General features: G+C 59.8%; 57 protein-coding genes, 3 tRNA genes and 1 other RNA gene (2 of these 61 cut by a window edge). 22 read left to right on the top strand and 39 right to left on the bottom strand.

Annotation, left to right across the window (positions count from 1 at the left end; genetic code table 11):
* The 8 genes from D9V82_RS04830 to D9V82_RS04795 form a co-directional block, all read right to left on the bottom strand.
* A protein-coding gene (locus D9V82_RS04830; protein WP_121911287.1) for an Rv3654c family TadE-like protein crosses the window boundary here: on the bottom strand, positions 1-196 show its 5' portion. Its footprint begins 128 nt before the window's first position; only the first 196 of its 324 coding nucleotides appear in the window; the start codon lies at positions 194-196; the stop codon falls past the left edge of the window.
* On the bottom strand, positions 189-503 hold the full coding sequence (locus D9V82_RS04825; RefSeq protein ID WP_121911286.1) for a hypothetical protein: 315 nt from the start codon (positions 501-503) through the stop codon (positions 189-191). Before D9V82_RS04825 ends, D9V82_RS04830 begins: the two co-directional genes overlap by 8 nt.
* A 33-nt stretch (positions 504-536) precedes the next feature.
* The gene (locus D9V82_RS04820) at positions 537-740 is read right to left on the bottom strand and encodes a DUF4244 domain-containing protein (RefSeq protein ID WP_121911284.1); all 204 of its coding nucleotides are present in this window, start codon (positions 738-740) and stop codon (positions 537-539) included.
* 63 nt (positions 741-803) lie between these two features.
* On the bottom strand, positions 804-1,427 hold the full coding sequence (locus D9V82_RS04815; protein ID WP_121911282.1) for a type II secretion system F family protein: 624 nt from the start codon (positions 1,425-1,427) through the stop codon (positions 804-806).
* Positions 1,424-2,047 (bottom strand): type II secretion system F family protein, encoded by a 624-nt coding sequence (locus D9V82_RS04810; RefSeq protein ID WP_234457964.1) that lies wholly within the window; start codon positions 2,045-2,047, stop codon positions 1,424-1,426. Before D9V82_RS04810 ends, D9V82_RS04815 begins: the two co-directional genes overlap by 4 nt.
* Positions 2,048-2,195: 148 nt before the next feature.
* Positions 2,196-3,398, bottom strand: a complete 1,203-nt coding sequence (locus tag D9V82_RS04805) for a TadA family conjugal transfer-associated ATPase (protein WP_121911278.1) — start codon at positions 3,396-3,398, stop codon at positions 2,196-2,198.
* Positions 3,395-4,465: a septum site-determining protein Ssd gene (gene ssd / locus D9V82_RS04800; protein WP_121911276.1), complete on the bottom strand. Its 1,071-nt coding sequence runs from the start codon at positions 4,463-4,465 to the stop codon at positions 3,395-3,397. Before ssd ends, D9V82_RS04805 begins: the two co-directional genes overlap by 4 nt.
* A gap of 355 nt (positions 4,466-4,820) precedes the next feature.
* The gene (locus tag D9V82_RS04795; RefSeq protein ID WP_121911275.1) at positions 4,821-5,537 is read right to left on the bottom strand and encodes an oxidoreductase; all 717 of its coding nucleotides are present in this window, start codon (positions 5,535-5,537) and stop codon (positions 4,821-4,823) included.
* Positions 5,538-5,663: 126 nt separating this feature from the next.
* On the opposite strand from D9V82_RS04795, the gene D9V82_RS04790 reads away from it, so the two are divergent.
* Together D9V82_RS04790 and D9V82_RS04785 are read left to right on the top strand one after the other, a co-directional pair.
* The gene (locus D9V82_RS04790; protein ID WP_121911273.1) at positions 5,664-6,167 is read left to right on the top strand and encodes a phage holin family protein; all 504 of its coding nucleotides are present in this window, start codon (positions 5,664-5,666) and stop codon (positions 6,165-6,167) included.
* Between the two features lie 78 nt (positions 6,168-6,245).
* Positions 6,246-7,154, top strand: coding sequence for an alpha/beta fold hydrolase (locus D9V82_RS04785; RefSeq protein WP_121911271.1), 909 nt, complete (start codon positions 6,246-6,248; stop codon positions 7,152-7,154).
* Positions 7,155-7,187: 33 nt separating this feature from the next.
* Here the strand turns inward: D9V82_RS04785 and D9V82_RS04780 are convergent, their stop codons facing one another.
* The 4 genes from D9V82_RS04780 to nth all read right to left on the bottom strand — a co-directional run bounded on the left by D9V82_RS04780 (position 7,188) and on the right by nth (position 10,390).
* Positions 7,188-8,384, bottom strand: a complete 1,197-nt coding sequence (locus D9V82_RS04780) for a MarP family serine protease (RefSeq protein WP_121911269.1) — start codon at positions 8,382-8,384, stop codon at positions 7,188-7,190.
* A 62-nt stretch (positions 8,385-8,446) separates the two neighbouring features.
* On the bottom strand, positions 8,447-9,148 hold the full coding sequence (locus tag D9V82_RS04775; RefSeq protein WP_121911267.1) for an NUDIX hydrolase: 702 nt from the start codon (positions 9,146-9,148) through the stop codon (positions 8,447-8,449).
* A complete protein-coding gene (locus D9V82_RS04770) occupies positions 9,145-9,732 on the bottom strand; it encodes a TlpA family protein disulfide reductase (protein ID WP_121911265.1) in 588 nt (195 codons plus the stop codon). Before D9V82_RS04770 ends, D9V82_RS04775 begins: the two co-directional genes overlap by 4 nt.
* 4 nt (positions 9,733-9,736) lie before the next feature.
* A complete protein-coding gene (gene nth, locus D9V82_RS04765) occupies positions 9,737-10,390 on the bottom strand; it encodes an endonuclease III (protein ID WP_167449730.1) in 654 nt (217 codons plus the stop codon).
* Between nth and D9V82_RS12180 the strand changes: the two genes are divergently transcribed.
* Both D9V82_RS12180 and glxR read left to right on the top strand, forming a co-directional pair.
* Complete coding sequence (locus tag D9V82_RS12180; RefSeq protein WP_167449729.1) at positions 10,338-10,508, top strand: hypothetical protein; 171 nt, start codon at positions 10,338-10,340, stop codon at positions 10,506-10,508. The two genes, nth and D9V82_RS12180, sit on opposite strands and share 53 nt — an antisense overlap.
* A gap of 223 nt (positions 10,509-10,731) precedes the next feature.
* Entirely contained in the window at positions 10,732-11,415 is a 684-nt protein-coding gene (gene glxR, locus D9V82_RS04760) for a CRP-like cAMP-activated global transcriptional regulator GlxR (protein WP_121911263.1), read from the top strand.
* 95 nt (positions 11,416-11,510) lie between these two features.
* On the opposite strand, the gene D9V82_RS04755 is transcribed toward glxR, so the two are convergent.
* The 4 genes from D9V82_RS04755 to D9V82_RS04740 all read right to left on the bottom strand — a co-directional run bounded on the left by D9V82_RS04755 (position 11,511) and on the right by D9V82_RS04740 (position 13,376).
* A complete protein-coding gene (locus tag D9V82_RS04755) occupies positions 11,511-12,326 on the bottom strand; it encodes an MBL fold metallo-hydrolase (protein ID WP_121911262.1) in 816 nt (271 codons plus the stop codon).
* 18 nt (positions 12,327-12,344) lie between these two features.
* Positions 12,345-12,803 (bottom strand): RidA family protein, encoded by a 459-nt coding sequence (locus D9V82_RS04750; RefSeq protein ID WP_121911260.1) that lies wholly within the window; start codon positions 12,801-12,803, stop codon positions 12,345-12,347.
* A complete protein-coding gene (gene sp36 / locus D9V82_RS04745; protein ID WP_121911258.1) occupies positions 12,804-12,962 on the bottom strand; it encodes a Sp36 family protein in 159 nt (52 codons plus the stop codon).
* A gap of 90 nt (positions 12,963-13,052) precedes the next feature.
* A complete protein-coding gene (locus D9V82_RS04740; RefSeq protein WP_121911256.1) occupies positions 13,053-13,376 on the bottom strand; it encodes a WhiB family transcriptional regulator in 324 nt (107 codons plus the stop codon).
* Between the two features lie 145 nt (positions 13,377-13,521).
* Between D9V82_RS04740 and D9V82_RS04735 the strand changes: the two genes are divergently transcribed.
* Positions 13,522-16,005, top strand: a complete 2,484-nt coding sequence (locus D9V82_RS04735) for a transglycosylase domain-containing protein (protein WP_121911255.1) — start codon at positions 13,522-13,524, stop codon at positions 16,003-16,005.
* A 3-nt stretch (positions 16,006-16,008) separates the two neighbouring features.
* On the opposite strand, the gene D9V82_RS04730 is transcribed toward D9V82_RS04735, so the two are convergent.
* Positions 16,009-16,473: a GatB/YqeY domain-containing protein gene (locus D9V82_RS04730; RefSeq protein WP_121911253.1), complete on the bottom strand. Its 465-nt coding sequence runs from the start codon at positions 16,471-16,473 to the stop codon at positions 16,009-16,011.
* A 43-nt stretch (positions 16,474-16,516) separates the two neighbouring features.
* Between D9V82_RS04730 and D9V82_RS04725 the strand changes: the two genes are divergently transcribed.
* Positions 16,517-17,404 carry a metallophosphoesterase gene (locus D9V82_RS04725; protein WP_121911251.1) on the top strand — a complete coding sequence of 296 codons (888 nt, stop codon included), beginning with the start codon at positions 16,517-16,519 and terminating at the stop codon, positions 17,402-17,404.
* A gap of 68 nt (positions 17,405-17,472) precedes the next feature.
* Positions 17,473-17,546: transfer RNA gene (locus D9V82_RS04720), tRNA-Pro, on the top strand.
* 69 nt (positions 17,547-17,615) lie between these two features.
* Here the strand turns inward: D9V82_RS04720 and D9V82_RS04715 are convergent.
* Together D9V82_RS04715 and D9V82_RS04710 are read right to left on the bottom strand one after the other, a co-directional pair.
* On the bottom strand, positions 17,616-18,980 hold the full coding sequence (locus tag D9V82_RS04715) for a CitMHS family transporter (RefSeq protein WP_121911249.1): 1,365 nt from the start codon (positions 18,978-18,980) through the stop codon (positions 17,616-17,618).
* 361 nt (positions 18,981-19,341) lie between these two features.
* Complete coding sequence (locus tag D9V82_RS04710) at positions 19,342-20,805, bottom strand: MFS transporter (protein WP_121911247.1); 1,464 nt, start codon at positions 20,803-20,805, stop codon at positions 19,342-19,344.
* A 336-nt stretch (positions 20,806-21,141) separates the two neighbouring features.
* On the opposite strand from D9V82_RS04710, the gene D9V82_RS12620 reads away from it, so the two are divergent.
* The gene (locus D9V82_RS12620; protein WP_234457487.1) at positions 21,142-21,453 is read left to right on the top strand and encodes a hypothetical protein; all 312 of its coding nucleotides are present in this window, start codon (positions 21,142-21,144) and stop codon (positions 21,451-21,453) included.
* Positions 21,454-21,565: 112 nt separating this feature from the next.
* Here D9V82_RS12620 and D9V82_RS04700 read toward each other — a convergent pair whose 3' ends face one another.
* On the bottom strand, positions 21,566-23,116 hold the full coding sequence (locus D9V82_RS04700; protein WP_121911244.1) for a catalase: 1,551 nt from the start codon (positions 23,114-23,116) through the stop codon (positions 21,566-21,568).
* 186 nt (positions 23,117-23,302) lie between these two features.
* On the opposite strand from D9V82_RS04700, the gene D9V82_RS04695 reads away from it, so the two are divergent.
* Both D9V82_RS04695 and D9V82_RS04690 read left to right on the top strand, forming a co-directional pair.
* On the top strand, positions 23,303-23,845 hold the full coding sequence (locus tag D9V82_RS04695) for an RNA polymerase sigma factor (protein ID WP_121911242.1): 543 nt from the start codon (positions 23,303-23,305) through the stop codon (positions 23,843-23,845).
* Between the two features lie 260 nt (positions 23,846-24,105).
* On the top strand, positions 24,106-25,464 hold the full coding sequence (locus tag D9V82_RS04690) for a YkvI family membrane protein (RefSeq protein ID WP_121911240.1): 1,359 nt from the start codon (positions 24,106-24,108) through the stop codon (positions 25,462-25,464).
* 70 nt (positions 25,465-25,534) lie between these two features.
* On the opposite strand, the gene D9V82_RS04685 is transcribed toward D9V82_RS04690, so the two are convergent.
* Complete coding sequence (locus tag D9V82_RS04685; protein ID WP_121911238.1) at positions 25,535-26,566, bottom strand: aspartate-semialdehyde dehydrogenase; 1,032 nt, start codon at positions 26,564-26,566, stop codon at positions 25,535-25,537.
* Positions 26,567-26,621: 55 nt separating this feature from the next.
* Positions 26,622-27,887, bottom strand: a complete 1,266-nt coding sequence (locus tag D9V82_RS04680; protein WP_121911236.1) for an aspartate kinase — start codon at positions 27,885-27,887, stop codon at positions 26,622-26,624.
* 253 nt (positions 27,888-28,140) lie between these two features.
* Between D9V82_RS04680 and D9V82_RS04675 the strand changes: the two genes are divergently transcribed.
* Positions 28,141-28,983 (top strand): DMT family transporter, encoded by an 843-nt coding sequence (locus D9V82_RS04675; protein WP_239088621.1) that lies wholly within the window; start codon positions 28,141-28,143, stop codon positions 28,981-28,983.
* Here D9V82_RS04675 and D9V82_RS04670 read toward each other — a convergent pair.
* A complete protein-coding gene (locus tag D9V82_RS04670; RefSeq protein WP_121911332.1) occupies positions 28,980-30,050 on the bottom strand; it encodes a glycosyltransferase family protein in 1,071 nt (356 codons plus the stop codon). The two genes, D9V82_RS04675 and D9V82_RS04670, sit on opposite strands and share 4 nt — an antisense overlap.
* Positions 30,051-30,326: 276 nt before the next feature.
* Between D9V82_RS04670 and leuA the strand changes: the two genes are divergently transcribed.
* From leuA to D9V82_RS04640, 6 genes are all read left to right on the top strand, one after another.
* On the top strand, positions 30,327-32,144 hold the full coding sequence (leuA, locus tag D9V82_RS04665; RefSeq protein ID WP_121911233.1) for a 2-isopropylmalate synthase: 1,818 nt from the start codon (positions 30,327-30,329) through the stop codon (positions 32,142-32,144).
* 34 nt (positions 32,145-32,178) lie between these two features.
* Positions 32,179-32,961 carry a hypothetical protein gene (locus D9V82_RS04660; RefSeq protein ID WP_121911231.1) on the top strand — a complete coding sequence of 261 codons (783 nt, stop codon included), beginning with the start codon at positions 32,179-32,181 and terminating at the stop codon, positions 32,959-32,961.
* A gap of 423 nt (positions 32,962-33,384) precedes the next feature.
* Entirely contained in the window at positions 33,385-34,485 is a 1,101-nt protein-coding gene (locus D9V82_RS04655; RefSeq protein WP_183129433.1) for an exonuclease domain-containing protein, read from the top strand.
* Between the two features lie 27 nt (positions 34,486-34,512).
* A complete protein-coding gene (locus D9V82_RS04650; RefSeq protein ID WP_121911227.1) occupies positions 34,513-35,790 on the top strand; it encodes a Mur ligase family protein in 1,278 nt (425 codons plus the stop codon).
* Positions 35,783-36,556, top strand: coding sequence for a type 1 glutamine amidotransferase (locus tag D9V82_RS04645; protein ID WP_121911225.1), 774 nt, complete (start codon positions 35,783-35,785; stop codon positions 36,554-36,556). Before D9V82_RS04650 ends, D9V82_RS04645 begins: the two co-directional genes overlap by 8 nt.
* Before the next feature lie 135 nt (positions 36,557-36,691).
* A complete protein-coding gene (locus D9V82_RS04640) occupies positions 36,692-37,783 on the top strand; it encodes an HNH endonuclease signature motif containing protein (protein WP_121911223.1) in 1,092 nt (363 codons plus the stop codon).
* 63 nt (positions 37,784-37,846) lie between these two features.
* Here D9V82_RS04640 and D9V82_RS04635 read toward each other — a convergent pair whose 3' ends face one another.
* From D9V82_RS04635 to ffs, 6 genes are all read right to left on the bottom strand, one after another.
* Positions 37,847-38,503, bottom strand: coding sequence for a recombination mediator RecR (locus D9V82_RS04635; protein ID WP_121911222.1), 657 nt, complete (start codon positions 38,501-38,503; stop codon positions 37,847-37,849).
* Between the two features lie 72 nt (positions 38,504-38,575).
* Entirely contained in the window at positions 38,576-38,944 is a 369-nt protein-coding gene (locus tag D9V82_RS04630; protein WP_121911221.1) for a YbaB/EbfC family nucleoid-associated protein, read from the bottom strand.
* Between the two features lie 67 nt (positions 38,945-39,011).
* Complete coding sequence (locus tag D9V82_RS04625) at positions 39,012-41,471, bottom strand: DNA polymerase III subunit gamma and tau (protein WP_121911219.1); 2,460 nt, start codon at positions 41,469-41,471, stop codon at positions 39,012-39,014.
* 18 nt (positions 41,472-41,489) lie between these two features.
* On the bottom strand, positions 41,490-42,083 hold the full coding sequence (locus tag D9V82_RS04620; RefSeq protein ID WP_244208155.1) for a hypothetical protein: 594 nt from the start codon (positions 42,081-42,083) through the stop codon (positions 41,490-41,492).
* Positions 42,037-43,308 (bottom strand): aspartate aminotransferase type Ic, encoded by a 1,272-nt coding sequence (locus D9V82_RS04615; RefSeq protein WP_121911215.1) that lies wholly within the window; start codon positions 43,306-43,308, stop codon positions 42,037-42,039. Before D9V82_RS04615 ends, D9V82_RS04620 begins: the two co-directional genes overlap by 47 nt.
* Positions 43,309-43,371: 63 nt before the next feature.
* An RNA gene (ffs, locus tag D9V82_RS04610) (signal recognition particle sRNA small type) lies at positions 43,372-43,468 on the bottom strand.
* Between the two features lie 219 nt (positions 43,469-43,687).
* On the opposite strand from ffs, the gene D9V82_RS04605 reads away from it, so the two are divergent.
* Positions 43,688-43,776: transfer RNA gene (locus D9V82_RS04605), tRNA-Ser, on the top strand.
* Between the two features lie 286 nt (positions 43,777-44,062).
* Positions 44,063-44,590, top strand: coding sequence for a hypothetical protein (locus D9V82_RS04600; RefSeq protein ID WP_234456600.1), 528 nt, complete (start codon positions 44,063-44,065; stop codon positions 44,588-44,590).
* Positions 44,591-44,631: 41 nt separating this feature from the next.
* Here D9V82_RS04600 and gluQRS read toward each other — a convergent pair whose 3' ends face one another.
* Positions 44,632-45,525 (bottom strand): tRNA glutamyl-Q(34) synthetase GluQRS, encoded by an 894-nt coding sequence (gene gluQRS, locus D9V82_RS04595; protein ID WP_121911213.1) that lies wholly within the window; start codon positions 45,523-45,525, stop codon positions 44,632-44,634.
* A 33-nt stretch (positions 45,526-45,558) separates the two neighbouring features.
* Between gluQRS and D9V82_RS04590 the strand changes: the two genes are divergently transcribed.
* Complete coding sequence (locus D9V82_RS04590; protein WP_183122428.1) at positions 45,559-46,242, top strand: queuosine precursor transporter; 684 nt, start codon at positions 45,559-45,561, stop codon at positions 46,240-46,242.
* On the opposite strand, the gene tgt is transcribed toward D9V82_RS04590, so the two are convergent.
* From tgt to D9V82_RS04550, 7 genes are all read right to left on the bottom strand, one after another.
* Complete coding sequence (tgt, locus tag D9V82_RS04585) at positions 46,218-47,474, bottom strand: tRNA guanosine(34) transglycosylase Tgt (RefSeq protein ID WP_121911210.1); 1,257 nt, start codon at positions 47,472-47,474, stop codon at positions 46,218-46,220. The two genes, D9V82_RS04590 and tgt, sit on opposite strands and share 25 nt — an antisense overlap.
* Positions 47,471-50,116, bottom strand: coding sequence for an MMPL family transporter (locus tag D9V82_RS04580; RefSeq protein ID WP_121911208.1), 2,646 nt, complete (start codon positions 50,114-50,116; stop codon positions 47,471-47,473). The genes tgt and D9V82_RS04580 overlap by 4 nt, the downstream gene beginning before the upstream one ends.
* A 675-nt stretch (positions 50,117-50,791) precedes the next feature.
* Entirely contained in the window at positions 50,792-51,433 is a 642-nt protein-coding gene (locus D9V82_RS04570; protein ID WP_121911207.1) for a biliverdin-producing heme oxygenase, read from the bottom strand.
* Between the two features lie 661 nt (positions 51,434-52,094).
* Positions 52,095-52,182, bottom strand: a tRNA-Ser gene (locus D9V82_RS04565).
* A 93-nt stretch (positions 52,183-52,275) separates the two neighbouring features.
* Complete coding sequence (locus D9V82_RS04560; RefSeq protein WP_121911205.1) at positions 52,276-52,476, bottom strand: CsbD family protein; 201 nt, start codon at positions 52,474-52,476, stop codon at positions 52,276-52,278.
* A gap of 47 nt (positions 52,477-52,523) precedes the next feature.
* Positions 52,524-52,982, bottom strand: a complete 459-nt coding sequence (locus D9V82_RS04555) for a nucleoside deaminase (RefSeq protein ID WP_411763251.1) — start codon at positions 52,980-52,982, stop codon at positions 52,524-52,526.
* Between the two features lie 4 nt (positions 52,983-52,986).
* Positions 52,987-53,466 carry a tRNA adenosine deaminase-associated protein gene (locus D9V82_RS04550; RefSeq protein WP_121911201.1) on the bottom strand — a complete coding sequence of 160 codons (480 nt, stop codon included), beginning with the start codon at positions 53,464-53,466 and terminating at the stop codon, positions 52,987-52,989.
* 39 nt (positions 53,467-53,505) lie between these two features.
* Here D9V82_RS04550 and D9V82_RS04545 point away from each other — a divergent pair, with 39 nt between their 5' ends.
* Positions 53,506-54,534 carry a prephenate dehydrogenase gene (locus D9V82_RS04545; protein WP_121911199.1) on the top strand — a complete coding sequence of 343 codons (1,029 nt, stop codon included), beginning with the start codon at positions 53,506-53,508 and terminating at the stop codon, positions 54,532-54,534.
* Here the strand turns inward: D9V82_RS04545 and D9V82_RS04540 are convergent.
* Both D9V82_RS04540 and D9V82_RS04535 read right to left on the bottom strand, forming a co-directional pair.
* Entirely contained in the window at positions 54,531-55,736 is a 1,206-nt protein-coding gene (locus D9V82_RS04540; protein WP_121911198.1) for a trypsin-like serine protease, read from the bottom strand. The two genes, D9V82_RS04545 and D9V82_RS04540, sit on opposite strands and share 4 nt — an antisense overlap.
* A 1-nt stretch (position 55,737) precedes the next feature.
* Complete coding sequence (locus tag D9V82_RS04535; RefSeq protein WP_121911197.1) at positions 55,738-56,667, bottom strand: DUF418 domain-containing protein; 930 nt, start codon at positions 56,665-56,667, stop codon at positions 55,738-55,740.
* A gap of 975 nt (positions 56,668-57,642) precedes the next feature.
* On the opposite strand from D9V82_RS04535, the gene D9V82_RS04530 reads away from it, so the two are divergent.
* Positions 57,643-57,671: the beginning of an MFS transporter gene (locus D9V82_RS04530; protein WP_121911196.1), read on the top strand. Its footprint extends 1,246 nt past the window's final position; the window shows 29 of its 1,275 coding nt (coding positions 1-29); the start codon lies at positions 57,643-57,645; its stop codon lies off the right edge, out of view.

Below are 57,671 nucleotides of genomic sequence, written 5' to 3'. Positions count from 1 at the left end.
CACACGAATCATTGCCGGTGGCCAAGGCCCAGGCGCCGGCTACGGCGGCAAGGTCTGCGGCAACCTGCGCTTCATGGCGCGCAGTCACACGAGAACCTATCACCGCGATGACCAATAACAGGCTGGTGATGGCAACGATAATTCCGGTGGCGGCGATGGTGGCGTACCCGTCCTCGCCGCGAAGTCTGCTAGTCATAGCCGGCCACCTCTGCGGGAAAGACCGCTTCTGCGCGCATCGTGCCGATGGGAGCATCAACGCTGACCGATGCCCGAATAAGCCCCGCACTTTCCTGCACGCTCACCCGGGCATCCTCGCGCGCCGGTTGGTACTCGACTCCTATGGCATGCGACCTAGCCGCCGCGCCTGCCATGTCCACCGCCGCGATATAGGATGCCATCGTAGCGATAGCACCGATGATGCCCGCCGCTACGAGGACGAGGGAACTTAATGCCAGGGCGGCTTCGATGGTCACCGAACCATCGTCATCGACTACCGCGCGCATGATCCCTCCTTTCTTCTGCTTTGTTACGCCCGGCTAGCTCGGGGTGTTCGACAGTGCATCGGTGATAATTCCCTCAATGGCATCGACCACGCCGCCGCCTTTGATGACCATATACAGCACGCCGGCAAGCGCTGCGGCCGCGAGCGAACCCATGGCGTATTCAATCGTGCTCATTCCCTCATCGTTGCGGACAAGAGTGCGAGTGAGCTGGGAGTACTTAATGAGTAGTAAAGACATAGTAGGAATCCTTTCCAAAAAGTATGGTGGTTGGTGGTTGAGTCGAAATGGAAAATAGTGAATCTAAAAAAGCTGTGCGCCCAAGCTGATTACTACGGGCGCTAGGCCTACAACGATGAATGCTGGCAGGAAGCACACCGCCAGCGGGAGGGCAATGAACACTCCTGCGCGCTCTGCTTTAGCCGTAGCGTGGGCAGATGCTTCGGCGCGCAAAGAAGTACAGATTCGTGTGCATCCGGCGGCTATGGTGGCACCGGACTGGCCCGATAAGATGACAAGCCCCGCCACGTCCCCTAGTCCTGCATGGCCTTTCATGTGGTCCCATGCAGATTCCGTGGGCACGCCAACTCCAAGCAGCGCGGACGCCGTTTCCCACAGGTGCTGGGTATCGGCCTCTGCCGTGCGCGCGACTGCCGTAGCAGCGGCGTGCACCGTCAGGCCCGCACTCAGACAAGCTGCGAAAAGTTCGATATCCCCGGCCACGAGGAGCGGATCTGCGGTTGTAGTGGGCTGGAGTTTGCGCATCAATCCCCCGCGCACTAGTGCGCCATCGCGCTTCGGTGGGCCGGCGCGCGGGGTCTTCGCTGCATACCATGTTGTGCTCCGTGCTGTAGTCGGCCCCACCCGGCCCTTATTGGCAGGCAGCCCGACAAGCACGGCCAGCGCTAGCCAGATAAAGACCATCATGGTGCCGCCTTCCTGATGATGACGCGCGACCAGGCAAAGCCGCCGCAGGCAAGCCCCACCCCGCTGACCAGTAAGATTCCGCCCACCCCTCCGCCGAGTAAAAAGCCCAGCGAATTAGCCCCCATCGCCCCGCCCATGGCGATACCCGCAACGGGAAGGCAGGCCAAGACCGTGGCGGTAGCTTGCGGACCTTGCAACCCGGCCACAGTGGATTGGTGGTGGCGACGCAGCGCATCCATCCGGCTTTGGGCCTGTTCAAAGAGGCTTGCCACCGCGATGCCGTGCTGGGTGGATAATTCGAGCAGGTGGCCGAGCCGGGTAAGTTCTGCATCTGCATAGACGCCCGATAACGCCACGTGTGGGGGCACACCGCGGGCCGCCGCAGTAGCGGTGGATTCTAAGGCCGCGCTCATATCCCGCGGCGTCGTCGCAGGAAGGGAGTCCGCCCCGCGCGATAGCGCGCTTGCAAGAGTTGCCCCGGCGCGCAGGTCAGCGGTTACAACCCCGAGGTATCCGGCCAAGGCTTCTCGGCTGCGCCGGCGTGTGCGCGCAACCATGATGTCCTTGATATACCACGACACGCACCACGCGATGATCGCTGCCGCTACCGCAATGCTCATCCGACCGACTGAGAAAAAGACCAAGCTGCCACAAAATGCCGCGCCCAAAATGACTAGTGATCTGGGCTTTATCCGACTTTCTTTGCTCGCAAGGCGCGCCGCGCTCGAGGGCGCCGATATTATGAGGGCTGCGGCAAGCAATAAGAAACTAAGCATCTGCCTGACCCCCTGGGCCTTGGTGCGGTTCCTCCAGCAGGGAGGCGGAAAATTCCGCAAAGCCGGGCGCGGGTCCCTCGGTTGCGCTCCAAACAATACGCGGGGTTACCGGATTGCCCTCTAAGACGCCGATATGGGCGAGACGTCGACCGTGTGGGGTGCGCTCCATGGTAAGGACCACGTTGACGGCGGCCGCCAATTGTGAGTGCAGGGCGCTGCGGTCCAGGCCGCCGAGTGCCCCGAGGGCCTCCATGCGGGCGGGTACCTCAAAAAGAGAATTGGCGTGCAAGGTGCCCGCGCCGCCGTCGTGGCCCGTATTTAGCGCGGCGAGCAGATCGACTACTTCCGGGCCGCGGATCTCGCCGACGACAATGCGGTCTGGACGCATCCGCAACGCCTGCCGCAGCAAGTGCGCCATGGTAATTTCCCCACTACCTTCCGCGTTCGCCCGGCGCGAAATAATGCTCACGCAATGCGGGTGATGGGGTGATAGCTCCGCCGTATCCTCGATGACCACGATGCGCTCCCGCTCGGATACGGCCCCCAACAGCGCTGAGAGCAGCGTTGTCTTGCCAGAACCGGTACCACCGATAACGAGGAAAGACACTCGCTTGTCCACCATCGCGGCAAGCAGTTGGCCGATGTCTTCGGGTACCGTGCCATTGGCCACCAACTGTGGCAGGGTGGTTTGCGCCTGCCGCAATACGCGCAGGCTAATACACGTCCCGCCTACTGCGGGTGGACTTAAAAGGGCATGCACGCGCAGCACGACGCCATCTGGGCGTGTCACGCGGCCATCGGCAAAAGGCTGGGCATCATCGAGCCGTGTGCCTGAGACCGCGGCCAGGCGGGCGGCTAACTGGCGCACCTCCGCATCGTTGCGAAAGGTAATATCGCTGCGTTCTAACCCCTCACCGCGGTCCATAAAAACATCCTCGGGGCCATTAACCACGACATCGGTTACTCCCTGCCGGGCCAATAAACTATCCAGTGGCCCCATGCCGGTCGCATCCTGGCGCAAGCGCCGGAGCAGATCCACTACGGCGACATCGCTGATGACTCCGGCTTCCTCGCGAATCCGCCGGGCCAAAGTGGAGGCGTCGTGGACCAGATTCGGTTCGGCGGCAATAACACGTTGCATCTTTTCTATGGTCTTTTCCATGGTCTCAGCCGAGCTTTCCATCGCCTCGCTCATACCCCTACCTCCTCGCGCACAGCACGGGCGGTTTTGGACAATGCTGCGGGAAGCCTGGCTGGTAAGCCGCCTATCTCAATGCTGCGGGTCAGCCCACGCACGGTAGGCAATTGGGCACTGACCCGGTGATGGATGATGTCTTCTATCTCAGGCGCGCTCAGCGCTGCCCACTGACGTTGGCGCAGGACTACCACGATGTCTCGCCGGGCTTCATCCAGGCGCAGAATGAGTTGTGCGGCTGCCGCTGCCGAGCGCACCTCCGCGGCCACCACCAGCACCACGTGTGTGCAGGTCGCCGGGATATTTTCCGCCGTGCAATCCACAATGCACAGGCCTTCGCCGGCATGCGCCGCAGAGGTGGCCGCCGCCACTAGCGTGGCGTCTAGCTTAAAGGTGTCTTTGACCGTGCTGCGCGCTGCGGATAGGACCGCTATGCCATCTGCGGTGGATGGCAAGGCACGGTAGAGATCGGCGGCATCGATGCTGCCATCGCCAATGTTGAGGTCCGGCCAGCGGGCACCTGGTGATGTTTCCACACCGAGGAGGAGATCGAGTCCGCCGGAGTGCGCGGTGGCATCGATAAGCAGCGCCCGCGACTGCTCTCCAGCCATGCAGTGGGAACGTGCCAGAGCAGCGGCAAAGGTAGAGGCCCCTACCCCACCACTGGCACCGACCACCGCGATGGTGGCGGCACCGGGGCGCTCTTCTGGCGGATGCGCAGCCTGAGCAATTGCCTCCAGCAAGTCTTTAATTTCCGCGGGAATAATAAAGGCACGCTCCGCATGGCAGGCAAGCGCCGCTTCATAATCGATGGGCCCTGGGTCCGCGGCGAGGAACAGCACCGGAATGGGCGCAGTCTGTCCGGCCTGGGCCGAGGCGATAACACGCGCCATGAGCGCATCAACCAAGATCGTATAGGCCCTGGCAAGGCTGCGCGGAATATCGCGGGGATCGGTTACCGTGATGACCTGGTAGTTGGTCGCGGCGGCCGCATGAACCGCCTCGGCGCGCAGGGATTCCTCGCCTATGGCGACGACGATGGTGGAGCGAGAGTGTGCTGTATTCATGCCCCCTAGCCTGAACCATCCGCGCCAACTACACTAGGGACGAGTCCTCCCGCCTGTGGATAAGTGCGCACAAGCCACCACTTAGCACTGAATTAGTTGCAATTTTCAACAAAACATTGTGGATAACTGTGGATAAAAGGTGACGGCCCGCGCATCGGGGGGGTGCGCGCGGGCCGTCAGTAACCCGGCCTCGGGGGGCGAGCCGGGGCAGGCCGCACGGTATATCGGGGCCTTGCACCGATAATTATGACACGTTCATTACCCGATCACAACAGCTAGGGGAAATATCCTACCCGCACGGCGCTAAAGAGCACCGAATGGATGTTCACCATTCACCTAGCATGGTGGCGTACGGTTAGGCCGCGCGGGCAATGGCATCGGCTTCTCTACCGCCTACCGCCCAGGCGGCGAGATGGAAAAGCACCACCTCGCCAGGCCTATCGCGGTAGTTCGCGCGGCACTGGTGGTAGGCCTTGGAGTGACGATGAAAATACACCTCTGGCACGGCAAACCCGCGGGGATCAAAGCCGGTGTGCATGGCGGCAAGGCGGGCCGCAACGCGCGCCACCACACCGCTGCGTGGGCCAAAGAATTGGCCGACCGCGATTTCGGCGTGCACGACGCTCGGTAAAAGATCGCGGAATGCAGGACCACTACCCTGCGCAATCAGGCACGCGAGGCCCTGCAAGCGCGCAGTATCACCGGTGGGAATCCCGGTCCCGCCGGCAGCAACGTCGATGCGCGCGAACACTTGCAGGGGCGCGCGGGCAAAGGTACGGACGGTGGAATCGACCACCTCAGGTGCCGCCATAGAGTACGCGCTGACCGCGCCGGCCAGCGGCCCGCTTTTCACATCGCCCGGGCCAGGATGTGGGGGGATGGCATGCCCATCCAAGGCAACACTGGCGCGCGCCCCGCGCATCAAAGACTCCGCAGAGATGATCTCGTACCTACGCAACCCGGCCGGTCTGCGGTGGGCGCGCGCAATGGCAGCCGCAGCTTTTCCCGCACTTTCTTGCACCCCGGGAAGGCGAAACAACGGAGACAACACGTCATTTTCTGACATATATATTAGGATAGCCCTAAACGCCCAGAGCCCCGCAGGCCCCCTTGCGTTGGCATGGCATCATAAAACCACGCTGTTTCCATTACAATTGGGGCCGTAGCAAGGTTTAGATCAAAACGAGGAGAATTAATCGTGAGCAACGATGGATTATTTACTGACGGCACCGATCAATTCGCACCAAAGGTTAATTCGATTCCTTTGAGCGATGTTGATGCATCGTCCTCCGAAACCTCCATCGGCAAGTTGGTCTCCAATGCCACCGAGCAGATGTCCCAGCTCGTGCGCTCTGAGGTCGAGCTGGCCAAGACGGAGCTAGCGCAGTCCGCAAAAAAGGGTGGCATCGGCGCTGGCTTCTTCGGTGCAGCCGGCATCATCGCTTTGTACAGCTCCTTTTTCTTTTTCTTCTTCCTCGCTGAGCTCCTCGCCGTCTGGCTGGAGCGCTGGGCTGCCTTCTTAATCGTTTTCCTCGTGATGATCGTGGCAGCCGGTGCCCTTGCCCTGCTAGGCCTCAAGAACGTCAAGAAAATTAAGGCGCCGCAGAAGACCATTGATTCCACCAAGGAACTCAAAAACCTGATTCCAGGCAAGGCACAAAAATCGCTGGACCGGAAGGACACTCACGGCCTGTACACCTAAACTGGACGCACCACTAAATCCGCCTCAGCTTTTCCTTGGGCGGATTTTCTGCACACATAGAAAGGCGCATAGTCCTCCATGGGCTTAACACCACTTCCTCCCTCAACAGTCGAGCTAGAAGGGCCATTCGCGCACGAGTTTATCTACACCCGGGGCATCCGCCTACACGTGGCCATAGCGGGTGATAGCGCAGATCCCCTCGTTGCGTTTATTCACGGCGCTTTTGGCGGCTGGTTCGATTTTCAGGAAGTCATCGCGCCGCTCGCCCAGTGCGGGTACCACGTCGCCGCGCTAGATATGCGCGGCTTCGGCATGTCCGATAAGCCACCCATCGATCCCGGCCAGGATATCCGCACCTTGGTCGGGGATCTCGATGGCCTCATCCAGGCGTTGGGGCACGATAATGCCTATATCGTTGGCGCCGATACCGGTGGCGCAGTGGCGTGGTGCCTGGCAGCCGAACGCCCCAATCGGGTGCGCGGCTTGGTCTCCGTCTCGGCCGCACATCCCGTAGATATCCGCCGCGCCATCGCCGCCCGACCCTGGGATTTTGGGTGGATGATCCTGCGTTCCCTCCTCTGCCACATGCCAAGGGTCACCCGCGCAAATACCCTGTTACTCAGCCCCCGGGCCTACCGCAAGGAGCTCAGCCTGGATACGGGCCCCGCGCTTGCCGATGCCGCCATAGAGTCCATCCTTGCCCTGCGCCTGCGCGCCTCCCGGATTGGCAAGGTGCGCCGCGGAATCCTGTGGAACCACCGAATGCGCACCGCCGTGGTTCCCTTGAACTGGTCCGAATTAGAAGTCAAGCGTCCCGTCCTTTTCATTCACGCCCAACAACGCTTGTGGAACCCCGTCATCCAGCGGGCTGCCCTCCGCGCGAGCGCTGGTTTTAGCGCCACCTCGATTCCAGGCACCAAAAACCTGCCCTTCCTTGAGGCCCCCGAGAAGTTCATCGACGAACTGCGCCGATGGCTCGACGCATAGGGCGGATTGCCCTACGCGGATTCAATACGGAGGCTAGTGCGCCACGCACTCGCCCGTTTCTACTGGAAGCGTCAGTTGGGTCACATCTCCGATCTGGCCAATTACCTCGTCAGCGGTCAGCGCGTATCCAGTCCCAGAATCGTCCACTGAGGCGCCAAAGATGACGCCTAAAACCTCGCCTGCGGTATTGACTAAGGGGCCGCCGGAATTTCCCTGTTGGATATTGCCGCGCACAATATAGGAATCGCGCTCGACCCGGCCTTGGGAGTAAATGTCTGGTCCCGCAATGGTGATGCGATCGCGTACGCGGGCCATCTCCGCATTAAAAGGCCCAGAGTGTGGAAAACCCATAACCATGGCATCATCGCCGGTCTGGGCCGGCCGCTGCGCCCATGGCAGGGGCTGGATGTTTAGATCCGGCGCGTGCAGGACGGCGATATCGACCTCTGGGTTGTAGTAGACCACCGTGGCATCTTTCAGTCCGAGCTTCGTATCCAACTTCACCCTTTGGGTGCCGGCTACGACGTGGGCATTGGTGACCACATAGTCATTGTCCACCACAAAACCGGAACCCATGAGGCGGCGGGAACATACTTCGGCGTCGCCAAGCACATGAATGATGGACGGGCGCATTCTGTGCACCAGCTCCGGGTCCTGTACGTTCGGGGCTGGCTCTTCGACATCCTCGCCGCTGATAGGTTTTTCCCACGGCGAGACCAAGGGCGGAAGCCCCGATTCATTCAGCATTGCCGCCACACCATTGGGAAGAGAAGCCAGACGCGGCGGGGCAGCGGCGTTGAGGTTACTCAGGATGCGGGAATCGCGCAGCACCTGCCCTGCGGATCCACCCAAATTGGTGGCTACGGGAATGGAAATCATCCATATAACGATGAGGGCAATGAAGAACTGGAACACCGCGCCAAACAGAGAATCTATCCGCTGGGTACTGCGGGCCTTCATGCGGTCACGCACGCTCGTACCCAAGGAAGAACCAATTATTTGCCCAATGCCCACCAGCAAAACCAAAATTCCGACGAGCAGTAGCAGGCGTAGCGAAGGCTCGTCCACTGTGCGCAATACGCGCGGCGCTACGGCGATGCCCGCCACGAGGCCCGCGGCCACACCGATGGCAGAGAGCACTGCGGCGAGCGCACCATTGCGCCAACCACTGAGCAATGCTGCTACCACGGCAAGCACAATCAGGCCGTCAACAATGAGCGCAGCAGTCATGGCTTTGGTTCTTTCTCTATCGAAGTTTCGTACGTCCCCCGGCGCCTTAAGCGCGCGGGCAATTAAGACATCTTCTCATTATTGCGGGACTTTTTGAGGGTGTCACGCAGGTCTAAGACCGAATTGTTATTCCACGGTACGCTCCACCCAGAATGATCCAATAATGCTGCCAGCACCCCGGCAGTAAAACCCCAAATCACGTAGCCATTGGCATAAAACGCCGGGCCCTGCCATTGTTTGAAACCCACCAGCAGGCGGTTGCGGGGGTCAATGAGCTCCTTGATCGGGACGAAAAACACATCATCGGTCTCCGCCGGGCTAGCGGGGTAGACCTCACCCGGCTGGTGCCAATGCGCCAAGATGGGGCTTACCGGATTACCCGTGGCACGAATATGCAACTGCTTCCACTGCTCTAGGGGTGTAACGGAATGGCGCTGCAGGTCGGTTTCTTCCCATGCCTCCCGCAGCGCAGTATCGACCAGCGATGTATCCCCCGGATCCCGCCGGCCGCCAGGAAAGGCAATTTGGCCGGAATGCGAGCGCATGGACGGCGAGCGGTGCGTGAGCAAAATTTCACCATCCTCCATGCTCTGCCCGTTCAATAGCATCAGCACCGCAGCTTCCCGCTTGGTTGGCACCTCTTCCTCCGTGCCATTAAGCTGCGATGCTTGCCGCTGCCCTATAAGCTCCTGCACTTGACTTACATCAACGCCGAGCGCGGGTTTTATCCAGTCGGGTGCGCACTCAGGGCATAACTCACTCATCCAGCAAGCGCCTCCTTGACCGTCTTTTCAATCTCGGCCGCAGAGGTAAACGGCTGGGCCGCCTGCTTTAGCACTTCCCCATCGCGGAAAATGACGGTCACAGGAACCACGCCTGGCAGGCCTAGCGCGCCAGCAAAACTATTATGTGAGTCTTGGAAGCTCGGCAGATCTACTCCCACATCGTTGAGAAAAGCAGCCCCGTTGGCGGCATTTTTATCCGCGTGGATCCCAATGACCTTCCATTCTGGATGAGACTTTGCCACCTCATCAAAGTAGGGTAATTCTGCGCGGCACGGCTCGCACCACCACGCCCATACATTGGCGATGGTAATGCCCGCATCCGTATGGTTCCCTTCACCAGCGCCCACGTCACCTGTGTCAGTGCCACCCAGGCACTCCAAATCCACTCCAGCGATGGGGCCCGCGGGGCAATCCGGGCGATCGGCTATCCCCTGGCCGGCCGCATTGCCGGACGCGGCACCGCCTGCGCCGGTATCATCGCCACGCAGCTGCATTACTCCCATTACCACGAGGACAGCAGTGATAATGGCCGCAATGACGGTGCCGAAGACGTATTTTTTCATACCGCTAGCCTAATGCAGCCGGGCACAGATCCCGCACCACGCAATTCCCGCACTCTGGGTTTCGGGCATGGCAGATTCGCCGGCCGTGAAAAATTACCCGGTGAGAAAAAACCGTCCACTCGGGTTTTACAATGAGCTTGGCAATATCCCTTTCTATCTTCACCGGCGTCTTTTCCCTCGTCAGCTCAAGGCGCTGCATCAGGCGGCTGAAGTGCGTATCCACTGTAAGGCCCGGTACCCCAAAGGCATCACCCAGAACCACCAACGCTGACTTGCGGCCGACCCCGGGCAGGGAGGTAAGTTCCTGCACGGTCTGTGGCACCTCGCCATCGAATTCAGAGACTAGGCGCTCGCCTATGCCCATGAGATACCCCGCCTTTGCCCGCTGAAACCCCAGCGGGCGCAGGATGGCTTCCAAATCCTCCCGCCGGGACGCCGCATAATCGGCGGCGGTGGGATAGGTGTGGAAAAGCTCAGGAGTAACCGAGTTCACGCGCGCATCCGTACACTGCGCGGAGAGCACCGTGGCGACTAAGAGCTGAAGGGGAGAATCAAAATCGAGTTCGCACTGCGCATCGGGGTGTTCGCGTGCCAATCTTTCATTAATGACAGGCGCTCGCGTGCTCGGAGCCACGGTTTTGGGCGGTGATGAACTCATGCCGCCAAGCATAGTAGGATGGGAATACATGATTTCACTTGTTATTTTTGTTCCGCTTGGCATCGCCCTTTTTGCCCTCCTAATGGAAAAACTGGAAGCGATTGTCTTCGGGGATTAGCCAGAAAACCGCTGGCTGTAAACCTAAAAGGCTGAAACTTTCCCATTTCTGTCGTGTGACTATTATTGAGGCAGTGCGCAAAAGTGACGAACTACACTGTAATATGGGGTACGCTAAAAATTACCCCGCTGGTTCCGCATAAGCGTGCCTCTCTAGAGCTCGCACAAGGATGTGGGCCAAGCACTTAAATGACGTCTCGCAGTCGACATCCAAGGAGTAAAACGTGGAAGGCGTACAGGACACCCTCTCCCGCGCCGGAATCTTCCAAGGCGTTGATCCCGTAGCAGTGCAAAATCTTCTCGAGCAGATGGAAACAGTGCGCTTCCCGCGCGGTACTACCATCTTCGATGAAGGCGAGCCTGGTGACCGCTTATACATCATTACCTCCGGCAAGATTAAGCTCGCCCGCCACGCCCCGGATGGCCGCGAGAACCTTCTAACCGTCATGGGTCCCTCCGATATGTTCGGCGAACTCTCTATCTTCGACCCGGGCCCACGCACCTCATCCGCTGTCTGCGTGACCGAGGTTCAGGCCGCCACGATGAACTCCGAGCTGCTGGACAAGTGGGTCAGCGATCACCCTGCCATCGCCCAGCAGCTACTGCGCGTGCTAGCGCGCCGCCTGCGCCGCACCAACGCCAACTTGGCGGACCTCATCTTCACCGACGTACCCGGCCGAGTTGCCAAAACCCTGCTGCAGCTGGCTAACCGCTTCGGCGTACAGGAAGGCAGCGCACTGCGCGTCAACCACGATCTCACCCAGGAAGAGATTGCCCAGCTGGTCGGTGCTTCCCGTGAGACCGTAAACAAGGCCCTGGCCACCTTCGCCCACCGCGGCTGGATTCGCCTCGAGGGCAAGTCCGTGCTCATCATCGATACCGAACACCTCGCCCGCCGCGCACGCTAAATAAAAATCCCTCCAGCCCATGCATAGCGTCAAGGGCGGAGGGAATAAGCGTTTAGCCAGCGACTTACCGGGCGCCGAGCTAGCTGCCGGTGCCGTCAGCTATCGGTACCGTCGAGATACTTCAACGCCGTACGCGTAGATTGCTCGGCAGCATGGCGCAGCACCGGATCTACATCGTCATACATTTCATTGACCAAGGTGGTCAGATCCACGTCTTCACCCAGCCGGGCACGGATCTTTCGAATCTGGTCCAAGCGGTAATGGCGTCGGTCAATGTATTTGCGCGCCACCTGCGAGGTATCTTCCAAATCGGGCCCGTGGCCCGGAAAGAGCGTAACATCCTTGCCGCGGGTTTCTAGGATGTCCAAGGCGTGGAGATAATCGGCCAAATCGCCGTCCGTCTCTGAGAGCAAAACGGTGTGGCGCCCCGCGATGGTATCGCCGCTGACGATGCCTTCTAGCCGGGAATTGTCCACCTCCCCGCTCCACACAAAAAAGGACGTGGAGTCCGCGGTGTGACCCGGTGTGTGCACAACCTCCAGCTGTGGAGTAACGCCTTCCAAGGTCAGGATTTCACCTTTCTGCAAAGCCTCCGCGCCATTGCAATAGTTGAGATCGAAAGCGCGAATGGGCGCGCCGGTCATCTGTCGAAGTCGTTGCGCGCCCGAGGCATGGTCATCGTGACGGTGGGTAAGCAGAATTAACGCCACCTCCCCGGCATGGCGATGCACAACGTTGAGGTGGCCTTCATCCTCCGGCCCCGGGTCTACGACGATCGACCGAGAGTCTTCAGCGGCACTAATAATCCAGGTATTCGTACCCTCGAGGGCGGTATAGCTGGGATTATCACAAAGAACTACGCCAACGGATTGGCTTACGGGACGCAATTGACTATATGCGGGGTGCTCCATGCCTACCAGCCTATCCGATCACTCAGCGATCTCTACGATCAATTCAATCTCTACAGGAGCGTTCTTTGGCAAGGCGGCTACGCCGACTGCAGAACGAGCGTGCCTGCCTGCCTCGCCGAATAACTCCCCAATGAAATCCGAGGCCCCGTTAACCACCACGGGCTGATCTTCGTAGCCAGGATCCGAGGCTACAAACCCGACGATCTTGATCACGCGGGAGATATTGTCCAACCCGACCTCCGCATCGACAGCCGCTAGGGCGTTGAGCACGGCGGTGCGGGCCTGTTCCTGGGCCTGCTTAGTAGTGACTTCGGCACCCACCTTGCCAGTCACCGACAGCGAGCCATCCACCAGAGGAAGTTGACCAGAGGTCCATACCTGGTTGCCCACGCGCAACGCGGGCACATAAGAAGCCAGTGGCTTAGCAACGTCCGGCAGCTCTACCCCCAACTCTTTCAAGCGAGCGGAAAGACTCATTTACTCTGTCACCTCGCGCTTGAAGTAGGCGACCACGTTCTCCGGGTTCGGGCCAGGGGTGATGGCTACCAGTTCCCATCCATCCTCACCCCAAGAATCAAGAATCTGCTTGGTGGCGTGGGTCAGTACTGGTGCAGTTGCGTATTCCCATTTAGTCATAAAGTTTATTCTAGCGATTAACGCCACCTTATGCCGCCCCAGTCCAGAGCGCTGCCGCCGCTACGAGAGCAGTTACACGCTCTGACCGCGTTAAATACCGACGAGTTCGCCGCCTTTTGCCAAGTAATTCGCCCAGTCGGTGATGTGGGGATTCTTGCGCAGGAGCGCGCGGCGCTGGCGCTCGGTCAATCCACCCCACACCCCAAATTCCACACGGTTATCTAAGGCATCTGCCCGGCATTCTGTTAATACAGGGCAGCGGCGGCAGATGACAGCGGCTTTGCGCTGTTCAGCGCCACGCACGAATAACGCGTCCGGATCCCCATTGCGGCATTTTGCTAAAGTGACCCACTCACCGCGCTCGGGATTTCGGGCTGTATTGGACATTCCCGCAGTCTTCACTCGAACGGTCATGGGTGAGTGTGCTCCTTCCCAGACGGATTACCATGCATTGTGGCCTGAGTCTATTCACTAGATTGCAAGATTGTCTACGAGGTCACACTTTAGGGGGTGCAGGTCGCCTTCCCCATTACTAGGCAGACCACGTAGGGTATTTATCGTGACTGTCTTCAAATCTTTGTCCAAGATAGCCCTGTCCACAGTCTTGGTAGCCGGGCTCATCGCGCTCGCGCTTGCCCCTTTTGCAGGCATTTCGGGCGTGGCAATCGCCCGCACCAACCAGACCATGCAGTCAGAACTGCAAGATCTAACAGCCGGCAATATCCCGGGCGTGACCACAGTGAAGGACGCCTCGGGCAAAGATATGGCCTATGTCTATCGCCAACGCCGCCACCCCGTAGACGGCGACGAGATTTCGGACGCGATGAAAAACGCCATCGTTTCCATCGAGGACGAGCGCTTTTATAAACACGGTGGCGTAGATTTCCAAGGCAATTTCCGCGCCTTGTGGACCAACCTCACCTCCGGCGGGGTATCTCAGGGTGCGTCCACCATTGACCAGCAGTACGTCAAGAACTATCTCTTGCTTGTCTCCGCGCAAAACGATGAAGAACGAGCCGCGGCGATCGAGCAATCCGCCACCCGCAAGCTCCGTGAAATGCGCATGGCCACACAGCTGAATGAAGAGTTGGACAAGGAAGAAATCCTCACCAACTACCTCAACCTGGTCTCCTTTGGCAACCATGCCTACGGCGTGGAAGCCGCTGCGAGGACCTACTTTGATAGCCACGCTGCGGACCTCACGGTCCCGCAAGCGGCGATGTTGGCTGGCATGGTGCAGTCCTCGGAGCGCCTCAACCCCTATACCAATGAGGAAGAGGTGCTGGACCGCCGCAACGTCGTGCTGCAATCCATGGTGGATAATGGCTATCTGGAGCAAGCGGATGCAGATAAATACAAGGATCAAAAATTAGGTGTTAACAAGCAGCCCAATACCCTGGATAATGGCTGCATTGGTGCAGGTGATCGCGGATTTTTCTGCGACTTTGTACTGCACTACCTCGAGGAGAAGGGCATAGACCAAGACCAACTCGCCCAAGGAGGATACACCATAAAAACAACGCTGGACCCCCAGGTGCAAGATACGGCGCTATTCGCGGTACAGTCGCACACCCACCCGAATGCCCAAGGCGTCGCTGAGGTCATGAACGTTATCGAACCGAGTACGTCGGACCGCAAAGTCTTGGCCATGGTCTCGTCCCGTGCCTACGGGCTGGATCGGGACAAAAATGAAACCCTGCTGCCACAAACCAACTCCTTAGTGGGCAATGGTGCCGGCTCGGTCTTTAAAACCTTCACCGCTGCAGCCGCCATCGAGGCTGGCTATGGCATTAAGACTACGGTGGATGTGCCCATCCGCTACGAAGCCGAAGGTCTCGGCCACGGCGGCGCCGATAACTGCCCCGCCAACCGCTACTGCGTGGAAAATGCGAGCAATTATAAGGCCACGATGACTCTGCAAGAGGCCTTAGCACACTCCCCCAATACCCCGTTTATCAAGCTCACCGAGCAGATTGGCGTGGCACCCATTGTGGATATGGCGGTACGACTCGGCCTTCGCTCCTACGACGAGAAGGGAACCTTTGATAAGGACACCTCCATCGCGCAGCGCACGAAAGACGCCAGTTCCGGTTCCTTTACTCTGGGCCCTAATCCGGTAAATCCTCTAGAACTATCCAATGTGGGCGCAACGATTGCCTCTCACGGCTGGTGGTGCGAACCCAACCCCATTGACAAAGTCCTGGATAAGAACGGCAACGAGGTCTATCTCAAGGAAACCCCGTGCGAGCAGGCGGTAGATCAGGACGTGGCCCACGCCCTGTCCAATGCCCTATCCGAAGACGCCACACAGGGCACCGCCAAGAACGCTGCCCTGGCCGCCGGGTTTAGCTCCCCCATTGCCGCCAAGACCGGCACCACCGAATCCAACCAGTCCTCGGCGTTTTTGGGATTCAACGAGGGGCTCGCCGCCGCTCCCTATATCTATAACGACGGAACCGATACGCAGCCGCTATGTACCTCACCTGTGCGCCAGTGCACCGGTACCGGCAACCTCTTTGGTGGTTTGGAGCCCGCACAAACATTTTTCACCATGGCATCGCAGCTGTCGCGGGCTACCCAGAGCGGGCTACCCAATTACAATAAGAAATACGACGACGGCACCACCGGGGATAAGCTGCTCGATAGCATGCGAGGGAAAACCGAGTCACAGGCTCGCAGCGCCCTTGAGGCCAAGGGCTATGTGGTAAAGACCTCCCGCGTCGTCGATGGGAGTGTTCCCTACGGTCGCGTGGTACGCGCGCTTACCGGCAAGGATGGCAAGAAGGAAGGCGCGGAGATTACCCTGCAACTTTCTGACGGCTCCCCTGTCACCTCCCCTGTTACCCAACCCCCCTCCAACGGCGTGGGCAGTACGAATACGACCGGCACACAAAATAACACCGGCAGCCCAGGCACTACCGGTGTCAACAACTGGGGAGGAAATAACGGCGGCGGATGGAACCTCATTCCTGAGGACTTTGGAATCTTCCAACAAGATATCGATAATTTGCGCAACGAGATCCGCAATCTCCTCGGCCGCTGAAAATTAATTAAGCTGGCCTTTTACCTCTGCGGAAAGGCGCTTGCCGTCGGCCTGGCCGGCGGCCTTTGCGTTGGCGACCTTCATCACCGCACCCATCTGCTTCATGGTGGGTGCTTCGCCATTTTCTTTTTCTACCTCGGCAATTGCTTCTTCTACCAATGACTTAAGCTGTGCGTCATCGAGCTGGCGCGGCTGGTAGGCCTCGAAAAAGGGGACATCGGCAAGCTCAGCCTCTGCCAATTCCGGGCGGCCATTTTCCTCATAGACCTCCGCGGACTCGCGGCGCTTTTTAATCTCGCGCGCAATGACCTTGAGGATGTCTTCATCCTCCAGCTCGTGGCGGGAGCCAGTAGTTTCCTCAGCCTGGATTGCCGCCAGCAGCGCGCGAATGGCGCTGGTGCGCTGTTTTTCCTTGGCCTTCATCGACGTTTTCAGATCCGCTCGAATAGTATCTTTTAGCTCGCTCATGCCTTTCAATATACGGCCATTTGGGGCAGGTAGTGTAGAAGCTGTGAAACTTCAATGGATTCTTGGCGGTGTCGCCGCTGGCCTAGGTATTGCTGCTTGGGGCTTTAGCGAGCTTAAAAAATTCGAGCTCAAGGAATATACTCTTCCCCTCCTTCCCAAGGGCACCCTGCGCGGTGAAGAGGAGTTCCGCCTGCTGCATATTTCTGACCTGCACATGATCCCGGGGCAGCAGACCAAGATTGACTGGGTCTCTGCCCTCGATACGCTAAAGCCAGACCTGGTGGTCAATACCGGCGACAATCTTTCTGATAAGCAAGCCGTGCCCGATACCCTGCGCGCGCTCGGCCCGCTGCTCGCGCGGCCCGGCGTATTCGTGTTCGGCACCAATGATTATTGGGCACCGCGCCCGGTCAACCCCTTCAAGTACCTGCTGGGTAAAAAGCGCGAGCCCTCCTACGTTGACCTGCCTTGGCGCGACATGCGGGCGGCCTTCATGGAGCACGGCTGGTACGACGGCACTCAGGCCCGCCACGAGTTCAAGGTGGGCACTGTTCGCCTCGCTGTGGCCGGCGTCGACGATCCGCACCATGGCTTGGACGATTATTCCGAAATCGCCGGCCCGCCTCACGAGGATGCTGATCTATCGCTAGCGCTGCTCCACGCTCCCGAGCCGCGCGTGCTTGAAAAATTCGCCGCCGATGGCTATCAGCTTTCTCTCTCCGGACATACCCATGGTGGGCAAATTTGCCTTCCTGGGTCGCGCGCCATCGTGACCAACTGCGGCATCGACCGCCCGCGCGCACAAGGTCTGCACGATTTCGGCCCTATGAAGATGCACGTCTCCAATGGCTTGGGCACGTCTAAATTCGCCCCCGTGCGTTTATTCTGCCGCCCCTCGGCCACCCTACTGAGGATCACCGAGGTGGACTAGACCTGCCGTTTTGTCGATCTTATTCTGCGTGCGCTAGAGTATTCCAGTACTGCTTTTAAGCAGCACACCGGGATATGGCGCAGGTTGGTAGCGCGCTTCGTTCGGGACGAAGAGGTCGCAGGTTCAAATCCTGTTATCCCGACAGTAGCCCGCAGGAAACTGCGGGCCTTTTTATGCAGTAGAATCCGGCGGATTCTAGGACCACCGCTTCCTAGGCCAGCATCCCGGTAAAGAATGCAATGGCGACGAGGATGATAGAAAATGCCCATGCGATGGGGAACGCTATCTTCAGGTACTTGCCCATCTGACCATCCGCCAGCCCCAGTGCCAACCACAGCGCCGGTGAAAATGGGGAGACGAAGGTGCCCACCACATTGCCGATAATTAATGCGCTCGCAGCGCCCATCCCGCTGACTCCGAAGGACTCAACCGTGCCTTGTACGATGGGTAGTACCGAAAAATAATACGCATCGGTAGAGGTCAACAGATCCAGCGGCACCCCAAAGAATCCCACAATTACGTGTAGATACGATGCCACACTTTCCGGCAAAACGTTCACCAGGCTCAGCGCGATTTCTTCCAGCATCTTGGTCTCATTGAGCACGCCCAAGAACATCGCGGCCGCGATGATAACTCCGGCCATAGACAAAGCGTTGGGGGCGTGGCGCCGCAGGGCATCACCCTGCTCCATCGCACCGTCGAAGTTCACCACCAAGGCAATAGTGCTAGCAATGAGGAACGCGGGTGCCGGCGGCAACAACCCCGAAAGCAGGGCTGCGAGCACGGCCAAGACAACGACGATATTCGCAATAGTAACCCACCGGGATTTCCGGTACCTGAACCCTAATTTCTGCTGTTCCCCGGCCTGCTTGGCGGAAAAATCATCCGCCAAGGAATTCACGTCCACAGAAATGGCACCTTTAATCTCGCCACTTTCTTGCAACTTGGCCAAGCGGCTTTTTTCGCGCCACCCCAAACCGGCGGCAATGACAAAGATGAGGAACACCGCCACGCCTTGGATGGGAAGTAGGTGTAGCCAGATGTCGTTCGGGGCTTGCTCAACCACTGCACCGGCACGCCCCAGTGGCCCGCCCCACGGAACCATATTCATTACCGACGCGGCGAGCGCCACGATGGCGATCAAGACATACCGCGACATGTGCAGCGCGCGGTACAGCGGTAACAAAGCGGGAATCGTAATAAGAAAGGTGGTAGACCCAGAACCATCGAGGTGCGCCACGATACCGATAGCGGCCGTACCTATGGTCACGGCCAGGACATTGCCGCGAGTCGCCGTGATAAGGCTGCGGATCACCGGGGTAAAAAGCCCTACATCGTGCAAAATTCCGAAGAAGATAATGGCGAAGATAAACATCACGACGATGTTGATGACAGAGCTTAGGCCTTCGCCAAAGAAATTCGCAATGTCTTCTATGCCAAAACCTGCTATCAGAGCACCGATGACGGGAACCAGGGTCATAGGAATAATGGGATTAACGCGGCCGCGGATAAGGATGCCCACCGTCACAACGATGATGGCCAGCCCTATAAAGGCAAGTCCGAAGGAAGTCTGCATTGCGCTCCTTTAAAATTCACTGGCGTCTGTATGGCGCACGCCACTAGCCGTAGGAGATATGACTAATGCTAAATATTACTGTGTGGTAGCGCACATGTCTGCCCCTGTCCGCATATACCGCCAAGATCAGCCCGCGCCGGGCCTAGATATATACCTCTGGGCAAAAACGGGAAACGACGCGGCACCCCTACAGCACCGCGTCGTCCCTATTCCCTATCACTCACAACGGCGTAAGCCGTTCGCCTACCCCCTAAGTAGGCGGTGTGAGTACCAGTAAGAATAACACCTAACGTATCCCCGCCATAGTGCTGGCAAGTATTGCCAGCACTAAACAAGCTGGTGCCTATTTAAATATTAAATTTCATGCCTTAGTGCTGAATTTCTTGTTCTTCCTGGCAGGAGAGAGCCACTTTATTCCACTCAAACCCACTAGAGTCATAGCGCCCAAGACGCCAAGGCATGTCCACAGCACCACTGCGTTACCGTCGTTGCCCGCCACGGTAACGGCGGCCGTTGTCCAGTTGAGTGGCAAAAGGTTAGCTACTACCTGCCACAGCTTGTCCACCCCGGCGATGGCCGCGGATTTCCACAGCCAGCCCACCAACGCGGTCTGCCCAATGCCAAAGATCGCGGCAAGGATTGATCCCGCGGTCATACCACACAATTCGAGCAGGCCGCGCACAATAAGTGCGGACGACAGGGCACCTAAGAACAGCGCCCCTCCGGCGGAGACGGCGGCAATAGGGGTAAGTCCAATGGACAAGACGAAGAGCAGTATCTCTCCGACGGCCACCACGGCCAGCGATCCGCCAAGGACCATCAGCCAGGGGCGCAATCCCAATTTCCACGCCACCCCGGCCGCGGATCCAGCCAGTAGGGTCAGCGCGGAAATGAGCATGGCGATGACCGGGCTGAGCTGGCGTGCGTCCTCTTCCGCGGCCACGTGCGCGGGCGGCAGGGCGCGCTGCACCTCGCCCAGGTTCGACTGGTTTTGTTTCGCGAGGCCGGTGAGTTTTCCTGCGCCATCGTCAAGCTGGCCCACCCCATCGAGAGCCTCATCCACGCGGCTATTAAGCTCCGCGATGGACTGATTGAGCTGCTGCGCGCCTGCCACGGCCTGGTTGATGCCATCGTGGTAGGCATAGCCGTTTACCGCCAGCTGATTGGAGAGTTCGCGCGAGCCCTGCTTAAGCTTCTGCAACTCCCCGACCAGCGATTCATCAAGGCGGAAGTTTGCCACCTGGATGCGCAGATCCCCTAACTCAGAGCGAACCTGCTTGGCTTCCTTCGAGTCATTTCCCTGTAAGTCGCGCACCGTACCATCGATAGCCTCTAGAATCTGGCCTTGGACAACTCCCAGGCCCACGACCTGGTCGACGGCCCCGCCGACGGTATTGGCCAGCTCCGTCGCCCCACCGCCGAGGGTATTGGTCCCAGATCGCAGCTGGTTCAACCCTGCCGCCAATTCTTGCGAGCCACCGGCGAGCTTGGCGACGCCCTCACCTAGTTCCCCTGCCCCCTTATCCAGCTCGCTGGTGCCCTTTTGTAATCGGTCCGCACCAGATTTCAGAATACTGGCCTGAGCTTGTGCACGGCTGGCGGCCGCGGCGGCTTCCTTGAGTTCTGGCGATGCCGAAATCGCCTGCGGTGCGCCGTACGGCTGGGCGGCACTCGACCACGCATGCGCCGGTTCCCACTGCGACCAGGCCGCCACTGCGGTACCAACGATAAGCGGTACGGCAAGCAATACGAGCAGTAAGAGGTTGCGCCACCGCGAGTTCCTTGCGGTGGCGGTCGGCGCGGTCGAGGCAAGGCGTTTGGTCATGCTAGTAAACTATCGCTGCAGGTCATTGACTTTCTGCAGGCGCGCCGAGCGCCACACATAACAAAGAGAATCTACTATTAAGACATGCCTAGCCCTCTAAAACACTCTCATTCCCGCACCCTAGCGTGTGCAGCCGCGTTTCCGCTGTGCATGACATTGGTCTCCTGCACCGACAATGCCAATAGCTCTGTCGATTCCAGTGAGCCCCGAACATCTGACGCCGTAGCGCAATCTAGTTCCAGCTCTAGCTCCAGCCTTTCAAGTTCCACGGAGCACACAACGACTACGACGGACTCGCCCACAACCTCCCCGGCAGAAACTAGCGCGCAACCACCTGTGCCACAGGAGACAGCAGTCGCTCCTATCACCCCGCAGACCAAGGGCGATTGCTCCCCAAGCGCCTTTTCTCCTTTAGAGCCCAATATGGGCAATATTAGGGTGGCAGATTGCGACGGGGAATGGGCTCATTTTGGCAAAGCCAATACAGATTGGAGCGCATGGGCGCGCTTTAACAATGGCGCATGGACCAGTATTGAACCCATCGGTGTAACAAATAGTGGATTGACCGCACCGTGTTATGACGTAGACGAATGGGTAAATCAGGGCGCGCCTAGCTTCGTTGCAGACGATATGCGCCGCTGTGATTAATCCAGCCTAAAACACAAGCCGCCTTCGACCCACTTCCTCACTGTGGGTGGGGGATGTTCGAAGGCGGCGTTGTTTTTATGCTCTCAAGAAACGGCGCATCCGTAGCGGCTGGCTATTTCTTTTCAGCGAAGACCTCGCGCACGCGCTGGCCCAGGGCCGGGTGGACATTGGTCCAATATTGGTACACGCGCTCTTCAGTTTCTTCGGATACGCCGGCCATTGCGTTGGTGATATTGGTGACTAGGCGCTCCTTGGCGGCGGCGTCGTAAACGTTTTCGTACAAATCGCGCGCCTGCACGAAGTCATCGTCTTCCGCGTGGCGCACATACGGCGCGCGGACCAGGTCGTGGCCATGCGGATCTGGGTTTACATAAAGGTCAGCCGCGGTGGTGGTCTCTAGATCCTCGCGGTTATTCAAGGAGGCATCATCAAGCACGCCTGCACCTTTGGCATGGCGGTTGGGCGAGTACACCGGATCTTCTGGAGCATTGTAGAAATACTGCATCGGACCCTCGTGTTCGTAGGTATTGACCTTCTCCGCATTGCGCGGCTGGTTGACCGGCAGCTGCCTGTAGTTCGGCCCGATGCGGTAACGCTGTTGATCCGCATAAGCGAAGACGCGTGCCTGCAGCATCTTATCCGGGGACAGGCCAACGCCCGGCACGATATTGGACGGGTCCAGCGCAATCTGCTCGATCTGGGCAAAGAAGTTGCGCGGGTTGCGGTTGAGCTCGAAGTAGCCCACATCGTGCAGCGGGTAGTCCTTCTTGGACCACACCTTGGTCAGGTCAAAGGGGTTGAAGCGGTAGTCCTCCGCCTCTGCCAGTGGCATGATCTGCACCTTGACGTCCCAGATGGGGTAGTTGCCCTCTGCAATGGCGTTATAAAGGTCTTGACGGTGGCTATCCGGGTTCTGGCCGGCTTCCACGGTAGCCTCTTCATCGGTGAAGTTCTCAACACCCTGGCGGGAGATGAAATGGTACTTCACCCAGAATGCCTCGCCGTCCTCATTAACCCACTGGAAGGTGTGGGAGCCGTAGCCATTTTGATGGCGGGTGGTCTTCGGAGTGCCACGGTCACCCATGAGGTAGGTCACCTGGTGGGCGGATTCCGGGTTACGAGTCCAGAAATCCCACTGCATATCGGCATCGCGCAGGCCATTGGAACCGAGGCGCTTTTGAGAGTGAATAAAGTCGGGGAACTTCATGCCATCGCGTAGGAAGAATACCGGGGTGTTATTGCCCACGATGTCGAGGTTGCCGTCTTCGGTGTAGAAGCGGAGGGCAAAGCCATGCACGTCGCGCCAGGTATCCGGGGAGCCCTGCTCGCCGGCAACAGTGGAAAAACGGCCCATCATCGGAGTGACCGTACCCTTCTGGAAGACCTTGGCCTTGGTATAAGCGGAGACATCTTCAGTGATGTGCAACTCACCGTAGGCGCCGTGGCCCTTGGCGTGTGGGGTACGCTCAGGCACGCGCTCGCGATTGAAGTGGGCAAGCTTTTCAATGAGGTGAATATCGTTGAGCGCTACCGGACCCTGGGGGCCGGCGGTCACGGACGTGTTCTCAGAGGGGACGGGTTGGCCGGACAGGCGGGTAGTGTTGCCCTGACCTGCAAGACGCTGTCCCTTGTTCAGAATGTCATCAGCGGTGGAATCAGTCATGGTATGTCTTTGCCTCCTGGCAATCAGTCGATAATTTGGGGACAATTATCAATCACGGACAACACATAGCTTACTACGTTTAACGGGACCGCGCTAACTTGTGCACACATGTGCTGCTTGCCGATGCCCCCACCGGCCCCTCGGCGCTGAGGTAGACATGCAAGAGCTACTGGTAGATTCATTCAGGTGACACACCACTCCGCAGCAGACGACGTCCGCGTCACCGAGCTCGCACTCCGAGCTGGGCGCGGCGACCGCGCAGCGCTCACGGAGTTCATCAAGGCCACCCAGGATGATGTCTGGCGCCTCCTCGCCCACTTGGGCGGCCCCGAAATTGCCGACGATCTCACCCAAGAGACCTACCTGCGCGTCATCGGTGCCTTGCCGCGCTTTGCCGCCCGCTCTTCCGCACGCACCTGGCTACTCTCGCTGGCCCGGCGCGTGTGGGTAGACAATATCCGCCACGATATGGCCCGCCCCCGCAAGTCCGCCACAAAATACGAAGACGCCATGAGCTGTGTTGCGGAAAACTCCGGTTCCTGGAGCGATTGGATCGATGCCCGCGCGCTTATTGATGCCCTGCCGACCGACCGCCGCGAAGCCCTCATCCTCACCCAGGTTCTAGGGTATACCTATGAGGAAGCCGCCAAGATTGCCGGGGTCCGCGTCGGCACCATCCGTTCCCGCGTGGCACGCGCCCGCAAGGACCTCATCGAGGGCTCGAGCTAATACCCCCGAATGTTCGAGTGCCTGCACGCATCCTTTTCTCGCAGTACTTATCAGAGTAGAGGTCATTAGGGCAGCGCAGCGCGCGCATGCGTCCCTCCGGCGGGGTAGAAAAATACTAAAGTGACGTGATTTCAGCTGTGAAGTCACGGGTGAAATGTGATTTTATTGGATCCACACACGTGATAAATCGACCGTCGATCCGGGCCCGCGCGCTCCCAAAGCCGGGCCCGGCGAGTGTGAGTAAGAGAGTTTCTCCCCTCATGATTAAACGCGCAATCGGAATCTCCATGGCGTTTATTGGCGTCGTGGTGGGCGCAGGCTTTGCCTCGGGCCAAGAAGCCATGCAGTACTTCGTAGCTTTCGGTGACTGGGGCCTGTGGGGCATCGCCCTCGCCGCCGCCCTCATGATGGTCACCGGCGTATCCATCCTGCAGCTAGGCTCCTATTTCCAAGCGGTGGAACACACCGCCGTCTACAACAAGATCGCTTCACCAATTACAGCCAAGATCTTGGACTGGTCCACCCTTATTACGCTGTTTTCCATCGGCTTCGTCATGTTCGCCGGTGGTGGCTCCAATATCAACCAGCAATTCCCCAGCATCCCCGTGTGGGTCGGCGGGACCGTCATGCTTATCCTCGTCCTGCTGGTAGGGCTTATGGACGTGGACCGCGTCACCCGCGTCATCGGTACCATCACCCCGTTCATCATCGTCTTCGTGGTGCTCGCCACCGGCTACACCATTCTCACGGCCAATGTGGATTTCGCGTCCCTGAATACCTGGGCCATCGATAACGTCAATACCTCGCTGCCTAACTGGTGGCTCTCCGCACTGAACTACACCGGCCTGAACGTCATGACGGCGGTATCCATGTCCATCGTCATCGGCGGTAACTTCTTGGATAACCGCGCCGTGGGCATAGGTGGCCTCATCGGTGGTTTCCTCTACCTCATCCTGTTGGCTCTGCTCGTCTTCGCCCTGTTATTTGAGGCCAAGGACGTCAACGGCGAGGATATGCCGGTGCTGAAGCTGATTACGGGCATCCACCCGGTCCTCGGTATCTTGATGACCTTTGTCATCTACGGCATGGTCTTTAACACGGCCGTCGGTATGTTCTACGCCCTGGGCAAGCGCCTGACCCGCAATAACCCGCAGCGCTTCTTCCCCGTCTATGCGGCATCTTGCATCATCGGCTTTGCCCTGTCCTTTATCGGTTTCCAGTCCCTGGTCAGCAACGTCTACCCCATCCTGGGTTACCTCGGCCTGCTGATGATTGTCGTGATGGTTTATAACCGCATTAAGAACCGCGGCATGCTTGCCGATGAATCCGACCGCCGCATGCGCGCCCACGATCTCGTCGCCCGCAAACTGGACCCACGCCAGCGCTTTACCAAGAAGAACGAGCGTGAGCTGCGCATGCTGGCCGCGGCATCCAATATGAACACACAGGAATTTATCGATAACCTCGCCGAGGATATCCACGAAGAGCTCGAAGAGGACGATGAACTCGACTATGACCGCGAGGCTCCCGAGCCTTCCGTTACCTACGTCCAGCATACGAAGCCGGAAGTACCCTCCGCCGATAGTGACTTGGACTTTGGCAGGAAAGAGGAAGGCTAAGGAACCGAATCTTTTTAAACGCCGGGCAACGCTCGCTTCACAGCCCTGCCCGGCACTGTGGCTCTAGCCTTTATACCAACAGTTCTGCGATCTGAATGGTATTGAGTGCAGCACCCTTGCGCAGATTATCGCCGGACACGACGAGTACGAGACCTTTATTATCATCAACCGTCTGATCCTGGCGGATGCGCCCAACCAAGGAATCGTCCTTGCCGGCTGCGGCGAGGGGGGTGGGGACATCAGTAAGCGTTACGCCTGGGGCATCGCCCAGCAGCTCGGTGGCCTGATCCGGGGTGATGGGTTTGTCGAACTCCGCGTGGATGGTTAGGGTGTGGCCGGTAAAAACGGGGATGCGCACGCAAGTGCCGGCTACCTTGAGATCCGGCAGGCCCAGAATCTTGCGGGACTCATTGCGCAGCTTCTGCTCTTCGTTGGTCTCGTTGCTGCCGTCATCGACGAGGTCGCCGGCCAAAGGCAGGGCGTTATAGGCGATGGGTGCAACGTAGGGTCCCAGGTCCTCATCATCGAGCGCGGAACCATCGTGGACCAGATTCACATTGTGATCGCCCACACTGTAGACCTGTGCGGCCAGCGTCTGCACCCCCGCCAGGCCAGAGCCAGATACCGCCTGATAGGACGATACGTGCAGCTTGTTGAGGCCGGCGGCATCATGCAGCACCTTGAGCACCGGCATGGCGGCCATAGTAGTGCAGTTTGGGTTGGCGATAATGCCCTTCGGCGGGTTCTTCACTTCCGCGGGGTTTACCTCCGATACCACGAGTGGAACCTCCGGGTCATTGCGGAAGGCGGAAGAATTATCCACCACGATAGCGCCGGCAGCAGCAAAGACCGGGGCCCATTTCTCGGAGGTGGAACCGCCTGCGGAAAATAGCGCGATATCAACATCGGCCACGGCCTCTTCGGTGACCTCAGCCAGGTCCTCGACGGTGATTTGCTCGCCGCGGAACTCCAGCTCGGTGCCCGCGGAGCGGGCGGAGGCGAAAAAGCGCACCTTATCCGCTGGGAAATTGCGTTCTTCCAGAATGGAGCGCATCACGCGGCCGACCTGGCCGGTGGCGCCGACGACTGCAACGGTAGTCATTGTCTTCCTCTTTTATTGCTGTGAACTGCTGTGAACTGCTTGGTATTGCTTTGGTTTAGCGTCCGGTTCCAGCATAGACGGTGGCTTCTTCCTCGCCGCCGAGCTGGAATTTATCGTGCAGGGCGCGCGCCGCTTTTTCCAAGTCTGCCTCGCGTGTCAGCATGGAGATGCGGATTTCAGAGGTGGAAATAAGTTCCATGTTCACCCCAACATCGCGCAGGGCCTCGGTAAAGTCCGCCGTAACCCCGGGGTGGGACTTCATTCCAGCGCCAACGAGCGAGACCTTGCCTACCTGATCATCGTACAACACATTGGACCAGCCGCCCTCGGACTGCAGCTTGCTCAACAGCTCCATCGCGCGGGGGCCATCGGCGCGCGGGCAGGTAAAGGTGATGTCGGTGGTGCCGTCTTCCAAGGAGGAGACGTTTTGCAGCACCATATCGATATTGATTTCGGCATCGGCGATGACGCGGAATAGCTTCGCGGCCTCGCCCGGGCGATCTGGGATGCCCAGCACGGTTACCTTTGCCTCGGATTTATCAGTTGCTACACCAGTAAGTACTGCTTCTTCCACGGGGATATCCTCCATCGATCCAGTCACTAACGTGCCGGAGTCATTTGAATAAGACGAGCGAACTCGCAACGGAACATTGAAAGCGCGGGCGTATTCCACGCTGCGCAGGACCAGAATTTTGGATCCTACGGCGGCCATTTCCAACATCTCTTCAAAAGAGAGCTGTTCTAGCTTTTGCGCATCCGGAACAATGCGCGGATCGGCGGTATAGACACCATCGACATCGGAGTAGATCTCACACACATCTGCCTTAAGCGCCGCCGCCAGGGCGACCGCGGTGGTATCGGACCCACCGCGGCCCAGTGTGGTCACATCGCGCGACTCCTTATTCACGCCCTGGAAGCCGGCGACAATGCAGATCTTCCCATCCTCTAGGGCCTCGGTCAGACGGCCGGGAGTGACGTCAACGATGCGCGCATTGCCATGACGCTCAGTCGTTAGCACACCAGCCTGGGAACCGGTAAAGGACTGGGCCTTCGCACCCAAGGACTCCACCGCCATGGCCACAAGCGCATTGGATATGCGCTCACCAGCGGTCAGGAGCATATCCATCTCACGCTGTGGGGGAACAGGATTGACTTGCGCTGCAAGGTCGAGAAGTTCATCGGTGGTGTCCCCCATAGCAGAGCACACCACGACAACATCATTACCCTGCTTTTTAGTGGCCACAATCCGCTCCGCTACCGCGCGGATGCGATCTGCGGATTCGAGGGAGGAGCCGCCGTATTTTTGAACGATCAGGGCCACGGTGTGGTTGCCACCTTTCGTTTGAAAAGGCACCCTGGGCGCAGATGCGCCACAGAAATACCTGTCGGACACTAGTCAAGTTCCTATGCTACCCCGCACAGCGCTACACCTCATCATAATTCCGAAACAATACTTTTATTTTATTCACACTCACCACCCCCGTACGCGCTAAGCGGCGATGCGGGTGAAGTGCGGGACGCACCGCCGCTGGGCAAAAATGCATATCTGCTCCATTTTTACTAGCGTTGAGCGGGTGTTAAGCAACCTTCTCGCTGTATTCTTCGCGCTCGCCTCCGCCCTTACGGTTGCTTGGGGCACCGTGGTTCGCCACCGCATCGCGATTGAAGCAGACGATTCAGTCATGCGCTCCGCCATGATCAACCCCCTATGGTGGGTCGGTACCGGCGCGGCCGTCCTCGCTTATGGCCTCCAGGTCGTCGCCCTGGGCTTTGGTACCTTGCTGGTGGTCCAGCCCATTTTGGTGCTTTCACTCATGTTTACCCTGCCGCTTTCGGCCTGGTACGCCAAGCGCCCCATGCCCGTACACGAGACGTTCTGGTCCATCGCGCTAACTGTCGCGGTCGGCGTGATGGTGGTCTACGGCCGTCCCGTTGCCGGCAATCCCCGTCCCGAGTGGAGCGAGTGGTGGCCCGCGCTGTTATTGGGCCTGGCCACCTTAGCTGCGTTGGGCGTAGCCGGCCACAAAATTCGCGAGCAACGCCCGCTTGCCCTGGGCACCGCTTGCGGCGTCATCTACGGTTTTGTCGCCCTGCTTTCTAAGGCCGTGGTCGATATCTTCACCCACGAGGGCTTGGGCGTCCTGGCGGGCAGCTGGCAGTTCTACGGCCTCATTGGCCTCGCCTTAACCGGCACGGTGGTGCAGCAATACTCGTTTAACGCCGGTCCGCTGGCGAAGTCGCTGCCGGCCATGACTATCTTCGAGCCCATCGTCGCCTTCAACCTGGGCTATATGGTCTTGGGCGAGAAATTCCTCATCGATTCCACCACCGGCTGGCTTATCATGCTGGCCGCGCTCGGCGTCATGATTACCGCGACCATCATTTTGTCCCGCAGTCCAGTCAGCCAGCGCAGCTAGATTGCCCACTCGAATACGGCCAGCATATAGGCCGAAAACCAGGCCCCGAACAGCACCCAGGCACCCACAGCCACGCTTGCCGATGCCCCCTTCTTAACCACCCACGGCACCAATACCACCGCTGCGGGCAGTAAGAGGCGGGGGCGGGAGTGCATGATGCCATCGGAAAGCAGCACATTGGCCATCAACCCCGCAGCGAATAGCCAGGCCGGCAGCGGCAGGCGCCCCCAGGCCAGCAGCAGGCAGATGGGGGCGGCGATGATCACCGCAGCGCTGAGCAAATATCCACCATTCGTGGCACTAGTCAGCGTCTCTGCCACCCAGGACACCGTCGCGCGGCCGCCGTCGAAACCGGAATTCCAGTGTTTTTCCTGCAGCCCAAAATATCCACCGGCGCCGGATAAATGGCGATTTGCCCACCAAATATAGCCAACCAGGGGCAGCGCCGATACCACCACACTCAACCAGGCCCACCAGCTGCGCCGTGCCTGCAAAAACACCATGATTGCGAAGACCACGATGAGATTCACCGCGGTCAGACGGACGAAGGCGGCAAGAAAAATCAGCACTCCGGCCATAATCCAGCGCTGGTCATGCAACATCACCACAGCCCACATCGCAAGCGCGCCAAAGAGTGCCTCCGTATAGGGCATGGCAAAAACGATGCTCATGGGCGCACTGCTAACCACCATCGCGCCGAGCACCTGACCGCGCGTGCCCATGCCCATCTGCCGAGCCAGCGCCATAACACCCGCTGACAAAGCAATAGTGAAAAAGAAATTGAGGGCCATCGCCGTACCCGCAACATCTGCTCCCAGCAGGTTGCTGACTGCACGCACCACCAGCGGGAAGCCGGGAAAAAACGCGAGGGTAGTTTCTTCCGACGGGGCACCATCAGCGCCGATATAGCCCGCGCGGGCAATGTCCACGTAGTATTCGGCATCCCATTTATTCAGCAACCCCCATAGGGAATCACCCTGGGCCGCGGCCATCGCCGCGAGCACGCTAAGCCGAATCGTTGTTCCCGCAACCGCCACGAGCGCAGCATAAAACCAGCAGCGCAGCATGTTCTCTGCTGCGGGACGGGGAGAGGTAAAAGCTAAAGGCACATCAGCATCGTACGCCAGCTGCTCGCGCATCCCGTTGAATGAAATATGTTGCTAGGCAGTAGGATCCTCTGTAGTGTGACCGGTATGACATTGCGGAATGACCTACTCCTTATCTGCCGCGGCGGGATTTCGGCCTGATCCTACGGCCAGCGCCCCGTCGCGGAGTCTGGCAATCCCCAGCCCAGCTGGCCGTCGCACATTCCGGCACCAAACACATTAAGGAAACCGCACACCATGTCCCCCAATGATTCTCATATCAGCGCACCCCGTGAAATTACCACTCCTGCAGGCCCTCCCCGCGAGGGACAGCCAGCGTGGAATAAGCAGCGCGGCTCCTCCATGCCCTTCGACCGCTACCAGCCCTTCTCCATAGAGGTCGAGGATATCGATTTGCCGGACCGCACCTGGCCGAGCAAGAAGATCACCCACGCTCCGCAGTGGTGCGCAGTAGACCTGCGCGATGGCAACCAGGCGCTAATAGATCCCATGAGCCCCGAGCGCAAGCACCGTATGTTCGACCTGCTGGTGCAGATGGGCTACAAAGAAATTGAGGTGGGCTTCCCGTCCGCCTCCCAAACCGACTTCACCTTCGTCCGCGAAATCATCGAGGGCGATAAGATTCCCGCGGACGTAACCATCCAGGTCCTCGTCCAAGCCCGCGAGCACCTGATCCGCCGCACCTTCGAGGCCTGTGCCGGTGCCAAGAACGTCATCGTGCACTTTTATAACTCCACCTCGAAGCTGCAACGCCGCGTGGTCTTCCGCAAGGACAAGCCGGCTATCAAAAAGCTGGCGACCGATGCCGCCGAGCTCATCAAATTCATCGCCGCCGACTACCCCGATACCAACTGGCGCTGGGAATACTCCCCCGAGTCCTTCACCGGCACTGAACTGGATTTCGCCCGCGAGGTCTGCGATGACGTGGTCGCCATTATGGATCCCAGTCCCGAAAACCCGATGATCATCAACCTGCCGTCCACGGTGGAGATGATTTCGCCGAATGTCTACGCAGATTCCATCGAGTGGATGGACCGCAACCTGGCCCGGCGCGATTCCATCTTGATTTCGCTGCACCCGCACAATGACCGGGGCGAGGGCATCGCCGCCGCCGAACTGGGCTATATGGCCGGCGCCGACCGCATCGAAGGCTGCTTGTTTGGCAACGGCGAGCGCACCGGCAACGTGGACCTGGTGACCTTGGGCCTGAACATGCTCACCCAGGGCATTGACCCCCAGATCGACTTTAGCGATCTGCCCAAAATCCGTGAAACCGTGGAGTACTGCAACCAACTGCGCGTTCCAGAGCGCCACCCCTACGGCGGCGAACTGGTCTTTACCGCCTTCTCAGGCTCGCACCAGGATGCCATCAATAAGGGCCTGGACGCGCTGGCTGCAACGGTGCACCCGGAGGCCAATTCTACCGACGTCAGCTGGGAAGAACTGCGCGATGCCATGTGGGAGGTGCCCTACCTGCCCATCGATCCGAAGGACGTGGGCCGCGATTACCAGGCCGTTATTCGCGTCAATTCGCAGTCCGGCAAGGGCGGTGTCGCCTATATTATGAAAACCGACCATGGCATCAATATGCCGCGCGCCATGCAGGCGGATTTTTCCGCCGTGGTGCAGGAAATTACCGATACCAAAGGCGGCGAAGTCAATTCCCAGAAGATGTGGGACATCTTCACCACCGAATTCCTGGACCGCACCACACCATTGCACCTGGAATCCTTCGAGATCGACAATATTTCCGCCGATGATGCCGATGCCACCGTCACCGCGACCGTGGCCTACAACGGCAAGCAATCAAAGGTCACCGGCACCGGCAACGGCCCTATTGCCGCCTACGCTAATGCGTTGGAATCCTTGGGCATCGACTTCGAAGTCATCGACTATTCCCAGCAATCACGCTCGGCGGGCGATGACGCCGAGGCCGCCTGCTACATTGCCGCCGATGTTAACCACAACAAGGTCTGGGGCGCCGGCATCGCCGGGTCCACGACCCGCGCCTCTATCAACGCAATTACCTCTGCAGTAAACCGCGCGTTGGCCTAATACTGGCGTAGGCGGGCATGGTAGAAGATCGACTATGAATTCTTCTACCTATCTCATTCCACATCGCGGCCTCGGCGCGGTGCAAGCATTACCCATTCACGGCGCATCGGTGAAGGGTACGGAGGGGTTTACCGTCACCCTGGCTCCCGGCCAGGAGGGCGGTTTAAGCGTGGAAGCCCCTGACACGATCGGCACCATCAGCGCCGCGGATCGCGCCGAATACCCCGAGATCGACCTGCTTTTCCGCGCCGGGCTGACCCCAGCCGCCACGGCACAGCCGCATGCCGATGGCCACGTCACCCTCCTGCTTCCCCGTCCTGGTCTCTGCCTGCCGGCGAATAATCCGCCCGGCGGGCCCTATACGATGCTGGGCTACGCCCCACCCATCGATATCACCGATCTGCCCGCGGATCTCGATATCCCCGCCCAAGCCCGGATGCACGTGCTAGTCAACCTGGTGCCTTCCGCCACTGCCGTCGATGTCTTCTTCGGCCCCACATTCCTCACCACCCTGTCGCCGGGTCCCTCGTTGCCCGCCTGCACGGATGTGCCTATCCTCGCCCACGCCTATCACGCCCCGCGCAGCAACAATCGTGTGCTAAGCGTGTATGCCGGTGACCCGCTGCCAGCCTCTAACGAGGACTCCGTGGCCGTCGCCACCCCCACCACCCAAGCAGCGACCGAGACCTTCGAAACCAGCAGCTTCCGCGCCGTAACGACTGCCCCAAAGCCCGCGCGCCATACCGGGTGGTGGGTCGCCGCCATAACGCTCGTGGCGCTGGTGACTCTATTCCTCGTCTTCATCATCGCGGTGTAAGTTCTGCCGAAATGGGCAGGGCCGCATCGAAATAGGCACCGACAAGGCCCGGCGTGCCCTGTCCAGCCATAGGAATTCTGGGATACTAGACTAAGGCTGATGATTAACACACCTGGCCCCTCCCCACGGTCGCCGCAGGCTCCCTCGCCGGCGACTATGGCGTCTCAGCATGCGGCTAGGACCCACGCCCCGGCGTCTCCTCACTCCGCAGCCGAATCCGCGGCACAAAACGCCCCGCAACCGTCGGCCACACGGCAGCACAAGCCGGGCCAGCGCCGTCCGCGCCGTGCCGTCCGCCCATCCGGTAGGCCCACGGCGCCAAAAAATCCCGCCAACCCGGCTGCTCCGCCTGCCACATCCGCCGCAGACAGCTGCCCGCAAAAGCAGTCAGAAAAGACCGAGACCGCCGCTGAGCATCCCTACGTGGCCCTCACACTGCAGACCACCGGCATCCATCCCTCGACCGGCCGCATCGTCACCATCGATGCGGTGGCTTTTGATAACGCCGGCAACTATGGCCAGCGCTTTCACGCTGTGATCAAGCCAGATATCGACGCCGGACCGCGCCACCTGCACGGGCTGACCGTCGCGGATATCGAGCAGGCACCGGCCTTTAACAAGATTCTCAAATCGCTGGATAAGCTTATCGATGGCCGCACCCTCATCGTCCACGATATCCCCTATACCTGGGGCTTTATCGTCGCTGAGGCACGCCGCGCCATGATAGCCGCCGCCCGTCATAACCGCGCGCGCCACCGGGGGCGCAATAAAGGCAAGCGACGCCACCAAAAAGTAGGCCACATGCCCACTCCCGTGCGCATCGTCGATACCTTGGCTACCTCGTATGCGCAAGGCGTGCGTTCGAATGATGTGCGCCTGCGAGGCGTCGCCCAGAACAATGGCCTGGACGCCGTTCCCACGGCAACGATAGAGCGTGCCCGCCGCCCGGAACAAGAGACCTCGCGCGAGGAGACAGAGCTGCTCATCCAGCTCTACCAGCACCAACAGCACGGTCCCGTGCGCAGCTATGCCCCGGATGATCTTCGCGCCGATCGCTTTGGTCTCCAACGCTCGCACGTGCGCGTCGATGCCGCCGAGGCCCCCGTACAGCACCACAACCCCGGCATATACGAACCCGGCAAGGAACTACGCCGCGGCATGGTAATCGTCGTGGCACCCGAAATCCTGGAGGACCCGGATACGATTATCTCCGCCCTCATGCGCGAAGAGCTGAATTACTCGGAGAAGCTCACCCGCGAGGCATCGCTTGTCGTGTGCAACGTCACCACGGACCTCGTAGGCAAGGCCATGCACGCCCAGCGCAAAGGCATTCCGCTGATGTCGGATGCCGCGTTTCTCGATGCCCTCACCCGCATCGAAGGCCCCGCCACTTCCCAGCCCCCGGCGCGCCGCCAATCCCCGCAGAAGGGCGGAGGACATAACCGGAAACGGCGGCGCAGGCGTGGCGGGCGCGGGCGAGGTCGGCGAAATTCTGGCGGCTCGACACCCAAGAACAACGCCTAGGCCACTTCCCCGGCTACCCTAGAGGGCATGAGTTTTTCAGTCCCGGGTGCCTTTAAAAAATTACGCACCACCGCCGCGACCTCCGCCGCGAAGCTGGCCACCACCGCTTCCCGCGCCACCGGCCGGGGCGCCGGCGGAATGATCGGCGGCCTTATCGCCAATGCCATTGATCCCTCCATCATGACCAACCTAGGCGGCGGGCGCCCTGCCGTGCTCGTCACCGGCACCAATGGCAAGTCCACCACCACGCGCATGCTCGCCGCCGCGGTCCGCACCGAGTACACCGTGGCCACCAACGACGGCGGCGATAATATGGACGCCGGCATTATCTCCGCGCTCATGGCAGGCAGGGACGCCTCACACCTCGTCCTCGAGGTTGACGAGCTGCACGTGCCCCACGTAGCCGATAACCTCAACCCGCAGGCGCTTGTGCTGCTCAACCTCACCCGCGATCAGCTCGATCGCGTTGGCGAGATCAACAAAATCGAGCGCGCCCTCCGCGGCGCCGTGGAATCCCACCCCGACATGTTAGTCATCGCCAATTGCGATGACGTGCTCATGACGTCAGTGGCCTATGACGCCAAGAACGTCATTTGGGTCTCTGCCGGTGCCGGCTGGCTCGGCGATTCCGTCACCTGCCCGCGCACCGGCGGCCACGTCGTGCGCACCAAAGATGACTGGTACGCCGTAAAGCCGCTTGCCGATGGCCGCGAGTTCCGCCGCCCGCAGCCAACATGGTGCATCGACAAGCATGCCATCATTACGCCCACCGCAAAGCGCCCGCTGAACCTGGCGCTGCCGGGCCGCGCCAATCGCGGGAACGCAGCGCAGGCCATCGCGGCGGCCGTCGAGGGCTTCGGCGTGGGCCTCGACCGTGCTATTACCGCAGCGGAAAGCATCGACGATGTCGCCGGCCGGTATTCCACCATCCAGTGGAAGGGCCGCGAGGTTCGCCTGTTGCTGGCCAAGAACCCCGCCGGCTGGCAAGAGGCCTTATCCATGGTGGACCGCAGCGCCGCCGGGCTGGTCATCGCCACCAACGGGCAGGTTGCCGATGGCATCGACATGTCCTGGCTCTGGGACGTGAAATTCGAGGGCTTTAACGGGCTGAGCGTCAAGGCCGCCGGCGAGCGCGGCACAGACCTTGCCGTCCGCCTCGTCTACGCGGATATCACCCACGAGCTTATCCCGGACCCCATGGATGCGCTCGCCGCGTGCCCGCAGGGCCGCATCGAGGTCCTTGCCAATTACACCGCCTTCCGCGATCTGAAAAAGGCCCTGTCCAAGGAGGCTAAGAATGCTTAATATCGGCCTAGTGCTTCCCGATGTCCTCGGTACCTACGGCGATGACGGCAACGCCCTCGTACTGCGCCAGCGCGCCCGTATGCGCGGCCTCGACGCCGAGATTCACCCCATTCGGCTTGGCGAACCGGTGCCCGAAACGCTGGATATTTATACCATCGGCGGCGGCGAAGACACCGCGCAAATTCTTGCAGCAAACCACCTCATTGCTGATGGCGGGCTGACCCGCGCCGCCAATTCCGGACGCCCCATCTTAGCCATTTGCGCCGGCCTGCAGGTCCTCGGCGAGTCCTTCCGCGCCTCCGGCCGGGTTATCGACGGCGTCGGACTTATCGATGCCACCACCGCCGGCATGCAAGACCGCGCCATCGGCGAGGTTGCTTCCACCCCGACCGGCGCCGGCGTGACCGCAGATCTCACCGAGCCGCTCACCGGCTTCGAAAACCACTTGGGCGCGACCATCCTTGGCCCGTCTGCCCGCCCGCTGGGCACGCTGACCCGCGGCAACGGCAACGCCGACCAGGCCGCCACAGCGGACCTTGCCGATGGTTCCGCCCAGCGCACCTACGAAGGCGCCGTGCAGGGCAGCGTCATCGCCACCTACATGCATGGCCCGGCCCTAGCCCGCAACCCGCAGCTCGCGGATCTGCTCCTCGCCCAGGCCATGGGCATCTCACTCGCGGATCTTGATCCGCTGGACATACCCGCGATAGACCGCCTGCGCACCGAGCGGTTCAATGCCTCCGAGCCGCCGCGTTCCCAGCGCTAGAACCTGTGGATAACTTCCCCAATTTGTGGGCTTTACCGTCCAAATTAAGCCAAAAGGGCCGTATTGAGCGAAGTTATCCACAGGCCGGGCGCGGTCGCTTTGTGACAGTCAAAATCCGCCCCTAGGCTGCGGGACATGACGTTATTGGAACAGCTGGGGGATATCGCCACGCGCGGCGTAGACCTGATCGAAGAGGCCTACGCCGCCGCTGACCTGCCCCTTCCTGCGGATCAAGCGCGCGAGCTACGCCGCACCGCCGAGGCTTTCCTCGCGCCCACCAGCCACGCGCGCTATCAACGCCGCGCCCTAGCCGCCGCACGCCGCAACCAGCACAGCCTAACCACGCTCGCGCTCATCGCGCGTCGTTCCCAGCGGGTAAAAAATCCCACCGAGCGCTGGCGCTTCCGCGAAACCCTCTGCTCCACCGCCGGAAACACCGCCGATATTTCCCGCGTCGCCACGCGCTTGCTGCGCGATATCGCCCCGCCGCCCGAACGTGAAGACGGCGGGCGCCGCATCCTGCACGGCGAGAAAACCACGCTGAGTTTTACCGGCCCTGCTGCCCAAATGGCCGATATTTGGGCCACCGCGAAGGACGATCCCCTAGCCTGGCTCACCGGTTCCCGCGCCGTCGCACCGGCCAGGGTGTCTACCAATGTCATCATCGAGCTGCCGGATTATCTGAAGATTTTGCGCGGCGAGGGCTCGGAGGTCCGCCTCGCCATGACCAATGGTGCCACCATCACCGGCGCGGACCTCATCCGCCGCACACTCGCCAGCGCCGGGTTTTTCACCCTCATCCACCCCGCGGAAGGCCCCGTTAACCTCTACCGCGCCCGGCACGCCTCCGCCAAACAGCGCCGCATGCTCGAGGCCGAAGGCGCACGGTGCGCCTGGCCAGCTTGCCGGCGCCCCGCCGACGAATGCCAAGCCCACCACATCTTCGAATACGTACGCGGTGGCCACACCCACCCGGCAAATATGTGTCTTTTGTGCCCCTACCACAATGCCATCAATGGTCTTCCGGGGCGCGGGCGAATGGCGCGCATCAACGGGCGCGTCGCCTGGCTGCCGCCGAATCCCCGCCACGCGGACCAGCCAGCCCAGCCAGCTGACCCGCTGAATTCAGGCGGACCACCGCATTCGGCGCCGCAGCCGGAGTCGGATGCACCTCTCCCAGTCTTTACCGGTCGCGCGCCACGCGGGCCGACCGCCGCCGTGCCTTAAAAACCAAGAAACCACATTGCTCGGGCCAATCCCGAACGACACCGCGATCGGTGCCGCAGACTCCTAAACGGTCAAGCGCCCCGAGAGCGCACGAGACAAAGTGAGCTCGTCCACGAATTCCAAATCGCCTCCGAGCGGCATGCCGGAGGCCAATCTGGTGATCTTCAAATCGGGAAAGTCCCGCAATAACCGCACCAGGTATGCCGCGGTGGCCTCACCCTCCGTATTTGGATCGGTTGCGAGGATGACTTCGCGGATGGTGGGGGTGTCGTCATAAACCGGGGATTGTGACGTGGAATCCGCCAACTCTCTATCCGGCAGCACCCCACCCAGCCGCTGAAGGAGCGTGGAAATATTCAAATCCCTCGGCCCAACATTGGCCAGTGGGTCTAATGCACCACCAAGGACGTGGTAGCGACCCTCGTACTCACCCGTACGTTCAATAACCTGGATGTCCTTCGGCTCCTCCACAACGCAGATAGTCGAGGCGTCGCGCTGCGAATTAATGCAAATCCGACACACATCCTCGCGGGAAATATTGCAACAAATGCGGCAAAAAGTAACGCCGTCGCGCACCCCGCCTAAGGCATTTTGCAGGCGCTCAATATCCTCCGGTTCCATGTGCAACACATGGAACGCTATACGCTGCGCCGACTTAGGGCCGATGCCCGGCAGGCGCGAAAACTCGTCAATAAGGTCCTGTAAAGGTCCTTCAAACACCACAACTCCCAAAATTACGTCAAGGCCGCGGCCCCATCATCGAGGCAACGGCCTTTTTAGAATATCGCGCAGTTAGAAATTGCCGCCGAACACGTCATCCATCGACGGTCCACCCTGGCCGCCCATACCCTGGGACAAGGGACCAATCTTTTCTTGTGCCAACTTGCCTGCAGCGGCATGGGCATCCTTAAACGCGCCCATCACCAAGTCCTGCAGCGTATCAATGTCCTCAGGGTCAACCACAGACTTATCAATCTGCAGGTCTACCAGCTCGGCGCCACCGGTCATGGTCACCTTAACCAGGCCATTGCCCGCGCTGCCCTCAACCTTGGCAGCCAGGATTTCTTCCTGCGCCTTTTGCAGCTCCGCCTGCACCCGCGCGGCCTGCGCAATGAGGTCATTCATGTCATTGGGTTGTGGGGTGGAATCTTGTTCAGCCATATCTTTCATCCTCTCTCGATAAATCCGCTGTAGATTTGCTACCGCCCGAGTCTACAGTGCCACAATCCTATACACGGCGTGCGCCTAGTTCCTTTTCTACGAGCTCTATCGCTATCTCAGTGGCGCTGCGGTGGTCCATTTCGCCTGCGGACTGTGCGGCTTCGACCATGTCGCGTTCTTCGTCATCGCGGGTATAGGCCGGCGGTTCTTCTGGCGGCGGCTCGTTAGCGGGGCTATCTTCCGGTTCAGGCTCGGGCGGCAGCGGCACCCCATTGCTAAATTGCGGCGTGCGCGTAAATTCTTCATCACGTTGCTTCGCCGCCTCGGTTGCCTTGACGATGCGGGATCGCCAGCCGGGCTTACTCTCCGCCTCCTTATCGTCGCTCGGCTCGCGTGCGGGCGCGTTGGGATTCCATTCCGGTTTACTTTGCGGAGCCCGTGGCGCATCGAACCCGGCGGTCTGGGGATCCGTGCCCACCACGCAATTGACATCAATATCCCGTTGGAATTCCTCACGAAGCACGTCCACGATGACGGAATTATTTGCCGAAGCATTGATGCGCTCGGCCAGCGCACCGGTGGTATGCCCCAGCGTCAGTGTATTATCGCGGAACCCAAGCACGCGGGCTTCGGCAAGCATGATTTCTGCGACCTTATTACGCTTGCCGACACTCCCCCTTAGCTCCACCCATTTCCTTTTCACTATATCCACGAAGTCAGCATCATTGCCGCTTGCTGATCCCCCCGCTTCCCGGTGTGCCTGTTGTTGTGGCGTTTGTTCTGCCGGGGATTGATCCGGCCCTTCCTGCTGTTGCGGCGTCGCCGGCACCGGTTTCTCCAGCGGTTCCACCTGTCCGTTGCCGCGGGTTGGCGCATTCTGTGGGACTTGTCTCTCCTGTCCCCATGAATCCGCGCCATCGTCGGTTTCTACTTCGCCGCCTCGCCCGGTAGCCGACGCGGCCTGCGTAGATGGCTCGCCAGATTGCGATTGCACGGACTGCTGCCCAGCCCACCCAGCTTGTTCCTGCTGCTCCGACTGCGTGCGCACCGCGCTCGGCTTCGTAACCTGCTCAGTCGGTGTGTCCGGTGCCGACTGTGCGTCGGCGACCGACACCGCCGGGTTGTACTGAGCCTGGGACTTTGCACGGCGTCGCGCAATGATGGCGGCCGCTGCCGACTGCGGGTCTTGAGCTCCCGAAAAAGCCGGGGTATTTCCCGCAGAGGACACCGACTGGCCTGGTTGTCCTGCTTGGCCTACCTGCGCTGTCTGTGACGACTGAGCTGATTGCGCCGACTGCGCCACTTGGCCAGCATGGTTGGGCTGGCTCGCCGGTACGGATTGCGGAGCACCGCTGGGTTGGGCAGGCTGCGGCAATTGTCCTGGCTGGGCTGCGGATAAAGTGCCGAGGGCTGCACCCGGTGCCGCACCGGGAGCGGTACCAATGAGCAGGTGCGCGCACATGATCTCAAGCAACAGGCGCGGTGAGGTAGCCCCGGTCAGATTGCTGATGCGGTCATTGACGGTGGAGGCAAGATAAGTCAACTGCGGGCCGGAAAACCTCTGTGCTTGGGCGGTAAGCACCTCGGCGCGGTCAGTGGGCGCGGAAACCAGGCCGGCATCGATGGCTCCCGGCACGGCCTGCAGGATCATGAGATCCCGCAAACGGTCGAGTAGATCCACCGCGAACCGCCGGGGGTCGTGGCCGGCCTCGATGACGTTATCGATTTGTGCGAAAAGGCCGGCTTTGTCGTTTGCGGCAAGGGTGGCGATGGTGTCATCGAGAAGTGTGACGTCCGTAACCCCGAGCAGAGGGCGCGCGAGATTATAGGTCAGGCCATCGGGACCCGCGCCGGCCAATAGCTGGTCCAGCAGCGACAGGGTATCACGCGGAGAACCGCCGCCAGCCTCGATGACCATGGGATAGACGGCCTCTTCAACCTGCACCCCCTCGGCAGCCACGGTCTTGTGCAGCAAACCCTTCATCGCAGGCGGAGTAAGCAGGCGGAAAGGATAGTGGTGCGTACGGGAGCGAATGGTGCCGATGATCTTTTCCGGCTCCGTCGTCGCAAAGATAAAAATGACGTGCTCCGGCGGCTCTTCCACCACCTTGAGCAGCGCATTGGCGCCGGAGGGGGAAATCATGTGTGCCTCGTCGATGATGAAAATGCGATAGCGCGATTCCGCTGGCGCGTAGTAAGCGCGGTCGCGCAGCTCGCGCATGTCCTCCACGCCATTGTGAGAGGCGGCGTCGAGCTCCGTCACGTCTAGATTACCCGGGCCACCCGGCGCGAGTGACACACACGAATCGCACGTGCCGCATGGCGTCGACGTGGGTCCGTGCTCGCAGTTGAGCGACCGCGCCATAATCCGCGCCGAAGACGTCTTACCGCAGCCGCGCGGGCCGGAAAAGAGGTAAGCGTGGTTAATGCGCCCCGCGTCGAGGGCGGCAGCTAGCGGCGTGGTGACCTGCTCTTGCCCCACGACCTCGGCAAACGTTGCTGGACGGTATTTCCGGTATAAAGCCACGGTTAGCCAGTTTACCGGCTAACCCTCGCGCGACCAGTCCAGCAGGTCAATATCCTGCTCGGCCACGACGTCCTGCAGCTTGCCTACTCCCTCTTCCACCCCAAACGCATATTCCGCATCCGTCAACATGACCAGCTGCAGTACGAGCGTCAGACGGTTGTCCTCGCGGTATTGCGGCGTCTGCCCTCCCCACAGGTACGGGGCGATGAGCAGCCCGTGGTGCACAGTCGGCTTGCCGGGGAGATCGAGGAGCGATGGCAGCAAGATACCGGGTTGCGCAGGCAAGAAGCCGCCAGCCTTTTCCAGCTTCGCGGCCGCAGCTCCCACGGCAGCGGCGACTTCAGGATGGCCCACGCGCGCTACCGTAACCAGTTCGCAGCGTACATCCAGGCCAGCGGCATCACTACGCAGCCCGGTGTCGACGCCGTTGAAGGTGGTGGTAAGGGCAAGGGATAGGGCATCGCCAAGCGTGGCGAAACCCAGCCTGCGCCCGTCGACGTAGCGAAACTCCAAAGGAGCCGGGATAACGCCGCTGAGCCACACGGCGGATTCGTCGGCGTTGATTTTAGCCCTCCGCTTTTTCGATGGCTGCCAGCAGCACGCAGGTGGCAACGCCGTCGATGGCCTCCTCGATCTCCTCCTGCGGTGGCAGCGTGACCGCAAGGCGGATATTGCGGTCATTCTCATCACGACCGTGCGGGTAAGCCGCGCCAGCCTTGGTAAGCACGATGCCGGCCTCCTTGGCTAGCTCCCACACGCGAGTGGCAGTGCCGTCAACGACGTCCATGGAGATGAAGTAGCCGCCCTCCGGGTTGGTCCATTCCGCGACGCCGTATTCGCTCAGGCGTTGATCGAGGATGCGGCGCGCGGCAGCAAACTTAGGTGCCAACAGTTCGGCGTGGCGGCGCATCAGCTCGCGCACACCGTCCGCGGAACCAAAGAACTCAGCGTGGGCGAACTGATTAATCTTATTCGGACCAATGCCGCGGATACCCGCATGCGCCAGGTACCAGTCGAGATTCTCGGCAGAAGAGCCAAAAAAGCTCACGCCGGAGCCCGCGAAGGTGACCTTGGAGCTCGAGGACATGGCCCAGAAGCGGTTGGGGTGTCCGCTCTGCTTGGCGATGTCTAGCACCGGCAAGATTTCCGGAAAGTCCTCCGTTAGCGTGTGCACGGCATAGGCGTTATCCCACACAATGCGAAAATCGGGCGCCGCGGTGTTCATTTCTGCCAGGCGGCGGGTCTTTTCCTCCGAAATGATCGCGCCGGAGGGGTTGGAGAACATGGGGATGAGCCACATACCTTTGACCTGCGGGTCTTTAACGAGCTCCGCGATAGCCTCGACGTCTGGTCCGTCATCTTCCAACGGCACCGTCACCAATTCGAAGCCGAAGAGCTCCGTGATGGCGAAGTGGCGGTCATAGCCGGGGACGGGGCAGATCCACTTGACGTTTTCTTCCTCATTCCACGGACGTGGCGAATCATTGTTGCCGAAGGTATGGGACCAAGAAATCAGGTCGAACATGATGTTAAGCGAGGAGCTATCGCCTGCCAGCAGGAGCTCTGGGTCAATATTGATAAGCTCGCCCCACAACTCGCGCAGCTTCTTCACGCCCTTTAGGTTGCCGTAGTTGCGCAGGTCAGCACCGCCAGCATCGGTGTAGTGTCCCTCTCCCGGTAGCGCCAATAGCGCATTGGAGAGGTCAAGCTGTGCCTGCGATGGCTTGCCCCGGGTCAGATCCAGCTGCAAGCCCTTTGCTTTTAGGTCCGCATATTCTTCACGAACTTGCGCAGCAAGGTCTGCCAGGGCGGGCGATTCCAGAGTGAGAAGCGACATTAGTATGTCTACCTTCCGTATTGTGGTGCGACGTTTAGCCACCAATACTAACGCACCCTGCATAAAAAAGGGACCCCGCGCACCCGTCAGAGCCTCCTGACCCTTGCTGCATTCCTGCCCTGGGGGAGTTCAGAGGATGGACGCCACGCGGAATCCTGCTACCACTCTAACGCCCGCAGTCCACATTAGCCAAATACTTCGCTTCCAGACGTCTGCCGGAGTGGGACAGAAGGCTGCGGGAGGAGGCGAGCGGCATCGGCAGGCCGCAGCAGTGCGGCGAGTGCGCCACCCTAGCCCGCCACAACTAATATGCGCCCCGAAAATGAATCTGACCAGGCGATTGGCATTCTAATTGCCACGGCTGCTAATGTTTCCTCTTGGAGGATTCGACTAGCGGCCTATGTCACACGCCTGGAACGCGTGCGGGGTTCACGCCCCTCGTGGGTTCAAATCCCACATCCTCCGCCACTGGAAATCCCGGCTCTAAAAGAGTCGGGATTTTCGCATTTCTACACTCAAAACCTTTCCCTTAAAGTACCTCACTGGTGCTCTCCCCATGTCTTGGCCCTCGGCGAAAACCCCGATTTCCTTTTGTGGTCGCGCGCACTGCACCTCATTAACTCTGTATTCATCGGCATTCTTTCTTCCATGCCGCGCATGTGGTGGTGCAATGACTGCGCACCAGGCACGGAGTGGCTCTGCTTCACTAAGCGCAAACTGCCACAAGAAGAGGGCGTATGTACGTCGTTGATGGATGAGCTCTCGTGGTCACCGCTCCGTTTCCCTACCGGACCGCGACAACGTTGGACTGAGCCCCCACTGGCACGGCCTATCGGTCATGTTGTGGGCCCTCAATGGCTTGGTGTATATCGTGCCGCTCTTTGCGGCGGGCCGGTGGGAGCACCTCATACCCACGTCCTGGGACATCTTCCCGAAGGCTTGCGATACCTTCAAGGTCTATATCAGCCTCAGCGCGCCCGGCGTAGAACACTTCACGCCGGGCGATGCCCCTCCAGCAGCTCGCTTATTCCGTTATCATTTTCAGCGTCTCACCCTTCATGAAAGCAACCAGGCTAGCTATGCCGCCAGCCATCCGCGTGCGCTTTCCATGGTTCGTCAAGATACTGGACGTGCACCAGGGCGTGCGGTCGCTGCGCTTTATTGGCCTGGTCTTGATGTCCGCATTCATCCTGGTTCACGTGGTGTTAGTTTTCTTCGTGCACCGCCCATTCAGCCCGGCATCCTTTACCCAGGATGCACACAACCTGCGAGGAAATCATAGAGGTAGTCCATCGCGTCAGCGACGCTGGATGGGGGCGCGAGTTAAGCGCGCCAAATATACGGCTCGCGGGTCAATTCTTCCGGCCGGAATTGCGTGAGGAGCTCGGCGGCGCTCTCCGCCGCGTAGCCCAAAGACAAAGCCAGCTGCTTGACGATGTCCCCCGGCTTTCCCATTTCCCGCATCGTCACCGCGCCATCCCGCTTAGCCAGCCGCTTACCGGCGGAATTAAGGACCAGCGGCACGTGCACATAGGTCGGTGGGGCAATCCCCAGTAGCGAGGCCAGATAGGCCTGGCGCGGGGTGGAAGATAAGAGATCGTCGCCGCGCACCACCTGGTCGATGCCCTGGTAGGCATCATCAACCACCACCGTGAAATTATAGGCCCACCCTCCGTCCTGCCCGCCGCGGCGCAGGATGAAATCATCGACATCGCCGGTGTAGTCGCCGTGCAGGACATCGTGGATGGTGAAGGTGGAGACATCGGCGCGCAGGCGCAGCGCCGGCTGCCGGTTATCAGCGGCAAGCTGGGCGCGTTTGGTGGCACGTTGGGCATCGGAAAGCGCGCGGCAGGTGCCCGGGTACTGGCCGGGCAGAGCGTGTGGGGCGCGGGAGGCTTCGTGGATATCCTTGCGCGTGCAATAGCATTCGTAGACCGGCAGCTGTTCCAGCGCCGCGGCATAGGCGGCATCGCGATCCTGCTGGTAGATGACCTCGCCGTCCCATTCCAAGCCCAGAGCCGCGAGATCCGCAAGTTGGCGCTCGGCCGCCGCGCGGGAGGAGCGCTGCTTATCGATGTCCTCCACCCTCACCACGAACCTGCGCCCCGTGGCCCGCGCGTAGAGCCACGCGAGAAGCGCTGTGCGCAGGTTGCCAAAATGCAAGTCGCCGGAAGGGCTCGGGGCGTAACGGCCCGCCCCGGTGGTCGCGGAATTCATAAGCCCAGCATACGGTTTGGCACAATAGTGGGCATGGAAAAATCCCCCTCCTCTCAAGTGCGTTTTATCCCCGTTCATTCCACTCTCTATCCCTGGCTCGTCACGATCTTCGTCGTGACGTTTTTAATTTCTAATATCAACGCCACCAAGGGCGTGCAGCTGGGGCCGCTCGTTACCGATGGCGCCTTCTTCCTCTTCCCGCTGGCCTACATCGTCGGCGACGTTTTATCAGAATGCTACGGTTTCAAGTCCACTCGGCGCGCCATCTACATCGGTTTTGCGATGGCCCTGCTCGCCGTCGTGTGTTTCTATATCGCTATTTGGCTGCCTGCAGCAGATTTCTACGACGGCCAAGAAGCCTTCGCCGCCACACTGGGGTTGGTTCCGCGCATTGTTTTGGCCTCCCTGGCCGGCTACCTCGTGGGCCAGCTGCTCAACGCGTGGACGCTGACCGCGATGAAGAAGCGGACCGGTGAAAAGGGTCTTTTCTCCCGGCTGATCGCCTCCACCGTGGTGGGCGAGTTTGGCGATACCTTGCTGTTTTGCGCCATCGCCGCGCCCGTCATCGGTATCGACACCACGAGCGGTTTCATTAACTACGTGGTCGTGGGATTTGTGTGGAAGACGCTGATTGAGGTCATCCTCTTGCCCATTACCTCCACGGTTATCACGCTGGTCAAAAAGCGGGAGGATTACCGCGCCTTCGATGCCGCGTAATACCGGCCCAGGAACTCATCGCGGTAGTCCTCGTAGTAGTCGCCGTTGATGGCGGCGCGGATATTATCTACTAACCGCACCATGAATTCCACGTTGTGAATGGTGCATAGCGTGCCGGCCAAAAATTCCTTCGCCTTAAGCAGGTGGTGCAGGTAGGCTCGCGAGTAGTTCTCCGTGACGTAGCCGCCCCACTCCTCGTCGATACCCGCAAAGTCGCGCTTGAACCGGGCGTTGGTGAGGTTGAGCCGGCCATCGAGCGTGTAGACGCCACCGCGGCGGGCCAGGCGGGTCGGTGCGACGCAATCGAAAGTATCTGCGCCGGCTTCCACTGCGGTAAAAATGTCATCGGGCTCGGAGATGCCGAGCAGGTGGCGCGGTTTATCATCCGGTAGCTCATCGCAGACCCAGCCCACGATGGTGCCGAGGTTCTGCTTTTCCAACGCGCCGCCGATGCCAAAGCCGCCAAAACCGCGCTGGCCCTTTTCCCGCGCGGCGCGGTCCAAGTCCAACAGCCCACGGGTGGCTTGGCGCCGCAGGTCCTCATATTGCGCGCCCTGCACCACGCCCCACAGCGATTGCTTCGGGCGGTGGTGGCGCTCGCGAGTAAGTCGGTCATGTTCTTCCAAGCACCGTTGCGCCCACCGGTGGGTGCGGGCCACGGATTCTTCCTGGTAGGTGCGTGAATCTATGAGCGTCGTCAGCTCGTCGAAGGCGAACATGATGTCCGCGCCCAGCCCGTGCTGAATCTGCATGGACTTTTCGGGGGTAAACCTATGCTTGGAGCCATCAATAATCGAGCGAAAATCCACGCCCTCATCATCCACTTTGGCCATCCGCTCCCTTTTCGCGGCGCGGATATCCTTTTCAGTAAGATCCACAAGGTCCATGGCGATGACCTTTTTAAAGCCCACCCCCAGAGACATCACCTGGAATCCACCGGAATCGGTGTACGTCGGCCCGTGCCAGTTCTCGAACTTCGCCACGCCACCGGCCTCGTCCACAACGTCGTGGCCCGGCTGCAAGTAGAGGTGGTAGGCGTTAGACAAGATCGCCTGCGCCCCGGTGGCCCGGATCTGTTCCGGCGTCAGCGTCTTTACCGTGGCTTTGGTCGCTACCGGGATAAACGCCGGGGTGGCAATATCGCCGTGAGGGGTATGAATGACGCCACTGCGGCCATGCTTTCCGGGGCCTTCGGGCAGGCGCTTATCGATGTCGAACCTTAAGTCCTTCATTCCTTATCTTCCTCTTCTTCCATGGCCGCATGCTGTGCTTCCCATTCTTCCTCAAGCGCGGTGCCTTCAATATCTACGGTGGGCAGAATCTTATCCAGCCACTTGGGCATCCACCACGTCGCACGGCCCATAAGGAACATGGAGGCGGGGACGAGGGTCATACGGACAAAGAAGGCATCAAAAAGCACGCCTGCCGCCAAAGCAAAGCCGAAGATCTGAATAAACGGCAGTGGCTGGTTGATAAACGCCACGAAGACCGAAATCATGATGATCGCCGCGGCAGTCACCACGCGCGCACCCTGGGTAAAGCCCGTAATGGTGGCCTCATCGACGGCACTATAGGGACCTGAGGTGCCGTTCGGATGCCGCGCGATATGCTCGCGCATGCGGGTGACCAGGAATACCTGATAATCCATGGCCAAGCCAAAGGTCACGCCGATGAGGAAGATTGGCATGAAGGACAGCAGCGGGCCAGGTCCCGGGACCAGGCCCCACAGGCCGTCTTGCCATACCAGCACCGTCAGGCCGAAGGCACCACCCACCGAAAGCAGGAAGCCCAGCCCCGCCACCAGCGGCACCAAGAGGGAGCGGAAGACAACGAGCAGCAGCACGATCGCCAGCCCCACAACAATGCTTAAATACGGTGTCATCGCATCGCGCAGGCGTTCGGTAATATCCAACTGCACGGCGGTCAGGCCCGTCAGTCCAATCTCGGTGCCAGTGGTGCCTTCGATTTCCTGGGTGGCAAAGCGCAGACCGTGCGCGACGTCAATGGTTGCGGCTTCCGTCGGCGAGGTTTCCGGGGTCACCATGATCTGGGCCGCGCGCTGGTCATCACTGAGCGAAACAATTTGCGCGTGCTTTACCCCACCAAGCGTCTTCAATTGATCCGCGGTGTAGAGGAAAGACGCGAGGGCCGCTTTATCCTCGGCGCTGTTCAGCGCAGCGGGGTGTTGCGTGTCCTCTACCTCCGCGGCGGGGGCAATATTTGGCTCCGCTGGTTGTTCTGCCGGTTGTTCACCAAGCAGGTCCGCTGGAGGTTCTGCCGGCTGGTCGGGAGCCTCGTGGGGCACCGGGTTATCTGCCACCTGGTCTGTTGATTCGCCAGGATCCTCGCCAGCCGGTAAGTCTGTGTGTTCGCCTTCCGGCGGTTCTGGAACGACAGCATCTTCTGCGGGTTCCTCCTTTCCTTCCTGCGCTGCCACCAATGGGGCGAGCGCGGCGGAATCGGCATCGATGGTGTGGGCATCGACAACCGCGAGGAATGGCCCGTTGATGCCAGGACCGAAGCCCTCGGCCATCAGGTCAGCGGCCTTGCGTTGGGTGGTATCGGGATTCGAGGTGGTATCGGCAGGCAGCGCTAAATTCATGTGGAGCACGGGGGCAGTCATGGCGCCGAGGGAGAGGACGACGAGGGCCATCGCCAAGCCGGGTAGCTTTTGTACCAGCCGTACCCAGCGATTGCCCATGGTGGGGTTGCTGCGTACCTTACCTTTGCGGGAAAGGTTACCGGCCACGCCAGGGATGCGGCAGGCAAAGGCCTTGTCCCCCAAAAGCCCGAGCATCGCGGGGACGAGCGTGATGGAGACGAGGACGGAGATGGCCACGGTTGCCGCAGCGGAGAGTCCCATCGCGGTAAGGAATTCAATACGCGCAATGAGCAAAGCAAAGAGCGCGGTAAAGACGGTGGTGCCGGCAAAAACCACGGAAGAACCCGCCGTGCCTGCCGCCATACCGGCAGCGTCCGGAGCGGACATGCGGGCCCGCTCGGCGCGGTAGCGGGACAGGATAAACAGCGCATAGTCAATGCCCACCGCCAGGCCAATCATGATGGCCAGCACCGGCGTCATATTGTTGAGCTCGATCCAGTGCGTGGTAATCAGCATGCCGCATGCACCCAGTGCAACCCCGATGACGGCCGAAACCAGCGGCATTCCGGAGGCAACGAGGGAACCGAAGGTGAAAATGAGGACGAGGAAAGCCACGCCAAGACCGATGATTTCGGAGGTGGAGTTGACCCGAATCTCATCCCCGAATCCGGCGCCACCGGCCTCAACGGTAAGCCCCTGCTGCCTGCCGATGTCCATCGCTTCCGTCACGATGTCCTTATCGGCCTGGTCCACGCTATAGGGCGATTCGGCGTCAAAGTTGAAGGTGGTATAGGCAATGGTGTTGTCGTCGTTGACCATCGCGAGGTTATCGGCATCCGCTCGCGCGGACGATTCCGGCAACCCCATCGCCGTGAATTGGGAGATAACCTCCTCCTGCAACCGTGGCGAGACCTCAAGGGGGTTGCCAAAACGCATAGTATCGCCCATCTCTAGGTTGTCCTGGAGATGGGTAATGACTGCATCAATGGCCTTTTCATTGGCGGGATCCGAAAGCTTTTGGCCCTCCGGGGCCTGGAAGACCAGGTTCACCGACGGCGAATTGGCGGGATTGCCGCCTTCCGGGAAGAGCTCCATCGTCTTATACGTGGCATCGATGGACGGAGTGCCTTTGATAGCGAACTCGCTCGTCATCGGTTTCATCAACAAGGCGGTGGCGCCGCCAGCGGCAGCAAGCAGGACCACCCAGATGACGATGACCTTCCATTTATTAAGGAAAGACCAGCGCCCGAGCCGGTAGAGGAGTTTAGCCACGAGACAATATACCTTTGCATTCGCGTAGTCGGACGGATTTAACTTCGCCCTAGTGTAGTTGCCGTACCCCTTATTCCCTATTATTTAGCCGCCGTGCAGGCCGTATTCACAGACGATGTCAAGGCCGCGGGCCAAAAAGAACAGTCGGCTGCGCCGTTGTCGCCGGAAGCCTTCTTTTATGAGATTGCCTAATCAGATGCCAGAGCCCGTCTGGGTCAGCGAGGTGGGGGCATCAGTTGTGGCGCAGGTCTTGCCGGGTTTCCGGCTCCACGGGCTCAGTGAGCGTAAAAGTAGCGTCATGGCCTTCTACTTCCGTCTTGATATCTGAGAATATGTATTAGATGACATGGGAGCCATTAAGGCCACCGGTACCGTCGCGCTCGGCGTCCAGCATGGTGTGGGCCGCATCGACCGGGAAGGTGAAGTCCGCACCTACCTTCTGCGCGCCCTCGGCAGGGGTAATAGCGCCCCTAACACAAGGGGTTTTCAGGTGACGGACGAAGGATTCGTTGATGGGACAGTTCAGTTAGCCGGATTCCGCGCCCGAGACGCTTTCGGGGACATTTGCTGGAGCTGCAGCAGCTAAAGCCACTGGGGCGGTAACGGCTCCGAGTGCTAGAGCGCCAATGGCAATACCGGAAGGTGTGCCTTCGGTGAAAAACTAAAACAGGTACATCAGTGGCGCTTCTCAAGCTCTGCAAAGATTCCCAAGTTAAAAGCAAATGCGCGCTGCGCCTCCGAGAGTAAAACCTCGCGCTCTTCCGCGGTCAGCAAGAGGCTGTCCAGGCGTTCACGATAACCCCTGCGATACGGCGGAATCTTGCCGATGGCACTAAAGTCATAAAAGTTCAGTGCATCCGGTTCGATGTAATAAAGAGCGCCGAGGCGCGCGGCGATTACCTGCCCGCCGGAGATATCTCCGAGATACCGAACATAGTGATGAGCCACCACCTCTACCGCGCGGCCGCAAACCTCCTCCAGGCGCGCAACATAGGACGCCGTGGCCGGTAGAATCCGGATCTTTTCGCGCCAGTCGCCACCGACAAGCGCCGCCAGATCCGCCTCAATAGCAAAGCGTCGCTCCAGCCGAGGATCGGCCACCGCGCTTGCAATCGGAGTATGCGCCACGCTGCGAACAGCACGCTCCAAGGAATCATAAACAAACCACAGTTGGCCACTCAGATCAGCGGCGGCCTCCGTGCTCAGCTGGCCTGACATGAGGCGCTGCATAAATACCGATCCCTCCGCGTTCTCATGGGCGTGGGCGGTTTCCTCGCGCAGTGCGACGGATAATGGGTTCTTGAGCGTGACAGTCACTGACTTCCTCCAAAGTAACACTTACCTAATTTTCTAACTACAAACTTAAGGTTAGGCAACCCTTATGGGCAAGGGCTCTGGGAAGAAATCAACCAAAAGTACTAACTCCTTGCCCAAGGATGGCGAACATGCCGCCGATGGCTACCACACCCAAGATGGAGTTCCACACTGGGGCGAAGCTATAACCGAAGGAAGCGTTCTTCTTTGACTCCGCGATTTCCGGTTTCCTCCCTTTTGGTTCACTGGTCTATGCAGTCTCTGGGCATCTGGAAGTCCCTGGTTTCTTGTGCGGCGGCGGGGTCTGCGAGGCCACTGGCGGCTGCGAAGCAGGGTTGTTCTAAGGATTTTCCGCACCCCGCGGTTCCTCCTTCTCGTTGCATCCGCAACGAGGGGAACCATTGAGAGGTTTAAGCCGGCACCACCCAGCTGAGGCTGGACTTCAAGCTACAATTCCCCCTGAAAAGCTGGCCTTCACGTAATAGGCTTCGTAGCAAAATCCACGTCGAAGCCCAAATGGAAGTCCTCACCTGCAGGACCACCGTGCGGGGTATGTGAAAAGAGTGGATTGATGGTGGGCGTTGCAGGCTATGTAGGGTTAAGGGGAGTTAAGGAGCACAATTAAAATAGGCCCCGAACTGCATTAACAGTTCGGGGCCTTACGCGGTGGCGGCGGGATTTGAACCCGCGGTTGGGGGTTACCCAACAATCGCTTTCGAGGCGATCACCTTCGGCCGCTCGGACACGCCACCGCGTTCCAGACTACGGGAGGACCCCCAACGCAACAAAATCGCCGCGCCGGCGCTAAGCCGACGCAGCGATCTTGCTATGGAGGGACTAGAAAATTAGTCCTTCTTCAGGCCACCGATGATGTCGTTGGCCTTGTCCTTGATGGTGTCAGCAACATCAGACAGCTTGTCTTTAGCCTCGGAAGCAACCTGGTCGGCCTTGCCTTCGTTGGCTACGTCTTCGTTACCGGTTGCCTCGCCGACAGCTTCCTTTGCCTTACCTGCGAGTTCGTCCTTCTTGTTTTCCAAATCGCCCATTTTCTCTCTCCTTAAATGAGTCGCTTACAGTGTGACACCCACTATACTCATTTTTCACGCAAAGTGGTGAAGAATTTTTCTAGCAGCGCCACGCAGTCCTTTTCGAGGACGCCACCACGCACCTGTGGGCTAAAGGGCGCGGTGGGGGCACGCAGGACATCGATAAGCGAGCCGCACGCACCCGTTTTGGGTTCATAGGCGCCGAATACCAGCGAGCTCACCCGGGCGGATTGCAGGGCACCGGCACACATGGCGCAAGGCTCCAGGGTGACCACGAGCTCGCAGCCGGATAGGCGCCAGCCATCGCCGTGGATGCGCACTGCCTGGCGGATCGCCTCGACCTCGGCGTGGGCGGTGGGATCGCGCAATTGCTCGCGGCGGTTGACACCGGTGGCGAGCTCGCGGCCGGCGGCATCATAAAGCACCGCCCCCACCGGTACGTCACCGGCGGGAGTCTGGCGCGCCATAGCGAGGGCACGCTGCATGCGTTCCTGCGCGCGCTGCAGGGGCTCAGGCGTTATCAATGACGTCTTCTAGCTCATCCCCAAAGCCCAGGTCGCCGGCGATGCGAAGAAGCATATCGGAGGGCCAATCGTCCTCATCATCGATGATGTAGCTCACCTGTTCCTCGGATAGCCCAAGGTCAGCTAAAATATCGAAGTCGCCTTCACCGTAGGGTTCGGCCTCTTCCGGGTCCACATCCGGAATCTCGTGGTCATTGAGCTCCATGAAATCCGCAGCAAAATCATCGTCTACGCCATAGGTGGCGTCCGAAATTAGCATTTTCACCCCGCCTGGCACGGGCCGCACCACAATGAAGTAGGCATCCTCGACACAGAGAAGGGCAAAAGCTGCGCCCTCGGAGCGCAGGGAGCGCACTGCGGTGATGGAGGTTTGCGGGTCTTTAAAGTCATCAGCAAAGCTGCGCACCACCCATTGTCCCTCGCTGCGGGCGACGGTGACCGCGAAAGAGTAATTTTCGTTGCTCATACCTCGTGAGATTAGTCGTGTTGTGCCACAATTGTCACCGTGAGTTCTCAAGATGTTCAACGCCCCATCTGCATTATCGGCCTCGGTCTCATCGGTGGCTCCTTGCTGCGCGATCTCGCGGGCTATAACCACCACGTATTTGGATATAATCACTCCACTTCCGCTGCCCGCACCGCAGTCAAGCAGGGCTTTGACGTTAATGATGATTTGCCGGCGGTGCTGAACCGCGCCGAGGTTGAAGAGGCACTCATTGTGATAGCTGTTCCCATGACCGCGGTGGGCAGCGTTTTAGATGCCATCCAGGAATACGCCCCTAGCTGCAGCATCACGGACGTGGTCTCCGTGAAGACTCCCGTGCACCAGCAGGTATGTGACCGTGGCATGGAGGGTCGCTACGTCGGTGGTCACCCCATGGCGGGCACCTCGAAATCTGGCTGGGATCACTCCCAGACGGGGCTTTTCCGCCACGCCGCGTGGGGCATTACCTATGATTACGCCGCCGATTATGAGGCGCGCGGGGAAAAGGTTCCGCGGAAATGGATTGAGACTTTTACGGACGTCGTACGCATGACCCAGATGGTGCATGCAGAGGCCGTGCCCGTCCGCGTGGCCAACCACGACGCGGCGGTCGCCCGCATTTCTCACCTGCCGCACATTTTCGCCGAGACCCTCGCCACGGTGGGCGATAATGGCGGGATTTTGGCGCAGTCCTTGGCTGCCGGTTCCTTTAAGGATGCGACCCGGGTGGCAGGCACCCGCCCGAATCTCGTGCGGCAGATGTGCGAAACCAATGCCCCGGCCCTGGTGGAGGCCTTGGATGAGGCATTGGAGCTGCTTCGGGGTGCCCGGGAGAAGCTCGCCGCCCCCGAGCCTTCCATCGCCGAGCTTGCCGATGCCGGCTACCGCGCCCGCACCCGCATCGAAGCCAGGTCGGGCGCGCGCAAGGAATCGGTCTCCCCGGTCAAGATTTCCTCCCGTCCGGTACTACGCCTGCACCCCGGCGGCCCGAAGTGGGTGGCGCAGCTGCGCCAGACTGAGTCCCTGGGCGGGCGCATCGAGATTTTTTAGCGGCGCGACTTGCGGGTGCCACCGTTGTTAGCACCGGTGGCGAAGGTGCGCGCGGCTGCCGCGGCACCGATAAGGCCAATAGCGGCTACCGTGAGGTAGATCCACGGGTGGTCAGCGCTAGTCTGCGGCGTTGCCTGCGGAGTGGGCGTGGTCTCCGCAGTCAAAACGGCATCCTTATCCTTGCCGCTAATCACGCCGTCTACCCAGTCCTTGGTGCCGGCGAGCGTAGTGATTGCCGCGCTCGGGGAGGGCAGATCCGGGTCGGCATTGGAGGTACCGGCGGTAGCTAGGCCCGCAAGCTTTCCGTTGACAAAGAACGGTCCGCCGGAATCGCCACCCTGCATGCCGGCATTACCGGTGGAGTGGACATCGAGGATCGGGCTGCTGATCATCGGGGCCATGCCGCCTTGGCCGGGCTGCATTACTTCCCCACCGTTGCCGTCCGGCTTAACGATCTGCGGCTGCTCGGCACCCGGCTTGGTGGCACCAGGCGAGACCACCTTGGGCTTATCCGATCCCGAACCAGATCCCGGCATCTTGAGGCCGGGCATGGCCTCTGCGGCGGGCACGGACTCGTAGCCCTCGGGGACCTTCATGTCTTTATCGGGCTTGGAGCCGCCCGGCATCTTGAGGCCGGGCATGGCTTCCTCAGCGGGCACGGACTCGTAGCCTTCCGGGGCCTCCTTGTCAGCGCCTGGCTTCTGTGCGGCGTCATCGCTGGGCCCGCCGCCCAAGACTTCTGAGACTTTCATCTCTGCCATCGGCAGCTGGCCCTTGCGCGCCATGGAGGAGCTACTACTCCAGCCGTACAGGGTGCCGAGGTCACCGGTATCTGGAATATCGGTGGCGATCTTGGCCGGCTTAATATCGGTGACGGGCTCGGTGAGGTGGAGCAATCCGGCATCGGAAAGCGGGGATAGCGCCCACGAATCCACGTCATAGACCTTGCCTCCCAGGCGGGCCTGGGTGCCTTCGTTATTGACGGACTGCAGGCAGTGGCGGGCGGTAAGCACCCACTGCTTATCCACCAATGTGCCGGTGCAATCGCCGAAGTTGCCTACGCGGCCCATCTTGAGCGCGGCGACGGTCTGGGACTCGGCGTTATCGGGGGCGGGTTCGCCGTGCTCAAGGGCGCTGGCGGGGGCCGCCAACATCCCGATGATGCCGGCGGTGGTCAAAGCGGTAGCAAATTTACGCGACATGTTAGTCCTTCTTTCCAGCAGGAACGGCGAGTTTAACGGCTGAGGAGACGGCCTTTTCAAGGGGGCCTTGGCCCAGGAATTTCCGCCAGATGGTGGCGAGCACAAGGAATAGACCAATAAATGCCCACGCCCATGCGGTGTTGTGTAGTGAGATATGGCTTTGCCAGAAATAAGCGGAAGGCACGTGCAGGACATACACGGTCAGGGACATCGTGCCCATTGCGGCTAAGGGACAGACGAGCTTGGGTACCGCGCTACCAATGAGCAGGCACAGGTGCAGCACCACTGCTGCCACTGCAACGGAAAGCAGGATTTCGCCCGCGACACCGGTGTGGCCAGTAAAGCGCAGCCAGCTGGGCATATCCGGCTCGAAGCGCAAGTAGGTGCCAGCCGCGGCAATCACCGCGGCAACCGCGGTAACAATCCATTGCAGCGTCGTACGGAAGCTACCTGGGCGGATGTAGACCTCAAAGAGCAGCATGCCGGCGATGAAATACGCGATCCATGCCAGCAACGGATAGACCTGCGGCAGAGTAAACGGCGCGTAGTGCACGGTTGAGGCAATGGCGGCGATGAAGAACAAAGCCAGCTTCCACCACATGTTCAGCGGTGGTATCCAGGCGACGACCATCATGGTGATACCAATAGCAACGAGCACCACTTGGATCTGCCCGCCGACGGGGAGCAGGGCCAGTCCAATAAGTGTAATGATGGCGCCGCGGGCAATCAGGCGCAGCAGCGTCTGTGCGGAATAGTTCTTGGCGATGAGCATCATCGTCACTCCGGCGACAATGGCAAAAAGGGCGGCCGGAAGGCCCGACAAAATGACCTTGGTACTCCATACCAACGAGGCCATGTGCAAAATAATCATGCCAATAATGGCAAGTGAACGGGCCAAATCCAGCCCGACGATGCGCGATGATGTACTCACCTAGCACTCTCCTTCACGATGATGGGACGCGGCAGTCTCCACCACAACCCATGTTTATAACGACTCTCTTTTTCTACAACGGAAGTCTGGGAGGTTCCTGTACCAAAACTTTACGTGTCCTGTACCTTATGAATGCCCTCAATGGCCTTAATCGTCCCTGTGACACCACTTTCCCGCCAACCACGGGAATTACCCCCAATTTTTCCGGATTCAACACGATGAAGAACCCGCCGCAGCGCGCATCACCACCAGTTGAGATTTTTTAATCCACCCCTAAACACGCTCCTACCTGGCGTTTTCCATAAGCGGACAATGGACTCTTCTATACCTATAATTTGATAGTTTGTTTCCTGTCAAGACGCTTCCTGGCACCTATGAAAAGTGCTCAAACTTTCTGATAAATGATCACGAAGTAGGCCACTCCTCATTCCTCCCCCTAAATCGACCGGAAGAGAACACTTGCTCAAAACACGCGCTAGAAACCTAATATTTGCCGTAGCGGCCTCCGCGCTTGGCGATGTCCTCATTCCACTGTGGTCCGCCACATCGATTTCATCGCTGACGCTCGACAAGATACCGACCCTAGTTTTCTAGCCAGGATCATGGTTCAATCGGACTTTGGCAGGGCATTGGCCGTCAAACGAGAAGTCTTGCGTAATAGGGAGGTCTTTGACAATCCGATATGCAAACTTCTAGCTCCTGCTGTCTGTGAAACCGAAACTTCAGCTATACTGACCTCAGCTGCATAGCTAAACCCCGACGTGTCCATCTTCCGGGATCGGGCCCAACAATGGCATAGCACCTGGAGCACATCATGTTCACATTACTGCATCAATAAAATCCCATTTGACACACCGCAAGCTGCGGCGGGTCAAGAGGTTGACCCGTAAGAATTACCCATTTCGGAAATCCGACGCTGGGTTCATGCTGCGTGCATGAGCTTTCAGTCGCGGTTGTCAAACATCGGGAGACACGATGCAGGATTATAAGACTTCTGATCAAAA

Origin of the sequence: Corynebacterium macginleyi (assembly GCF_003688935.1) — a bacterium.
In the GTDB taxonomy this organism is placed as follows: domain Bacteria; phylum Actinomycetota; class Actinomycetes; order Mycobacteriales; family Mycobacteriaceae; genus Corynebacterium; species Corynebacterium macginleyi.
Note: the sequence above shows the minus strand (reverse complement) of the source record. Positions and strands in the feature narration are given on the sequence as shown.

Coding starts and splice junctions, on each gene's coding strand:
- D9V82_RS04825 (WP_121911286.1), bottom strand. CDS start 503: ATGCGCGCGGTAGTCGATGACGATGGTTCGGTGACCATCGAAGCCGCC.
- D9V82_RS04820 (WP_121911284.1), bottom strand. CDS start 740: ATGTCTTTACTACTCATTAAGTACTCCCAGCTCACTCGCACTCTTGTC.
- D9V82_RS04815 (WP_121911282.1), bottom strand. CDS start 1,427: ATGATGGTCTTTATCTGGCTAGCGCTGGCCGTGCTTGTCGGGCTGCCT.
- D9V82_RS04810 (WP_234457964.1), bottom strand. CDS start 2,047: ATGAGCATTGCGGTAGCGGCAGCGATCATCGCGTGGTGCGTGTCGTGG.
- D9V82_RS04805 (WP_121911278.1), bottom strand. CDS start 3,398: ATGAGCGAGGCGATGGAAAGCTCGGCTGAGACCATGGAAAAGACCATA.
- ssd (WP_121911276.1), bottom strand. CDS start 4,465: ATGAATACAGCACACTCTCGCTCCACCATCGTCGTCGCCATAGGCGAG.
- D9V82_RS04785 (WP_121911271.1), top strand. CDS start 6,246: ATGGGCTTAACACCACTTCCTCCCTCAACAGTCGAGCTAGAAGGGCCA.
- D9V82_RS04780 (WP_121911269.1), bottom strand. CDS start 8,384: ATGACTGCTGCGCTCATTGTTGACGGCCTGATTGTGCTTGCCGTGGTA.
- D9V82_RS04775 (WP_121911267.1), bottom strand. CDS start 9,148: ATGAGTGAGTTATGCCCTGAGTGCGCACCCGACTGGATAAAACCCGCG.
- D9V82_RS04770 (WP_121911265.1), bottom strand. CDS start 9,732: ATGAAAAAATACGTCTTCGGCACCGTCATTGCGGCCATTATCACTGCT.
- D9V82_RS12180 (WP_167449729.1), top strand. CDS start 10,338: ATGACAGGCGCTCGCGTGCTCGGAGCCACGGTTTTGGGCGGTGATGAA.
- nth (WP_167449730.1), bottom strand. CDS start 10,390: ATGAGTTCATCACCGCCCAAAACCGTGGCTCCGAGCACGCGAGCGCCT.
- D9V82_RS04755 (WP_121911262.1), bottom strand. CDS start 12,326: ATGGAGCACCCCGCATATAGTCAATTGCGTCCCGTAAGCCAATCCGTT.
- D9V82_RS04750 (WP_121911260.1), bottom strand. CDS start 12,803: ATGAGTCTTTCCGCTCGCTTGAAAGAGTTGGGGGTAGAGCTGCCGGAC.
- sp36 (WP_121911258.1), bottom strand. CDS start 12,962: ATGACTAAATGGGAATACGCAACTGCACCAGTACTGACCCACGCCACC.
- D9V82_RS04740 (WP_121911256.1), bottom strand. CDS start 13,376: ATGACCGTTCGAGTGAAGACTGCGGGAATGTCCAATACAGCCCGAAAT.
- D9V82_RS04730 (WP_121911253.1), bottom strand. CDS start 16,473: ATGAGCGAGCTAAAAGATACTATTCGAGCGGATCTGAAAACGTCGATG.
- D9V82_RS04715 (WP_121911249.1), bottom strand. CDS start 18,980: ATGCAGACTTCCTTCGGACTTGCCTTTATAGGGCTGGCCATCATCGTT.
- D9V82_RS04710 (WP_121911247.1), bottom strand. CDS start 20,805: ATGACCAAACGCCTTGCCTCGACCGCGCCGACCGCCACCGCAAGGAAC.
- D9V82_RS04700 (WP_121911244.1), bottom strand. CDS start 23,116: ATGACTGATTCCACCGCTGATGACATTCTGAACAAGGGACAGCGTCTT.
- D9V82_RS04690 (WP_121911240.1), top strand. CDS start 24,106: ATGATTAAACGCGCAATCGGAATCTCCATGGCGTTTATTGGCGTCGTG.
- D9V82_RS04685 (WP_121911238.1), bottom strand. CDS start 26,566: ATGACTACCGTTGCAGTCGTCGGCGCCACCGGCCAGGTCGGCCGCGTG.
- D9V82_RS04670 (WP_121911332.1), bottom strand. CDS start 30,050: ATGCTGCGCTGCTGGTTTTATGCTGCGCTCGTGGCGGTTGCGGGAACA.
- leuA (WP_121911233.1), top strand. CDS start 30,327: ATGTCCCCCAATGATTCTCATATCAGCGCACCCCGTGAAATTACCACT.
- D9V82_RS04660 (WP_121911231.1), top strand. CDS start 32,179: ATGAATTCTTCTACCTATCTCATTCCACATCGCGGCCTCGGCGCGGTG.
- D9V82_RS04650 (WP_121911227.1), top strand. CDS start 34,513: ATGAGTTTTTCAGTCCCGGGTGCCTTTAAAAAATTACGCACCACCGCC.
- D9V82_RS04645 (WP_121911225.1), top strand. CDS start 35,783: ATGCTTAATATCGGCCTAGTGCTTCCCGATGTCCTCGGTACCTACGGC.
- D9V82_RS04640 (WP_121911223.1), top strand. CDS start 36,692: ATGACGTTATTGGAACAGCTGGGGGATATCGCCACGCGCGGCGTAGAC.
- D9V82_RS04630 (WP_121911221.1), bottom strand. CDS start 38,944: ATGGCTGAACAAGATTCCACCCCACAACCCAATGACATGAATGACCTC.
- D9V82_RS04615 (WP_121911215.1), bottom strand. CDS start 43,308: ATGTCGCTTCTCACTCTGGAATCGCCCGCCCTGGCAGACCTTGCTGCG.
- D9V82_RS04600 (WP_234456600.1), top strand. CDS start 44,063: ATGAGCTCTCGTGGTCACCGCTCCGTTTCCCTACCGGACCGCGACAAC.
- gluQRS (WP_121911213.1), bottom strand. CDS start 45,525: ATGAATTCCGCGACCACCGGGGCGGGCCGTTACGCCCCGAGCCCTTCC.
- D9V82_RS04590 (WP_183122428.1), top strand. CDS start 45,559: ATGGAAAAATCCCCCTCCTCTCAAGTGCGTTTTATCCCCGTTCATTCC.
- tgt (WP_121911210.1), bottom strand. CDS start 47,474: ATGAAGGACTTAAGGTTCGACATCGATAAGCGCCTGCCCGAAGGCCCC.
- D9V82_RS04560 (WP_121911205.1), bottom strand. CDS start 52,476: ATGGGCGATTTGGAAAACAAGAAGGACGAACTCGCAGGTAAGGCAAAG.
- D9V82_RS04550 (WP_121911201.1), bottom strand. CDS start 53,466: ATGAGCAACGAAAATTACTCTTTCGCGGTCACCGTCGCCCGCAGCGAG.
- D9V82_RS04540 (WP_121911198.1), bottom strand. CDS start 55,736: ATGTCGCGTAAATTTGCTACCGCTTTGACCACCGCCGGCATCATCGGG.